Source organism: uncultured Sunxiuqinia sp., assembly GCF_963974515.1.
GTDB lineage: Bacteria > Bacteroidota > Bacteroidia > Bacteroidales > Prolixibacteraceae > Sunxiuqinia.
In genome coordinates this window covers 1-57,671 of record NZ_CAXBDD010000015.1, presented here as the reverse complement: position 1 = coordinate 57,671, position 57,671 = coordinate 1, and the positions used below count along the sequence as shown (strand labels likewise).

47 protein-coding genes (1 of these 47 running past the window's edge) are annotated in these 57,671 nt (G+C 44.7%); 22 read left to right on the top strand and 25 right to left on the bottom strand.

Going from position 1 to position 57,671, the window contains the following annotated elements; genetic code table 11:
- From AAC033_RS06145 to AAC033_RS06085, 13 genes are all read left to right on the top strand, one after another.
- Positions 1-77, top strand: partial view of a response regulator gene (locus tag AAC033_RS06145; protein ID WP_339736466.1) — the 3' portion only. 298 nt of this gene lie to the left of the window's left edge; only the last 77 of its 375 coding nucleotides appear in the window; its start codon lies off the left edge, out of view; it ends in the stop codon at positions 75-77.
- Between the two features lie 216 nt (positions 78-293).
- A complete protein-coding gene (locus tag AAC033_RS06140) occupies positions 294-719 on the top strand; it encodes a dCMP deaminase family protein (protein WP_339736465.1) in 426 nt (141 codons plus the stop codon).
- Between the two features lie 8 nt (positions 720-727).
- Positions 728-2,362, top strand: a complete 1,635-nt coding sequence (locus AAC033_RS06135) for a S41 family peptidase (protein ID WP_339736464.1) — start codon at positions 728-730, stop codon at positions 2,360-2,362.
- A 41-nt stretch (positions 2,363-2,403) separates the two neighbouring features.
- Positions 2,404-2,889 (top strand): RNA polymerase sigma factor, encoded by a 486-nt coding sequence (locus AAC033_RS06130; protein WP_339736463.1) that lies wholly within the window; start codon positions 2,404-2,406, stop codon positions 2,887-2,889.
- Between the two features lie 3 nt (positions 2,890-2,892).
- Complete coding sequence (locus AAC033_RS06125) at positions 2,893-3,942, top strand: hypothetical protein (protein WP_339736462.1); 1,050 nt, start codon at positions 2,893-2,895, stop codon at positions 3,940-3,942.
- A gap of 121 nt (positions 3,943-4,063) precedes the next feature.
- Entirely contained in the window at positions 4,064-4,960 is an 897-nt protein-coding gene (locus AAC033_RS06120) for a porin family protein (RefSeq protein ID WP_339736461.1), read from the top strand.
- Positions 4,961-5,047: 87 nt separating this feature from the next.
- Positions 5,048-5,848: an outer membrane beta-barrel protein gene (locus AAC033_RS06115; RefSeq protein ID WP_339736460.1), complete on the top strand. Its 801-nt coding sequence runs from the start codon at positions 5,048-5,050 to the stop codon at positions 5,846-5,848.
- Between the two features lie 91 nt (positions 5,849-5,939).
- Complete coding sequence (pepE, locus tag AAC033_RS06110; RefSeq protein ID WP_339736459.1) at positions 5,940-6,659, top strand: dipeptidase PepE; 720 nt, start codon at positions 5,940-5,942, stop codon at positions 6,657-6,659.
- A 165-nt stretch (positions 6,660-6,824) separates the two neighbouring features.
- The gene (locus tag AAC033_RS06105) at positions 6,825-8,408 is read left to right on the top strand and encodes a TrkA C-terminal domain-containing protein (protein ID WP_339736458.1); all 1,584 of its coding nucleotides are present in this window, start codon (positions 6,825-6,827) and stop codon (positions 8,406-8,408) included.
- A gap of 16 nt (positions 8,409-8,424) precedes the next feature.
- Positions 8,425-9,129: an HAD family hydrolase gene (locus AAC033_RS06100; protein WP_339736457.1), complete on the top strand. Its 705-nt coding sequence runs from the start codon at positions 8,425-8,427 to the stop codon at positions 9,127-9,129.
- Between the two features lie 44 nt (positions 9,130-9,173).
- Complete coding sequence (locus AAC033_RS06095; protein WP_339736456.1) at positions 9,174-9,950, top strand: DUF2797 domain-containing protein; 777 nt, start codon at positions 9,174-9,176, stop codon at positions 9,948-9,950.
- A 175-nt stretch (positions 9,951-10,125) separates the two neighbouring features.
- Positions 10,126-11,157, top strand: coding sequence for a branched-chain amino acid aminotransferase (locus AAC033_RS06090; RefSeq protein ID WP_339736455.1), 1,032 nt, complete (start codon positions 10,126-10,128; stop codon positions 11,155-11,157).
- Between the two features lie 163 nt (positions 11,158-11,320).
- Positions 11,321-11,755, top strand: a complete 435-nt coding sequence (locus tag AAC033_RS06085; RefSeq protein ID WP_339736454.1) for a hypothetical protein — start codon at positions 11,321-11,323, stop codon at positions 11,753-11,755.
- Positions 11,756-11,833: 78 nt separating this feature from the next.
- Here AAC033_RS06085 and AAC033_RS06080 read toward each other — a convergent pair whose 3' ends face one another.
- From AAC033_RS06080 to AAC033_RS06035, 10 genes are all read right to left on the bottom strand, one after another.
- Positions 11,834-12,121, bottom strand: a complete 288-nt coding sequence (locus AAC033_RS06080; RefSeq protein WP_339736453.1) for a hypothetical protein — start codon at positions 12,119-12,121, stop codon at positions 11,834-11,836.
- Between the two features lie 33 nt (positions 12,122-12,154).
- Positions 12,155-13,360, bottom strand: a complete 1,206-nt coding sequence (locus AAC033_RS06075) for a PAS domain-containing protein (protein WP_339736452.1) — start codon at positions 13,358-13,360, stop codon at positions 12,155-12,157.
- An 83-nt stretch (positions 13,361-13,443) separates the two neighbouring features.
- A complete protein-coding gene (locus AAC033_RS06070; protein WP_339736451.1) occupies positions 13,444-13,620 on the bottom strand; it encodes a Lacal_2735 family protein in 177 nt (58 codons plus the stop codon).
- A gap of 5 nt (positions 13,621-13,625) precedes the next feature.
- Positions 13,626-14,105 carry an SRPBCC family protein gene (locus AAC033_RS06065; RefSeq protein ID WP_339736450.1) on the bottom strand — a complete coding sequence of 160 codons (480 nt, stop codon included), beginning with the start codon at positions 14,103-14,105 and terminating at the stop codon, positions 13,626-13,628.
- A 117-nt stretch (positions 14,106-14,222) separates the two neighbouring features.
- A complete protein-coding gene (locus AAC033_RS06060) occupies positions 14,223-15,491 on the bottom strand; it encodes a hypothetical protein (protein WP_339736449.1) in 1,269 nt (422 codons plus the stop codon).
- Between the two features lie 94 nt (positions 15,492-15,585).
- Entirely contained in the window at positions 15,586-18,324 is a 2,739-nt protein-coding gene (locus tag AAC033_RS06055; protein WP_339736448.1) for an alpha-amylase family glycosyl hydrolase, read from the bottom strand.
- A gap of 88 nt (positions 18,325-18,412) precedes the next feature.
- Positions 18,413-20,446 (bottom strand): SusF/SusE family outer membrane protein, encoded by a 2,034-nt coding sequence (locus tag AAC033_RS06050; protein WP_339736447.1) that lies wholly within the window; start codon positions 20,444-20,446, stop codon positions 18,413-18,415.
- Between the two features lie 2 nt (positions 20,447-20,448).
- Positions 20,449-21,537 carry a SusE domain-containing protein gene (locus AAC033_RS06045; protein ID WP_339736446.1) on the bottom strand — a complete coding sequence of 363 codons (1,089 nt, stop codon included), beginning with the start codon at positions 21,535-21,537 and terminating at the stop codon, positions 20,449-20,451.
- A 19-nt stretch (positions 21,538-21,556) separates the two neighbouring features.
- Positions 21,557-23,116, bottom strand: a complete 1,560-nt coding sequence (locus AAC033_RS06040; RefSeq protein WP_339736445.1) for a RagB/SusD family nutrient uptake outer membrane protein — start codon at positions 23,114-23,116, stop codon at positions 21,557-21,559.
- 19 nt (positions 23,117-23,135) lie between these two features.
- Complete coding sequence (locus AAC033_RS06035; protein ID WP_339736444.1) at positions 23,136-26,105, bottom strand: TonB-dependent receptor; 2,970 nt, start codon at positions 26,103-26,105, stop codon at positions 23,136-23,138.
- A 331-nt stretch (positions 26,106-26,436) separates the two neighbouring features.
- Between AAC033_RS06035 and AAC033_RS06030 the strand changes: the two genes are divergently transcribed.
- From AAC033_RS06030 to AAC033_RS05995, 8 genes are all read left to right on the top strand, one after another.
- Entirely contained in the window at positions 26,437-27,450 is a 1,014-nt protein-coding gene (locus tag AAC033_RS06030; protein ID WP_339736443.1) for a LacI family DNA-binding transcriptional regulator, read from the top strand.
- 749 nt (positions 27,451-28,199) lie between these two features.
- Positions 28,200-29,747: an MFS transporter gene (locus AAC033_RS06025; RefSeq protein ID WP_339736442.1), complete on the top strand. Its 1,548-nt coding sequence runs from the start codon at positions 28,200-28,202 to the stop codon at positions 29,745-29,747.
- Positions 29,748-30,407, top strand: a complete 660-nt coding sequence (pgmB, locus tag AAC033_RS06020; RefSeq protein ID WP_339736441.1) for a beta-phosphoglucomutase — start codon at positions 29,748-29,750, stop codon at positions 30,405-30,407.
- A gap of 27 nt (positions 30,408-30,434) precedes the next feature.
- Entirely contained in the window at positions 30,435-32,753 is a 2,319-nt protein-coding gene (locus AAC033_RS06015) for a family 65 glycosyl hydrolase domain-containing protein (protein WP_339736440.1), read from the top strand.
- Entirely contained in the window at positions 32,750-33,907 is a 1,158-nt protein-coding gene (locus AAC033_RS06010; protein ID WP_339736439.1) for a ChaN family lipoprotein, read from the top strand. Before AAC033_RS06015 ends, AAC033_RS06010 begins: the two co-directional genes overlap by 4 nt.
- A 5-nt stretch (positions 33,908-33,912) precedes the next feature.
- Positions 33,913-34,809 carry an alpha/beta hydrolase-fold protein gene (locus AAC033_RS06005; RefSeq protein WP_339736437.1) on the top strand — a complete coding sequence of 299 codons (897 nt, stop codon included), beginning with the start codon at positions 33,913-33,915 and terminating at the stop codon, positions 34,807-34,809.
- 16 nt (positions 34,810-34,825) lie between these two features.
- Positions 34,826-36,688, top strand: coding sequence for a glycoside hydrolase family 13 protein (locus tag AAC033_RS06000; protein ID WP_339736435.1), 1,863 nt, complete (start codon positions 34,826-34,828; stop codon positions 36,686-36,688).
- Positions 36,689-36,844: 156 nt separating this feature from the next.
- Positions 36,845-38,215: an alpha-amylase family glycosyl hydrolase gene (locus AAC033_RS05995; protein WP_339736433.1), complete on the top strand. Its 1,371-nt coding sequence runs from the start codon at positions 36,845-36,847 to the stop codon at positions 38,213-38,215.
- 284 nt (positions 38,216-38,499) lie between these two features.
- On the opposite strand, the gene metG is transcribed toward AAC033_RS05995, so the two are convergent.
- From metG to AAC033_RS05975, 4 genes are all read right to left on the bottom strand, one after another.
- Positions 38,500-40,533, bottom strand: a complete 2,034-nt coding sequence (metG, locus tag AAC033_RS05990) for a methionine--tRNA ligase (RefSeq protein ID WP_339736431.1) — start codon at positions 40,531-40,533, stop codon at positions 38,500-38,502.
- A gap of 169 nt (positions 40,534-40,702) precedes the next feature.
- Positions 40,703-40,846, bottom strand: a complete 144-nt coding sequence (locus AAC033_RS05985) for a hypothetical protein (RefSeq protein WP_339736429.1) — start codon at positions 40,844-40,846, stop codon at positions 40,703-40,705.
- Positions 40,847-41,183: 337 nt separating this feature from the next.
- Complete coding sequence (locus AAC033_RS05980) at positions 41,184-41,594, bottom strand: DUF1801 domain-containing protein (protein ID WP_339736427.1); 411 nt, start codon at positions 41,592-41,594, stop codon at positions 41,184-41,186.
- Between the two features lie 42 nt (positions 41,595-41,636).
- Positions 41,637-42,242 (bottom strand): ATP-binding cassette domain-containing protein, encoded by a 606-nt coding sequence (locus AAC033_RS05975; RefSeq protein ID WP_339736425.1) that lies wholly within the window; start codon positions 42,240-42,242, stop codon positions 41,637-41,639.
- A gap of 870 nt (positions 42,243-43,112) precedes the next feature.
- Between AAC033_RS05975 and AAC033_RS05970 the strand changes: the two genes are divergently transcribed.
- Positions 43,113-44,552, top strand: a complete 1,440-nt coding sequence (locus tag AAC033_RS05970) for a hypothetical protein (RefSeq protein WP_339736423.1) — start codon at positions 43,113-43,115, stop codon at positions 44,550-44,552.
- Between the two features lie 100 nt (positions 44,553-44,652).
- On the opposite strand, the gene AAC033_RS05965 is transcribed toward AAC033_RS05970, so the two are convergent.
- From AAC033_RS05965 to rfbF, 11 genes are all read right to left on the bottom strand, one after another.
- Positions 44,653-45,000: a hydrolase gene (locus tag AAC033_RS05965; protein ID WP_339736421.1), complete on the bottom strand. Its 348-nt coding sequence runs from the start codon at positions 44,998-45,000 to the stop codon at positions 44,653-44,655.
- Positions 45,001-45,131: 131 nt separating this feature from the next.
- Positions 45,132-47,513, bottom strand: coding sequence for a polysaccharide biosynthesis tyrosine autokinase (locus AAC033_RS05960; RefSeq protein ID WP_339736419.1), 2,382 nt, complete (start codon positions 47,511-47,513; stop codon positions 45,132-45,134).
- A gap of 62 nt (positions 47,514-47,575) precedes the next feature.
- A complete protein-coding gene (locus AAC033_RS05955) occupies positions 47,576-48,319 on the bottom strand; it encodes a polysaccharide biosynthesis/export family protein (protein ID WP_339736417.1) in 744 nt (247 codons plus the stop codon).
- 122 nt (positions 48,320-48,441) lie between these two features.
- Complete coding sequence (locus AAC033_RS05950; RefSeq protein WP_339736415.1) at positions 48,442-49,857, bottom strand: sugar transferase; 1,416 nt, start codon at positions 49,855-49,857, stop codon at positions 48,442-48,444.
- Between the two features lie 234 nt (positions 49,858-50,091).
- A complete protein-coding gene (locus tag AAC033_RS05945) occupies positions 50,092-51,153 on the bottom strand; it encodes a mannose-1-phosphate guanylyltransferase (RefSeq protein ID WP_339736414.1) in 1,062 nt (353 codons plus the stop codon).
- 28 nt (positions 51,154-51,181) lie between these two features.
- Positions 51,182-52,324, bottom strand: a complete 1,143-nt coding sequence (locus AAC033_RS05940; RefSeq protein ID WP_339736413.1) for a GDP-L-fucose synthase — start codon at positions 52,322-52,324, stop codon at positions 51,182-51,184.
- A gap of 206 nt (positions 52,325-52,530) precedes the next feature.
- The gene (gene gmd, locus AAC033_RS05935; protein ID WP_339736411.1) at positions 52,531-53,688 is read right to left on the bottom strand and encodes a GDP-mannose 4,6-dehydratase; all 1,158 of its coding nucleotides are present in this window, start codon (positions 53,686-53,688) and stop codon (positions 52,531-52,533) included.
- A gap of 219 nt (positions 53,689-53,907) precedes the next feature.
- Positions 53,908-55,242, bottom strand: coding sequence for a Gfo/Idh/MocA family oxidoreductase (locus AAC033_RS05930; protein ID WP_339736409.1), 1,335 nt, complete (start codon positions 55,240-55,242; stop codon positions 53,908-53,910).
- Between the two features lie 12 nt (positions 55,243-55,254).
- The gene (gene rfbC, locus AAC033_RS05925) at positions 55,255-55,797 is read right to left on the bottom strand and encodes a dTDP-4-dehydrorhamnose 3,5-epimerase (protein WP_339736407.1); all 543 of its coding nucleotides are present in this window, start codon (positions 55,795-55,797) and stop codon (positions 55,255-55,257) included.
- 11 nt (positions 55,798-55,808) lie between these two features.
- Positions 55,809-56,855 carry an NAD(P)-dependent oxidoreductase gene (locus AAC033_RS05920; RefSeq protein ID WP_339736405.1) on the bottom strand — a complete coding sequence of 349 codons (1,047 nt, stop codon included), beginning with the start codon at positions 56,853-56,855 and terminating at the stop codon, positions 55,809-55,811.
- Between the two features lie 30 nt (positions 56,856-56,885).
- Positions 56,886-57,671, bottom strand: a 786-nt coding sequence (gene rfbF, locus AAC033_RS05915) for a glucose-1-phosphate cytidylyltransferase (protein ID WP_339736403.1), incomplete at its 5' end; no start/stop codon positions are given.

Below are 57,671 nucleotides of genomic sequence, written 5' to 3'. Positions count from 1 at the left end.
GTTGCGACGATTACCTGGCCAAGCCCATCAAATCCAAAGACCTTCTGAATACGGTCGAAAAATATATTCACGTTTAGTTATTGGGTGATTCACAAGTTTGTTGGCGTTCTTTCTTTTTTAAGGAGAGAACGCTTTTTTGTAATGTATCCAGCCAATTAAGACTGATGATTTATTACTTTTGGACAGTTTAAACCGAAAGTCTGGTTTTTAATTTCCTGAATGCTTTTTGTTCAGACGGAAGGAATCAGACAGACGATCATCATTCGATTGATGGTATAATAAAAATTCATCCGATGGAAAAAAAACAGTTTTTGCTCGATCAGCGTTATTTGAAGATGGCTAATATCTGGGCCCAGAATTCCTACTGCAAACGCCGTCAGGTTGGAGCTTTGTTGGTAAAGGACCAGATGATCATCTCGGATGGATACAATGGAACGCCTTCGGGCTTTGAGAATATTTGTGAGGACGAAAACAATCTGACAAAACCATATGTTCTTCATGCCGAAGCCAACGCTATAACCAAGGTAGCCAAGTCGAACAACAGCAGCGAAGGAGCGACCCTGTATGTTACCTCGTCACCTTGCATGGAATGTTCGAAACTGATCATCCAGGCCGGAATTATCCGGGTTGTTTTTACTGATAATTACCGGTTGGAGGATGGGATTAATTTGTTGAGAAAGGCCAATATTGAAGTGGTTCAGGTTGAAACCGATGAATAAGCAAAATCATGAACAGAAAACAGATAAGCATTTACCTGCCCATATTAATTGCCGTTTCGGTGGTTACTGGAATATTGCTGGGCAATAATTTGAGTAGAAATCAGGGTGCATCGTTACAAAATCTGGCGCCCACCAAAAACAATAAATTAAGCACCATCATTGAATTGATCAGTCAGGCCTACGTCGATTCGGTGTCTGTCGATGAGCTGGTCGAAAATACCATTCCCGAGCTATTGAAAAACCTTGATCCGCACACGGCTTATATTCCGGCGCGCGACATGCAGGAGGTGCATGAAGAAATGCAAGGTAATTTTGGTGGAATTGGGGTGCAGTTTTCCATTCATAACGATACGGTTCAGGTCATTGATGTGGTTTCGGGTGGGCCGTCGTCCCGTTTGGGGATTTTGCCCGGCGATCGCATAGTCACAGTCAATGATTCCGTGATTGCCGGCGTGGATATTAAGAATCAGGATGTACTCACCGTCCTTCGTGGAGAGAAAGGAACTAAAGTCAGGATTGGAGTCAAGAGAAAGTCAATTAAAGATCTTATTGAATTTGAAATCACAAGGGGTGACATACCGATTTACAGCGTCGATGTGAGTTATATGATTGATGAAACTACCGGCTTTGTCAAGGTCAATCGTTTTGCTGAAAAAACCTATGACGAATTTATTCAGGCTATTGCCAAACTGAAATCGTCGGGAGCCCAAAAAATCATTGTTGATTTGCGCGGAAATCCCGGTGGCTACTTGATGGCAGTGGTCAACATGGTTAATGAGTTTTTACCCGAAGGAGATCAGATTGTTTATACCGAAGGAAACTCGCAAGCCCGCAAAACTTATACAGCTACCAAAGGCGGCATCGCACTGGATAATGAGGTGATTGTGCTGATTGATGAGTATTCTGCGTCAGCCAGCGAGATTTTTGCCGGTGCCATTCAGGATAATGATCGTGGTATTGTGGTTGGCCGCCGTTCGTTTGGAAAAGGATTGGTGCAGGAGCAAATTCCGTTTCGCGATGGGTCAGCTTTGCGGCTCACTGTTGCCCGCTACTATACTCCGAGTGGACGAAGCATTCAAAAGCCTTACGAAGAGGGAAACATGGATTATTACCACGATATTATGAAACGGGCCGAACATGGGGAGTTTCAGGTGGCCGACAGCATCCAGTTTGCCGATTCACTCAAATACGAAACTTCCAGTGGCCGAACGGTGTATGGTGGAGGGGGCATTATGCCTGACTACTTTGTGGCTGCCGACACCAGCGGTTATTCCGACTATTATTCCAAGATCACGCAAAAAGCATTGGTTTATCATTTTGCTTTTCAATATTCCGATATCAACCGCGAAAAGCTGAAGGAGATGAAAACAGCCGCCGAATTTGTTGATTATCTCAATCGTGACCAGATCATGGATCAATTTATTGTCTATGCCGAGAAGGAGGGGGTGAAAAATGATCCAAATGGACTGGCCGCAAGTGGGAAAATAATTGATACCCAAATCAAAGCCTACATCGCCCGAAATATCATTGGCGAGGAAGGTTTCTTCCCAATTATTAAGGAAATTGATGAAACGCTAAAAGAGGCGATCCGCCTTTCCCATTCAAAAAAACAATTGAGTCAGTTGTTGGCTGTAACAAATTAGGTCTTCGGTCGTCATACAAGGTGTAATGACCTTTTTAGACGATGACCGTAGAGGACTATAACGAAGCTGTAACCCAGCATGCCGATGCTGTTTTTCGATTTGTTTTGAAGAATATCAGGGATGAAGAAAAGGCCCGCGATATTGTTCAGGACAGTTTTGAGAAACTGTGGACGCATGTGCACTCAGTTGACGCAGCTAAAGTGAAGTCGTATTTGTTCTCAACGGCCTATCATCGGACTATTGACGTGATTCGGAAGGATCAGCGCCAGCAATTATTCGACGACCGACAGTTGCCCGAGGAAGGATACTCCGACCATTACTCAGATGTTGGCGAAGTGTTGAATCAGGCCATTAAGCTGTTAACCGATGATCAACGCTCGGTGCTAATGTTGCGGGACTATGAAGGTTATTCGTACAAGGAGATTAGCGAAATAACAGCGCTTAGCGAAGCCCAGGTGAAGGTGTATATTTATCGTGCCCGGGTGTTTTTGAAGAATTATATTGGGAAATTAGATGTGCTCGTTTAAATCATGAATATAAACCGGTCAAATTACGAAGTCTATTTTTTGGATTACCTTGATGGTAATCTTCCGGAGGATGGGATTGATGATTTCCTGGATTTTTTGAGCAATAATCCTGATTTGTGCGAAGAGCTGGAGGAGATATCTGCGATTCAGATTAAGGCAGGTAGCCACACGTTCCGGAATAAGCAAGTACTGCTGAAAGATGAACTGACCGGATTGACCACTTTCGATTCGCGGGCGGTCGCTTTTTTAGAAAGGGATTTGCCGGAAGAAGATCAAGCCGCTTTCTTAAACGAACTGAGCAGCAACCCGGAAAAGGAAAAACAGTTTGGCTGGTTTCTGAAAACCAAGCTGCAAGCCGATACCACAATTGTGTTTCCCGATAAAGCTTCTTTGCGGAAGAAGCCAGCCCGGAAAATCATTTTATTTTGGGGAAGTCGCGTAGCAGCAGCGCTTCTGCTGTTGGTTGCTGTTTGGGGTGTTTGGGATTTTTCACCGGAGCCCGATTCTGCACCCCGGCTGGCACATGAGCAGGCCGTGATTTCCAGCCAAGAGGAATCTCCGGAAGATAGCCAGCCGGCTCATCCCACTTCAGAAAAGCAGAATGAGCAACAGTTGGTAGCACAGCAACAGCAAGGACCTGTAAATAAATCTGTCGAGGCTATTCAGCCCTTCATCCCTGTTCGGTCAAAGTTTCAAACCAACGAATTAGTAGTCCAGCGTGAAGAGGCGCCAGAAAAGTTGGAGTCAATTGCTTCTCAACTTCAACATACCCCGGTGGCGGAGCCGCTTGCATTGGTGGAAATGAAGGCACATCAAGCCAAGTCACACACAGAATACCTGACCGTGGACGAGTACCTGGCTCAAAAAGTATTGAATAAACCGAAGGATGAGCCGTTGACATTTGGCAGCTTGCTTAGTGCCGGACTGGATGCGGTTGCTTCGGTGAGCAACGATCGGCTGGAGTATGAAACCAATGGCCGGGGGAAAGTCTCTGAAATTAGTTTGAACACCCGAATCCTGGCTTTTTCGATTCCGCTGAAAAAAGATCAGTAGGCCTGTAACTTTTCAAAACAGCTGGCCGTCCTACAGCTGAAAACAATTAAACAATGATCAGATTTGTCTGCTGAAAGCCGGGCAGGCAAAGCACCATGTAAAACTCTAAATCGAAAAAAAAATGAAAACAACAGTTTTAACGAGCCTCTTAATTTTTTGTCTTACGCTGGCCTATGCGCAGGATTCAACCAAAATCGGAAAACTGGTAGAGGTAAAGGAAAGTGGAAACCGAACCGAGGTGGGCCTTCTGAACAACAGGATTTATATTGACGACAATTACAGCAGCGACACCACGCACATCCGCATAGGAAAACGCAATCTTGAGATTATCGAGCGCAATGGGCGGACAAACGTTGATCTGCATCGCGACCGCTCGTGGGATGACGATGATGACAGTTGGAAACGGAAGAAATTTAATGGACACTGGGCCGGTTTCGAGTTGGGAATCAATTCGTTTTATAATGATGGTGATTTTGGAGGTTCGGATTTCATGGAATTGCACCAGATCAAGTCGCTGGAAGTGAATATTAACTTTCTGGAATACAACATTGTTTTGGCCGAACACCGTGCAGGCCTGGTTACGGGAATGGGCTGGTCGATGAACAACTATCGTTTTGACAACCCAATTACCTTGCAGAAAGTGGAGGGCTTGATTGTGCCGGACCCGATTGACCCGGATGGCTTTAAAAAGTCAAAGTTGACGGTGTCCTACCTCACCATTCCGCTCTTGCTAGAGTTCCAGATTCCGGTGAATGAAGCGTCCAATCAGGTATTTCTTTCCGGAGGGGTAATCGGGGGCTTAAACCTGGGTTCGCACACGAAAGTGAAAACCGATGACACCAAAAGTAAAGATCACGGAAATTTCAATATCAACCCATTCAAATATTCACTGGCGGGTCGAGTCGGGCTGAAAGATATCAGTATTTATGCGACTTACAGTTTGTCAAAGCTCTTTGAAGATGGAGTCGGCCCCGAATTATATCCATTTACAATTGGCATCAGTTTGATTAATTTTTAATCGAACCCTTCAGAATATTGAGAGGCCTGTCCACAGCAGGCTTCTTTTTTTGATTTTCATGCGTAACTTTGTTGGAAGAATTAAGTTATGAAACAACTGCTTTTAATACTTCCGCTCGTGCTTTTTACTGTGACATCAAAAGCGCAACTGAATGATTCCATTGAGGTTCGCCAGCCTGCTTGGGGCAACCAGCCCATTATTATCCAACCTCACGGTGTTGTGACCGATGGCTTCAATTATTGGGAAGATGATTTTACCGGCCACTGGTCGGGCATCTATCTCGGGGTGAATGGCTTAGCAGATCAGGATTATTCCATGTATTCGGACGAGGAAGCTGGTTTTCTGGATGTTGATTTGTGGCGTTCGACCGTGCTGAACGTTAATCTGATTCAATTTTCAAAGAGTTTGCAGCGCACCCGCAACACCATTGGTTTGGTCACCGGACTTGGTATGGAAATTCAAACCTATTTTCTGGATAAGAAAACGAGTATTGAGCAAGGACCCAGCCGTATTGAGCCGGTGGAGCGTTTTTATGATTCAAAACAAAAGTCGAAGCTTTCCTCCATTTATTTAAGCGTGCCTTTGCTGGTCGAGTTTCAGGTACCGGTAAAAAATTACGGCAACAGAATTTATTTGGCCGGTGGCATCGTGGCCAGTAAAAGACTGAATACACACACCAAAGTAAAATACCGCGAAAATGGGAAAAAGGAAAAGCTGAAGATGCCGGACGACTTTTACATGCACGAATTCCGTTTTTCGGGCATGCTACGTGTGGGTTACCGATGGATCAACCTGTATGCTAGCTATGATCTTCAGCCTCTTTTTCAGGAAGGTAAAGGTCCTGAGCTTTACCCGTTTTCTTTTGGCTTGGCCCTGATTTCCTTCTAAAAATGCTGGCTCCTGTTGAATTTCCTTTTTTTATGGCTTGGCTTTGCTTATTTTAGAGGTCATTCAGTTCAATGCAGTTAAACCAATAGACATGACAACGATGCGATTATTACTTCTAAGTAATTCAACCATGCCAGGGGAAGCATATTTGCTTTATCCAAAGCAAGAGATTCAGCAGTTTTTAGGTGCAAAAAAAGTGAAAGCTCTGTTTGTGCCGTTTGCTGCCGTTACTTTTTCGTTTGATGAATACGAGCAAAAAGTGAATGAAAGTTTGCAGGGAATAGGGCACGAAGTAATAGGCATTCATCGATTTAAGAATCCGGTTCAGGCGGTTGAAGAAGCCGAAGCCATTGTGGTCGGCGGAGGAAATACCTGGCAGTTGGTTCGTATGTTGCACGATCAGGATTTAATGCGGGCTATTCACCGGAAAGTACAGCAAGGAACGCCCTACATTGGCTGGAGCGCCGGATCAAACGTGGCTTGCCCAACGTTGCGTACCACCAACGATATGCCTATTATTGATCCAAGAAGCTTCAACACGCTTAATTTGGTGCCTTTTCAAATTAACCCGCACTACCTTGATGCCAACCCCGAAGGACATGGCGGTGAAACCCGTGAACAACGAATCTCGGAATTTCTGGAAATAAACCCAAAAACATACGTGGTTGGCTTGCGAGAGGGCACCATGTTTAAACTTGAAAACGGCAAACTCGACTTAATTGGCAAGCGTTCGGCCCGGATCTTTCGGAAAGGAGCGACCCCGTATCAGTTGAATGCAGGCGACGACTTTTCCTTTCTGTTAAGAGAATAGTCCGTTTCGTACAAATCTGCCGGCTGTTGAATCGATTCCAGCTTTTAGTTTATACTTTTGTCCAACGAAATACGACAACAATTGCGTGTCGTGTTCCGAATTCAACCGCTGTTCCTATTGGGAAACGGGAATTGGTTCAATCGGTTTTACTTTAAAAGCATTGCCATGGAATTGTTTAGCAACAGCTATTTTGCCCTGTTTTTAATCATCTTAGTGGGATTTATCATTGGCCGGATTAAGGTGAAAGGCATTTCACTCGATGTGTCGGCTGTTATTTTTGTCGCCTTGGTATTCGGTCATTTTGGCGTCATCATTCCGGTCGACTTTCAATACCTCGGGCTGGTTCTATTTATTTTTACCATTGGAATTCAGGCCGGCCCAGGATTTTTTGGTTCCTTTAAAAAGAATGGGCGCGAACTGGCAATTCTGGCCAGCTTGCTCATTTTGAGTTCGAGCGTCATCACTTACCTGATATACTATTTTGCCGAAATCGATAAAAGCTTGTGTATTGGTTTGCTTACCGGCGCGCTGACCAGTACGCCCGGTTTGGCCGCGGCGATTGATACCACCGGTTCGCCTCTGGCCTCTATTGGCTATGGTATCGGTTACCCGTTTGGGGTGATCGGTGTGATTTTGTTTGTAAGCTTTCTCCCGCGCTTTTTGCGCGTCAATGTGAAAGACGCCGAAGCACATTATAAAAAGGAAGTGTCGGCTGGTTTTCCTGAGATTCTGAAAAAGAACTTTATCGTTGAAAATGAAAATGTGGTGGGTAAAACCATCGGCGAACTCCGTATTCGCTACATGACCAAAGCTGTCGTGTCTCGGGTAATGCATGGGGAAGTGGCCATTACCCCTTCTCGTGAAACGGTGCTATACAAAGGCGACATCATTAAGGCGGTGGGAACGGCTGAGGCCTTGTCGCGCGTGAGATTACTGATTGGCCCCGAAACGGAAACAGAAATTCCGCTCAGCACGCAATACGATGTGCGTTCGGTATTGGTCACCAATAAGGAAGTGGTGAACAAAACCCTTGGGCAGCTCAATATTTTGAATACCTATAACGCTACCATCACCCGTATCCGGCGGTCGGGGATCGATTTGTCGCCTAGCCCTTCATCCAAGTTACAGTTTGGCGATAAACTGATTGTAGCTTGCAACAAGGAAAGTGTGGAGCAGGTCAACCGTATTTTTGGCGATGACGACCGTCGACTGTCTGATACCGACTTTTTGCCGATCGCCACGGGCATTATTCTCGGTATTCTGGTTGGAAAACTCAGTCTTAACTTTGGATCCTTTTCCTTCAGCCTGGGATTGACTGGCGGGATTTTGCTCACAGCACTAATTTTGGGGCGAACCGGAAAAACAGGCCCCGTTATGTGGACCATGACCGGTGCGGCCAACCAGTTGTTAAGGCAGTTTGGGTTGCTCTTTTTCCTGGCAGCTGTAGGTTCGAGCGCGGGATCCAGCCTGGTTTCAACCTTCAGCCAGTATGGCGTCGAGCTGTTTGTGTATGGCATCATCATCACCCTTGTCCCGATGATTATTACCACCGTGGTCGCCCGTTACTTTTTGAAAATGAATTTACTCACCTTGTTGGGAACACTCACCGGAAGCATGACCAGTACGCCTGGGCTAGCTGCCATTGACGGCATGACTGACACGGATGCTCCCTCGGTTGCTTATGCCACGGTTTATCCAATTGCTATGGTACTGCTGATTGTGTTTGTCCAGATTTTAAGCCTGATCTAAACTGCCCGTATTCGAAATGAGTATAAAAGAGATTGAAATTATTGCATTTGATGCTGATGACACACTTTGGGAAAACGAAAACTTTTTTCGTGATGCCGAACGTCAGTTTTGTGAAATTCTGAAAGAATATCAGCCCTTCGAAATAATGATGGAAGAACTTTACCGCGTGGAAGTGCAGAACATGGAAATTTACGGGTACGGAATCAAAGCCTTCATCCTTTCGTTGGTGGAAACGGCTTTGCTGGTATCAGACAAAAAAGTTAGCCCAGAGCAGGTTGAGGCGATTATCAGGATAGGCAAAAGCATGCTGAACAAAGATGTAATTTTGCTCGACGGCATTCGCGATTTGCTTGAAAAGCTGGCGCCCAACTATCGCCTGGTGCTGGCAACCAAGGGGGATTTGCTTGATCAGGAGCGAAAACTGAAAAAATCGGGCCTGCTGAAATACTTTCATCACATTGAAGTGATGACCCACAAGCGCGAGGAAAACTACCGGGAATTGCTGAAACATTTGGATATCGCTGCCGATAAATTCATGATGATTGGCAATTCGCTCAAATCGGACGTGCTTCCGGTAATTTCATTGGGTGGTTACGCGGTACATGTGCCCTATTACACCACTTGGGTGTTTGAGCAGATGAATCCAGCAGACATCAAAAGTGACCGTTTTTTTGAACTAAAGGAAATACATGATGTTTTGACTTTATTTGAAGGTGCTTAACTTTACCGCAAAAACGAATGGAATACCAGGGAAACATCCTAAAAATGAAGACCGAATTGGCCGATCCAATTCAATACGGCCTGCCCATTGGCGATCAGCAGGTAAACATGAACGAGTTGATTGGGCAGCAGATCCAGTTTCGATTCGATGGACAAATTAACTGCATTTCGTGCGGAAAGAAGACCAAAACATCATTTGGACAGGGGTTTTGTTATTCCTGTTTTCAGACTGTTCCCGAAGCCGACGAATCGGTGATGCGCCCCGAATTATCGAAAGCGCAGTTTGGCGTGGCTCGCGACTTGGCTTGGGCCGAAGAACATGACTTAATTGAGCATTACGTCTATTTTGCGGTATCGAGTGAGCTGAAAATCGGTGTGACCAGGTATCATCAGATTCCAACCCGTTGGATTGACCAGGGAGCAAGCCGGGCCATTAAGCTGGCAAAAACCCCCAATCGGCACATTGCCGGTATTATCGAGGTGTTGCTGAAAAAGCATTTCACCGATAAAACCAACTGGCGGGCCATGCTTCAGAATCAGGTGGATGATTCCATTCAACTGGACGAAGAAAAACAGAAAGCCCGCGATTTGATGCCAAGAGAGTTACAACAATATTTTTCTGAAGAAAACGAGGTCGTTGAGTTGCATTATCCGGTGATCAGCTACCCGGGCAAAGTGAGTAGTGTTAGCTTCGATAAAAAATCGGTGATTGAAGGAAAACTAACTGGAATTAAAGGGCAATACCTACTCTTCGAACAAAACCAGGCTCTCAACATTCGGAAACACAACGGCTACTTTTTAAGTCTTTCTGTTCATTCGTAAGTAGCCTGGATGTCCATTTAAAAAATCGTAGACGAGTGGGCGGAATGGCTTTGTAATTGCTAATTCGCTGTTTTTGAATCTATTTTTTATAACATGAATTTAAAGGAACAATTGGGAGAAAGCGCATTCTCTACTGAGCTTTTTTTCATTATTTTAGGCTTTTGAAAAAAACCTGATGGCAAATAAGATAACTATGGAGAATCAAGACTGGAAAACGATTGGCTTCGGCTATCGCAAAACAAACTACAACGTTCGCTGCTATTACAAAAACGGAGCGTGGGGACCGCTCGAATTGAGCGACTCAGAATACATCAATATCCACATGTCGGCTACGGCACTTCATTACGGGCAGGAAGCTTTTGAGGGGCTGAAAGCCTTTATGGGCAAAGATGGCAAAGTCCGTATTTTTCGGATGGACGAAAACGCCAAACGCATGCAAAATTCAAGCGATGGTATTTTAATGGAACGTATGCCGGTTGACAAGTTTCAGGAGGCGGTGAAGTTGGCCGTGGAAAAAAACCTGGATTTTGTGCCGCCTTACGGATGCGGCGCCTCGTTGTACATCCGTCCTTTGCTGATTGGCAGCGGACCTCAAATTGGTGTAAAACCCGCCGAAGAGTACCTGTTTATTGTTTTTGTAATGCCGGTTGGGCCGTATTTCCCTGAGGGGTTTAAACCTACTGATTTGCTGATTATGCGCAAGTTTGACCGTGCCGCGCCACAGGGGACCGGAAAATACAAGGTTGGTGGCAACTATGCAGCGAGCCTAACGGCCGGTAAAAAGGCTAAGGCCGAAGGCTATTCAGCGGTGCTTTATTTGGATTCGCGGGAAAAAAAGTACATCGATGAATGTGGTCCGGCCAACTTCTTCGGAATTAAAAACGACACATACATTACGCCCGAGTCTGATTCGATTTTGCCATCGATTACCAACAAAAGCCTGATGCAAATTGCACAGGATATTGGCCTGAAAGTAGAGCGCCGCAAAGTGCCGGTTGAAGAACTGGAATCCTTTGAGGAAGTGGGAGCTTGCGGAACAGCGGCTGTCATTTCGCCGATCAAAAGGATTTACGATGACGACCTGGACAAAGAATACAACTACGGAACCGACCCCGGGCCCTGGAGTACCAAGCTTTACGAAAAGCTGCGGGCCATTCAGGATGGCGATGCGCCAGACCCTTACGGATGGGTAACCGTGATTGATTGATTGATTTTGAAAACAATGAAGCATAAAACCTCATTCCTACTTTTGAATGAGGTTTTATGCTTCAGACACTATGTTTCCTATTACAGGTTTGATCTGGTTAAAATTATTTCTGACTGGAACGAAATGGGATTAGGTTGTATATTGAATAAAAAAATCAACTTCTATGAAAATCGCAAAAATCATATTCGCGTGTTGTGTCCTTTTTCCCTTAGCTTCGTGTCATTTGGATTTTTCAGTAGAGAAGGACTCGAAAGAAAAGAAGGATACCATTGATGGAGTAGAATATACTTTTCTAAGCAACTCCAGCAAGCGAGAAGTAAAACTCTTATGTTTTGAAGCCCGACAATTCGAGTTCCAAGTTTATTTTATCGGTCTCGATCAACCCATTCAGCAATCGTTGAGCTGGGGAGATTTTGAAGAAAAGTTGGATGAACCCGATTATGATTTCGTGTCGGTTGACAGCCTTTCATTTTTGGTGAGTGAGGCCAAAGACCAGATTGATTTAAACTATCACCTCAGGTTTATGGGGGAGCAGCAAACGCTTGCCAGTGTTACCTTTCAGATGAGTAAAACGGATGACTCCTGGGTGATTCACTAATTCTGCAACGGTAGATGAATGCAAAATGAAGTTGGTTACTTCTGAAAAATGCTCGCATCTTTATGGGCAATTAAAGTCTCAGGTATAATTTCGGATAAACCAGCTGAAGAGTAAGATGAAAAGGCCGATGAACACCATCAAATACAATCGGTCAGCCGTAAGTTGACGCGTTTTTTCACGCTTGATTTTTTCAAGAAAAGATTTTTTCCTGGATTCTGACACTTCTTTGAACCTCAGCGGAATAACTTTACCCTCATAAATTCCGGGATCACTCTTTTGAAACGGATTGCTTTTTTTTCGAAGTTCCCGGTTGGCTTTCATCCGGGCAATCATATCGGCAACATGACCAGCACTGCTAAGAAACATGGGCGTGAGTTTTGATAAACAATTTACGCCAAATTATTCACTCGACCAATCGAGCAAACGTTTTTCCCCGTTCAGGTTCTGAAGGTCCCCAATTTCCTGCGTTACTTCAATCACCCCTTGGTAGGCTCCCTGCTCATTGCGCATTGCAAAATACTGAATCAGAATTTTCTCAGACTTAAAATTAATCCAAAAGCTGGCTTGGTCTTTTTCTCCTTTTCGGAAAGCTGACACGATTTCTTCGACGATATGTACACTTTCAGGCGGATGGCAGTTGTGCACCTGGCGCCCTAAAATGGCCTTGGTGCGCGGAAAAATCCGCTTTTTTGGCGTTGAAAAAAAGCGCACGGTATCGTACTCATCGACATAAGTAATATCGACCGGAAGGTGATTAAAAATCCCGATAATTTGTTCGGCCCGGAGTTGGCCTGTTCCCAGGTTGACGGTGGTTCCATCTGTAAAAACAGGAGTGGAAACCGATTCCGGCTTTTCCGGCGAAACATAGGGAAAGCCAATTTCCTGGCTGTCGATCAGCATTTGGTGAATGGCTTCCTGCGGAATGGTTTCCAGAATATGTGGAAATAGAATGTGTTCTTCGCGAAAGCGGATGGCAAAAAGGTTAAAAAACAGATCGCCCAACAGCTTGTTTGTTTTTTTCAGGTCGAATTCCGGTTCGTTCAAAGCCGCGTCCAGGTCTTTCATTTGGCGGCGAATATCATCGTGGTATGACCACATCAACTGCACACAGTGAAAGTCGGTCCAGTGTGTTTCCAAGGCGGGAAAGAGTACATTTTCTTTGATTTGATAGTGTTGATCAAACAAACGGAGCCGGCCAAGTTTCACTTTCAACTGTTGGCGTGTTTCTTGGTCATCCGGATTTTGATTCATGTTTTTTACCGCTTTTTTCATGGATTTCAGCAGGTTTTCCATGGCCGTATTGTTTCGGATCAGCAAATCCAAAAAACTATCTTCCGCAGGTTTGATGGCTGGATAAGCCATCAAAGGTGCATGAAACAGGTGCAGAATTTTGTTGGTAGCGGTTTTCAGCTCCGGATAATTCTGGTTTTGATGCTCATTGACCAGCACATCAAAAAGGGTAATCACTTCGGATGGAATTACCTGGCTGATCAGTTTCTCATTTTCGCGCACCAGCTTTCCCTTGTCGGTAGTGACCATCATTTCGTGTGCAAAGCGGGCCAGCGCGTTTACCCGATTCTGTTTCTTATTGGTAAATTCAGACATGGTATTTCCTAATTTGGTGGCCAAAATAAGAAAAATCTGCGAAGCGCGCCTTCTGGTATGTAACAACTGAGGATTGGAGCAATTTATTTTTCGCTGTTTTGCATCGAGTTAATTTGCCTGAGAATATCTTCTGCTTCAACGTAGCGCTTTTCGGCTTCGCGGCGGTTAATTTTTGAAAGCTCGTGGTAGGCTTTCATCAGCTGGCTATATTTTGCCTGAAGTTTTTCAACTTCTGATTTACGTTTGAAAAATCGAAACATGGTGCTTACGAATTAAATTGTTTGTCGAGCCAATGGTACCGGTAATTGAAAATTGATTGAAGTTGCCTGCGCACAAAAACACGATGCGCAACCTGTCCGAGCCAGCCCAAAGGCAGTTTGTAACTCACCCTATCGGTGATTAGAACGCCGGATGCCGTTTCCGAGAAATGATGCTCGTGATGCCACATGGTGTAGGGGCCGAATCGTTGCTCGTCAACAAAGAATTGTTTCTCCTGAACTTGGGTAATTTCAGTCACCCAATGGGTTGTAAATCCTTTAAAGGGAGAGACCCGATAAGTGATAATTTGACCGGCATACATCGGCTTCGGGTCATCCGAGGTAATCTGAAACTGCATATGCTGAGGAGTAATCCGCCCCAAATTGGCCGGGTTGGAAAAAAACTCCCAAGCTTCGTCGAGCGAAACCGGAAGCTTTTGTTCTACATGTAAAGTATAAATTCCAGCATGTTTTTTAATGGTCATCATGGCGTTGAGGCAATGTGGATAGGCATTGCTTCAACTGAAACAACAATAAGGCGACTTTGTTTAGAGATTGCGATTTATCATTAAACAAGGTTGTAGTTGCTTTTTTTCCTGTTTTCTTCAGTTGTCTTGGTTACGGGTATTTTCCCAACGCGCAAAATTCAGCGACGAGAAAAAGCCCATCAACATGCCATCAAATATTCGTACGGCTTGCAGGCGAGTGAGTGCATAGTTTATTTTTTGCTTTTCAGCTTCAATATTTTCCTGTCGATTTTCCAAAAAGCGATGGAAATCAGTCTGGCTTTGTTCGAGGTTGTTGATACGTTCTTCTTTTGGATCGAAGGCTAAGAACGAACGGATACTGGTGTTTTCCCAGTTGAAATCCTTGGCATAGTCCTGAAGCAGAGATTCGGCCTGGTTTGGCAGCTCATCTTCCCAGTTGGTAAAGGGTCTGATCAGTTCCAAAAGATCCCGGCGCTTGACTTTTTCTGCTGATTCTTCAAGCTGATCGAGCCTGGTGTGTTGGTCATTAACCAATTGTTCCAGTTCATCCCAGGCGGTTGCCAGGGTTCTGAAATCGCCCACATCACTGACAGCCTGGTCGCTGGGCAGTCCAATGAAAAAAATATCGGAATGTTTGGTTGGTTCGTTAGCCACAATGTATTCCACTCGGTCTTCCAGCTGCCCCACGATGGTTCGCAGGTTGTGAATTTCAGGCTGGATTGAGGTAAATTCAAAGTTATTGAGCAGGCTTTCAATTTTGTTGTACGAATCCTGGATGGCATGCAGCTTTTCCTCCACAACTTGGTCCCGGTTTCCGGCAGCTTTTACATTGGGCGTGGCAAACCATTCGTTGGTGTTGCCCTGAATATGCAAATAGATGGTGGCTTCAGCTACGTCAGTTTCTGTCGTGGTCGTGGTTCCGTTATCGTACTTCCAATAGGTTGAGACTTTTACCTTGATGTAGGTTTTCTCCACTTTGTCAACCGGGATAAATACCTCGGTTTGATGTTTGTTGATCAACTCACTGTTAACCGAGAGCTTGATCTTGGTATCCGACTCCAGATCAATTTTTTCATCCAGCATTTCCCATTTGTGTACGACACCGTTTTTCTCGTAAATCAACTTGTTATACCCCCGGGAAATGATTTTGGCGTCGGCGCCCAAATCAGCATAGGTATCCGGAAAGTGAACGAAATCGGCACGACCACCTTTCGCTTGGGTAACCAAGTTGAATTGTTGCCCTTTGTTTACGTCGATTTCAGACCCATCCGGAACATATCTTCCCTCAATGAACAATTCCACAAAAGGTTTTCTCAGCGGTTCTGCGCTAAAAACCGATCCGAATGAAACAAGCAGAATGAATGATAAAACAGCAATTTTCTTCATAACATTTCAAACTTGAGGTATGCTTAGGACTTAAAATTAGTGAATTCGGAATGGCGTGCAAATATTTTAAAGCATCTGCCTTTCGTGTTCCTGCTTAGCGTTTGACAATTTTAACTGTTTTACTGAAAGATTGGTTGTTAAGTTTCAAAATGTAAGTGCCGGTCATTAAGTTTGTTAAGTCGATTGTCGCTGATTTTCCCGGGGCTGGAACTTGTTTGATAAGGCTTCCGTGGATTGAGTATAAATAAGCCTGATCGATGGTGTTGGATGATTCAATCCGAATAAAATCGCTGGCCGGATTGGGATAAACACGGATTTCATCGGTTCGTTCAATGATCGTATTTTCGGTTACAATGTGGGGTTGCTCAAACTGGCGGGTCGAAAATAAATGGTATTCGCCGGGAGCCAGTGTGAATTGTACGTTGGCGGAAGTGATATCGCGCGTGGTTTCTGCAAAATAATTGTACCACGTGCCTGTCTTTGGAAAGGTAACCGTGATTGAGTTTTGCGTGACTCCGAAATTCCCGACGGCAACCACATAGTTTTCCCCACTTTTGAGCTGGTAAGTTTTGGTTTCACCGGTTAACGAATAGGAAAAATCGGTACTCTGAAATTCTTCATAGGTTTGTTTCAGGTAGTTCAGTTTGGCAATTACCTGGAACAGATCTGTCCGGTTTTCATCCTCGGTGTATTCCCATTTAATTGGTTTTTCACCTAAACGTCCGTCGTAATCAATTGAATAGTCGTAGGCCAGTTCTCCAAATTGCCAGATCATTTTTGGGCCGGGAAGTGGAATAAAAAATACGTTGCCGAGTTCCAATCGGTCGGTGGCTGTTGAAAATGTTTTGGTATTATAAGTGCCTGCTGAGTTTCCGTATTGAAGCAGTTTATAAGTCAGGCGCTCTTCGTCGTGGCTTTCCATGTAAGTGACCAAATTAGCCTCGTTCCAGTTACGCTGTTTGTAAACGCCCCAGCTCAAATCGGAGTTGGTGTTTTCAACATATCCCATGGCTGCTTCGCCATAGTTGTGGTTGATGTTTCCCCAAAGCATAATGCCATAGTCGGCCAGTTCTTTTTCTTCGGAATTATCAGCGAGGTGTTCAAAAATGATGATCGCATCGTCGTTTCGTTCCCAAATCTCATCGGCCATGCGTTTCAGGTTGCTAATGCGACTGGCATCGTAGGCGCTGCCCCAGTCGGATGGGCCGTAAGTGGTGTTTGAAAAGCCTTTGGTAAAATCGAAACGGAATCCGTCAATTTGATATTCGCTCATCCAGTAGCTGTTGACACTGTCCACCAATTCGCGGGTGTACTCACTGTCGTGGTTAAAATCGTATCCCCACTGCGCATCGGGATTCTGGAAATTGCTGGTTTCATTGTACCACGGATTGTTGGCTGCCGGGCGGCTCAGCTGATCGTTCCAGTACAGGCGGGCAAGCGGACTTAAGCTGTAGCTGTGGTTCAAGACCATGTCAATGACTACTGCAATCCCACGTTTGTGACACTCATCCACCAGCTTTTTCAGGTTATTTTTGGTGCCGTAGTATTTGTCGGGGGCGAAGTAAAACGAAGGATTGTAACCCCAGCTTGAGTTTCCTTCAAACTCGTTTACCGGCATCAGTTCCAGTACGTTGATGTTAAGGTCTTCGAGATAGTCAAGCCGATCGATGACGTTTTGGTAGCTGTGGTCGGTGTCAAAATCGCGGATCAGCAATTCGTAAATCACCATCTCGTTTTTGTCGGGTGCCTGAAAGTCGGTGATCTCCCATTGGTATTGTTCCTGTCCGGTTTGAAGGACCGACGCGATTCCAGTTGTCTTGTCAGTCGGGTAGGGTGGCAGATTTGGGTAAACAACGCTTTCAATGTATTGATCGTTCCATGGGTCAGCGATTTGGTCAGTGTAGGGGTCTGCAATTCTGAGTTTTCCATCAACGAAATATTGAAAAAGATAAGGTTGCCCGCTGGTCAATCCATGAATGTCAATCCAGAAGTAATCGCCATCTTTTTTCATTTGGTAGGTTTCGCTGATCTGCCAATCGTTAAAATCACCGATCAGATACACAAATTCTTTTTCGGGTGCCCACAAAACCATGCCGGCTGATGTGTCGCCGGGGTAGTTAATTCCTTTCCGGTAAGTGGCGGGTCTTGGTTCGAGGGTAGGATCTTCCTTGACATACACGGCGATGGAGTCGTATACCGTTTCTTCACCGACAGTCAAGTGCGCGATTAACCATTGGTTGCCTGATGCGATGAATTGATGGGTCGTTGAGATCTCGCTTCCGGTAGTCTGAGCCAGTTGGGTATCATCGGCATAAAGCGACAAGCTGCCTTCGGCAGAAGAACTGGCAGAAATGACGATGTCTTCATTCTTTGTCAGAATAACCTGTTCGGTTGGACTGGTGAGCGAAACATTCAAGCCTGCTTCATAAACATCCACAAACAGGTCGCTGGTTTGCTGGGAGCCATCGGCTGAGCGAAAAACAAAAGCCAACTGAACGACTTTCTCAGAAGAAGGAACTTCGTAGAACGTGTTGATATCAGGTGAGATGACTAGCTCATAAATGCCCTCTCCTTTATTGGTGAGCGTGGGTTGGGTGGTATTGTTTCCCCAGGAACCAATCACATGTTGCCATTCTGTGTTTCCTTCAATTTTCACCCCGGTATGAGCATACAAATCGCCAGTAAATTGGCCGAGCCTGCTTTCTTTGGAGGAATCAAAGGTGATGGTCACCTTTTGGGAAGCTACCGGGAAAACCGGCTCAGTAATGATCTGCGCCCGAGCTTGAAAAAGTAAGAAAAACGATATTGACAGGAGGAAAATCCGGATTCCCATAGCACTTATTTTAAAAATTTGTACTGACGTTGAAATAAAAGGTTGCCCGGAACTTCCGGGCAACCTTAAGAAAAGAGATTTTTACAGCTTAGTTTTTTGTAAATGTTAAGGTCCGTTCAGCCAGGCTAAACCGGATGGTGTAGTTTCCGTCACCATCGGGGGTTGACAGGTTTGGGTCGCCACCTTCGAAATTGAGCATTTCGTATTTGAATTTGAACCCACTATCCCAATTGCCAGCCTCAGCAAAAATTTTGAAAGCATCGCCAGCCAACAAATCTGTGGTCAGGATCCATTCCTTGTTGGTATCATCCCAAGTCATTTCAATACCTGCATTGATATCCCATCCGTTGGGAGAACCAACCAAATACATCTTTCTGGTTGCCATGAGTTCTTTGGTGTAGATCATATTATAGGTGTCGATGGTCAACTTGTAATATCCTTCACCCGGAGTTGAAATGTTTGGGTCTCCACCTTCAAGAGATAATTCGCCAGGTTTGCCTGTTGCATCAAACTCTTTGTAGCCGGAGTTCCAGTTTCCGCTTTCATAGAAGAACTTATAGCCTCCGGAAGCATTCATGTCAACATAAGTAACCCATTTCCCTTCGCCTGCATAAACCATATTGAATCCATTGTCGATAGACCAGCCCGCAGGAGTCGCATCTCCGACAAGGACCATTTCGGCATCCAAAACCGAGTATTTATAGGACTCGGCGTCCGTGTCGTACCAAACAGCCATTCGGTATAACTTATATTCCGAAGAAGTGTTCGTGCTTGGAATGTCTTTGTTTTCTCCTCCCAGCAGACCTCCTTTAGGATCTTCGGAATCGTTAATCCTGCCCATTCCATTGTCCCAACTGCCTTTTACCGGGAAGAATTTAAAGTATCCGTTTTTTAATGGAACATATCCCATGTAGGCATTGTGCCCCGGACGCCATTTCAGCTCAATCGCATTGTCGATGGTCCAACCAGCTTCCGTGGCGTCTCCCACCAGGTATATTGCGGCCTCTTCGATTTTGTAGGTGCCTTGATTCAGGTCAAGTGTTACGAAGTATGTTTTGTCTCCGCCGTCAAAGGTGATGTTGCCGTTTTTTCCTTTTGGACCGATGATGCCTTCGTAACCATCGCCTCCAAGGTTACCCCAATCCAGGTCGCCCCAGCTTGGCTGGCCGACAAATTTAAGCATGGCACCATCTTTAATCATCGTTTCAAGTGTGTACACGCCTTCGGATTTTTTGATCATCGCCGGCGAGTTGTCGGGTGCCCAGTTGGCTACGGTGTCGGCATAGTCGCCCACCAAGTATACCTCGGTTGGATCGAATGTATAGGTGGTGGATCCGTGCACAAACGGAGAAATGGTCAGTTCGCTATTGGTAAAGTCGGCTTTTACTTCGTACCAACCGGTTTCGCCGGTAAATTTGAAGTTGCCGTCGTCATCGCCTGCTGCTTCGATATTGGATGAAACGGTGGCAAATTTTCCATAATTGTAATTAAAGCCATCATCAGCCTGTTTGTCAGAAAAGCGGAATGATCCGTCAGCGGTCAACTTCAGGTATTTATAGAATACATCGCCGTCTTTGTATGAGGCCAGCGCATCGGCACTGCTAAACCCAACCGGAGTGGCTGTTCCCATCATGTAGAGCGCTTCTGGTACAGGAACATCCAGGTACGGGGCCACTTTCATTGAGAAGGCGGAAGTGTATAAATTGGCCAGATCTTCGTTGGCAAAAGCCCTGATGCGCAGTTCAATTTCCACCTCTTCGGCAGGACTGTATCGCTGCATAAGCAGGGCGTTTAACCCACCAATGGTTACATCCATTTGAGTGGCTGCCGTCCGGTCAAATTCAAGGGGATCAGCAAATTCATTTCCTTTTGTATCAACCTGAAGGAAATATCGAACACCAATCTTGTCAGCATAAGTCGCTGCCGACCAGCTTAATGAGACCAACGTTTCGCTTTCAAGTCGTTTAAATAAAACTGTGTCAATATCCGTTGGAGGCTGGCTTGCCCATGCGGGTGCAGTTCCTTCAACAATCGAGGTGACCGGCGGAGTCATGAAGTCGTCCTCACAAGACCATGCAAAAACCGCCAGAATAAGAATTAGAAAAGAGCTTATATTTTTCATTTCTATTGAATTTTACCAGTTTGATTAATAAAGTCCAGCTCGATGGTTCTTTCTCCTCCATCAATATTGACCCGGTCCTGGTCCCCGCCATCTGCCCGGTATTCAATTTTGCCATCCAGGATTATGAACTCGGCATGCCACCAGTCAGAAGCGGAAATGTATGGGTGCGTTACATGAAGTCTCAGTTCGCCACCTAAAAGGCTTTTGGTCAAAACCAACGTTTTATTTTCTGTATCTTGTTGAAACCTGTTCTCGTCGGTTACTGAACTCACCGGCCAGGCATCCACATTGGGGCCGGTAATGTATACGTTGGCGGGTTCAATCAGTAACTTATTCGTTGCCAGGTTGACACCAACGGTATAATAGCCGGCTGTTCCGGGTACAGGGATATCTTCACCTCGGTTAGTAGCGTCTCCCAAAGTGTATTCGCCATTAACCGGATCTCCGACCTTTCCAATTACGCCTTTGTAGTCTACATCAGAACACAGCTTAAAGGTTCCGGTAGCTTCCATCCAGACAATAATCCACGAATCATCGGGCTCGCTATGCACTTTATTTAGTTTGAGCTTATTGTTTTGGGCAATGCGTCCCACGCCATCACCAAACAGGTAGAAGGTGTTGGGAGCAAAAAGGATGTCCAGGTAAGGAGTTGTCGTAAAATTGACTACAGAAGAGTACAGGGTGTCGACGCCAGAAAGCGAGTAGGTCATAATTCTGGCGGACAACGCCGCTTCCTGGTCAACAGGCAATTCCAACTCCTCGGTTAGGAATTCATTAAAAGCACCCACGGTGAATGAGAACGAATTGTCAGACGCGTTCACATCAAAAGTGGCCGGATTGGTAAAATCGGCAGTGGTGGCAAACTGAAGTTTGTGTGTTTTTACAATGTCCACTCCGTACGAAGCAGGCGTGTATGAAACTTCGATCGTTTCGGCTTTTTTGTCCTTTGATATGGCCAAGCTTGTGCCAAAGCCTAGAATATTCGTCGCAGGGGCATATTCCGAGTCGTTCAATTTGGTCATATCATCGTCTTCGCAGGAAACGATCGTCACTGCGAGGAGCATCATGAATATATATCTTAGTTTTTTCATTGCGTTCAAATTAGTTTGATTAATAACCTGACGTTGGCGTTAAATTCGGGTTGGCGCTCAAATCTGAATTGGGGATTGGGAATACATCAAATTTCGAATTAACGGCCATACCGTCTTTCACGGCGCCTTTCCATGGCCAGATGTAATCTCCGCCGGATAGTTTTCCAAAGCGTCGCAGATCGGTTCTCCGGTGGCATTCCCAGTAAAGTTCGCGTCCGCGTTCATCCAGAATAAAATCCAGATCGAGGTCTGCTTCAGCAATATTTCCGGAATCATCGCCATAGGCCCGTTCTCTGATATCATTGATATAACCAACGGCTGTGGCCATATCACCACCACTTCCTCCGCGAACAACTGCTTCTGCATACATCAGCAGGGCGTCGGCGTAACGGAACAGCGGGAAGTCGGTGTCCGGGTGTGAAAGGTTGCTGCCAACCACGCCGTCGGAAGTGATATTTTTGAATTTCCGGGAGGCATAGCCGTGTCTGAAATTGAAGATATCGTCAATTTCCTCGTTTTGTCCTTCGGTCCAAATAATGGCGCGACGATCTGTTTCGCCTGAAAGGTCGCTAAAGAGGTTCGTGAATGCTTTGGTCATCCGGTTACCACCCCATCCGCCATCAACGCCCGATTGAGAAGCTGGCATGTCGCCGCCAATGGTGGAGTGAATAAGGAAGGTCATACCACCCCAGGTTTGCGTATGTTCGCCATCGCTGGCCAATGAGAAGATAATCTCGTTGGTCCGCAAATGATTGTCTGCCAGGAACAGGTTTTCATATTCGCCTTCCAGGCTATATCCGGCATTAATAATCTTGTTGGTGTAAGTGATACACTCGGTGTATTTGGCTGTTCCGGTGTAGGTTTCGGCATTCAGATAAAGTTTGGATAAAATCATCCAGGCCACTGCTTTGTCGGCCCGTCCATATTCATTGGTCCGCGGAGCAGCCAAATCATCTTCAATCGCGGTCAGCTCACTTTCGATATAATCGAAAAGTTGCTGTGAGTTGGCTTGCTCGGGGAAGAAGAATGAGCCCACCGGGTCCTCATCGGTCACAAATGGACCGGTGCCAAACATATCCAGCAAGTGCCAGTAAGCCAACCCTCTTAGCAAGCGGGCTTCCGTGTTGTATGCTTTGAACTCGTCTTGCCCGTTGGTGAGAGAGATGAGGTTATTGCAGTACGCGATTTCCAGCGTTATCCGGTAGTACATGGCTGTTATAAACTCATTTGATGCCGTCCAGTCCATGTCATGAAGGTCGCGTAAGTTCCCATCGTTCCAGGCACAAATGGCTTCGTCTGTGGTTAATTCCTGATGGTTCCACAATTGGCGGAGGTAGGACGAAAAGCCACCATCGATACTGCTGATATCCGGGTTTCCATCAACGCCGGTTTGCCCGCCAACAACAAAAGCGCCATAGCATTTGGCCAACATTCCTTTGTAGGATTCATCATCTGTCAACTTGTCGGCCGTTAAAAGGTCTTCATCCAGCGGAAGCGTATCCAAATCGTTTACACAGGATATGGTGCTTGCCAATAATAGGATGAGTACCCAGATTGTATAGTTAAATTTTGTCTTCATAATTATGCTCTTTTAAAGATTAAAAACCTACGCTCAGTCCAAATTGATAAATTCTCGGACGAGGATACACATCGTTGTCAATTCCATTGTCAACTTCCGGATCCAATCCGTCATACTTGGTAATGACAAACACATTTTGCACGGAGGTATATAATCTGAGATTCAAATCTGTGCCTGTTGTCCTTTTCAATAAATCCTTGAAATTGTACCCCAGCGTTACATTATCCAACCGGAAGAAAGAAGCATCTTCAAGGAAATAGTCGGAATATTGCTGAGCGGTTTCAAATTTCGAATTGTTAATCTCGGTAGGCAGGTTGGTCAGGTATTCGTTTACTGTCAATTCCTGGTAGCGTGCACCAACAATCACGTTGTTATAAATCTGTCCGCCGATAGCAGCCCGCGCGTTAAATCCAAAATCAAAGTTTTTATAGTTGACCATCGATGAGAATCCCATAAATACGTCAGGAACAGGAGAATCTGCATAGTATTTATCATCAATGGTAATCTGTCCATCTCCATTCTGATCGACATACAAGCCTTCAATCGGTTTTCCATTGGTGTCATACACCTGCTCATACACGTAGAAGGTGTTTAGCGGATGTCCAACGGCATGGATCTGGATATTGTTTCCGACGCCAACACCGCTGATTCCACCGGTTTCAACACCTCTGTATGAGGCATCGTCGTAGTTGGTGAGTCGGGTAACCTTATTTTGGTTGTGAGTCAGGTTGAAGCTCAGCTCCCAACTAAAGTCCTGCCTGCTGATTGGGATGGCGTTGACTGAGAATTCAATCCCGTTATTTTCCAAATCTCCAACGTTGGTTAGCAAGCGGTCGGTAAAGTTCGTTCCGGCTGGCACCGGAATGGTATTTAACAGGTCTTTTGTATCCCGTCTGTATAGGTCAATTGCTCCGGTTAGGCGATTGTCGAAGAATCCGAAATCCAGACCGATGTTGTAGGTTGTTGTTTTTTCCCATTCCAAACTTTTGTCATATCCATTCGGACGAATGAGCGTGTAGAATTGGTTTCCGAGCTGGTATTGGGTTCTGGAATCGCTTAATTGGTAAATTCCCAGATAAGGATAGTCTCCACTGTTTAATTCCTGCTGCCCGGTAATCCCGTAGCCAAGTCTCAATTTAAGATTACTAACTGCAGAAACTAGATCCATAAATGGTTCTTCAATAATTCGCCATCCCAATGCGGTTGACGGATATAGTCCCCAGCGGTTATCTTCATGAAAGCGCGAAGATCCATCATTTCTCAAAGTGGCTGTAACCAGGTATTTGTCTTTGTATGAATAGTTTGCTCTTCCGAAAAAGGACACCAAAACATTTTCTGTTTCGTCTTTCGAGTTTTCAATCACCGTATTAAAACGATCCACTTCATAGGCTGAAGCGTTTGACCAAAACCGTTGCCACTCGTAACCGGCCATCGCGTCAATTCGACTGTCAATTCCGGGTAGTTCTTTTTGATAGTTCACGTAGAAATCAAACAGTTTGTTTTCCCGCTCCTGCGTGTAATTCCGGGCTACTCCTGATGATGCAGTTCTTACCCAAGATGCTTCAGGATCGGTATTGACAGTTCCTTCACTGTCCGATTTATCCATACCAACTTTTACCGTAGCTGTAATCTCCGGGAAAAAGTGCAGTCTATAGCTCACTTGAGCATCAGCAATGTATCGTTCAACTTCCGACTCGTCTCTTCTTTGTTGAAGCTGAGCAACCGGGTTGCGAGTTCCGTTTACGTTACGGGAGCCATCGCTTGTTAACCAGGTGGTGTAACCACCATAGATCCCCGTGTTGTTAAAGACCGGTTTCGTTGGATCAAATCGAAGTGCATTACCAATAGCGCCTCGCTCGGCAAACCGATTGTCAATGGTCATGTATTTGATTCCGGCATTTAGCTTGAGATGATTGTCAAAAAAGCTCGGGGTTACTTTAAACGTTCCGGTTTTTCGTTCCATGGAAGAGGTTCGTAAGATCCCGTATTGATCCGTGTAGCCAACCGATGCGCGAATTGGAATAGTGGCAAGCACGCCCGAAGCACTCAGGTTATGGTCGTGGCTGACCGTATTCTGTAAAATTTCTTTTTGCCAATCGGTGCTGGCATTACCCATTAAATTGGGATTGACAGAAGAATGTGTTGCGGCCCTTTCATTGACCAAGGTACGGAACTCATCAGCCGATAATACATCGATGTAATCGACGATTTCATTGACCATGACTTTTGAATCCAACTGTACGCGTAAATCCTGGTTGGCTTTACCTTCTTTTGTAGTAATCAGAATTACCCCGTTTGAAGCCCGTGAACCATAGATGGCGGTCGAGGAGGCATCTTTTAGAACGGTAAAGGACTCAATATCGTTTGGGTTGATGGTAGTCAGTACGTTGCTCATCCCGTCGATTGTTCGATTATCAATCGGCATTCCATCCACAACAATCAACGGATCATTACTCGCTGACATGGACGAACCTCCACGAATACGGATTTTGGCAGCTGAACCAGGGGCTCCGCCTTCGGTTTGAATTCTCACACCAGAAACTTTTCCCATAATAAGGTCCTGTGGCGAACTGGTAGATCCCTGGTTGAATTCGGAAGATGTTACCGACGAAACAGCACCGGTGGCATCATCCTTCCTGATTTGCCCGTAACCAATCACAACCACCTCGTCCAGTTGTTCTGTATCAAGGCGTAAGGCGACATTCAGTGTTGAAGCGTCGCCAACAACATGTTCTGCAGTTTCGTATCCAATGTACGAAAACTGAAGGGTTGCCCCTTTTTCGACATTCAGGTTATAGTTTCCTTCAAAATTACTGATCGTCCCGGTGGTTGTTCCTTTCACAACAATAGTAACACCAGGTAATCCTTCGCCGGTTTCCTGATCGGTGACCTTACCGGACAGACTGACAAGCTGGGCAAAAGAAATCTGTGAAATGATCAATCCCAGGATCATCAGTAAGATTTTTAAGTTTTTGCGAATAATCTTCATAATCGTTAATAATTAGTTTTTTTAATTCAATTAGAGCGTCATGTTCTTTTTTCAGTTTTCAACTTTTTTTAATGTTTGATTAACTCTTTTTTACTTCATTTTTTGTATTCCGAGCCGCAATGTTAATTTTTTTAACATTTACCTGAGTTGTTCTTTAGCAGACTTTTTTCTGCAAACGTTTGCGGTGACGTTTGCGGCGGTTATGTTCTATAACAGGTTGTTACTGGTGGGGTAGTTTGAAACTTATGTGCCAATCGTGATTTTTTGAAGGAAGAAGAAGAAATAAAATACTTATTTTTAAAGCGGGATAAACCAAACGCCAATTCCAGCTATGAGTAGCACTCAGGTAACAATCAAAGATATTGCCCGCATTTTGGGCGTTTCCGCTTCTACAGTCTCTCGGGCATTGAAAAATCATCCGGACATTAGTGAGGCAACCAAGCTGGCGGTGAATGAGTTGGCTGAGAAGCTAAAATACGAGCCTAATGCCATTGCCCTGAGTTTGAAGCACAGCCGAAGCAATACCATTGGGGTCATTATTCCTGAGATTGTCCATTACTTCTTTTCTTCTGTCATTAGCGGCATTGAAGACGTGGCCTATGATGCTGGCTTCACCGTCATTATTTGCCAGTCGAATGAGAAGTACGACCGCGAGGTGGCCAATGTCAAAGCCTTGCTGTCTCACCGGGTGGATGGCGTTTTGGTGTCTGTGTCGAAAGAGACAATCAAATTGGATCATTTGTATGCCATCCAGGAGCGCGGCGTTCCAATAGTTTTTTTCGATCGGATTCTCTCTGAAATTCATACCGATCACGTGATTATTGACGATCGGAAGGCTTCGTACGATGCTACCAGACATTTGATCGACAGCGGACGCAAGCGCATCGCTCATTTTGCCGGACCTCAAAATCTGCTGCTCGGTCGCGAGCGCAAAGAAGGTTACCTGCAAGCCCTAAGAGAGGCTAACTTGCCTGTTGTACCTGAATTGATTATTGAAGCCGACAGTTTTGAAAAAGCGATTCTTGCCACTAATCGCTTGCTGGATATGGACACTGTGCCCGATGGCCTGTTCGCAGTGAACGACCTGACTGCCATTGGAGCCATGCAAACCCTTCAACGAAGAGGAATGAGAATTCCAAAGGACATTGCTGTCGTTGGTTTTAGCGACGGGCGGTTTTCTGGAATCACTGAACCCAACCTCACTTCGGTTGATCAACATGGCTATGAAATGGGCACGGTGGCAGCTGAAATGCTGCTGAGGCGCCTGTTGCATCCAACGGAAGACGAACCTGCCCAAAGCCGCGTTTTAAATGCCAATTTGATTATCAGGGGATCCTCAATGTAAGCTTTACGATTCAAGCCGGGGAATGAATAGTTCCATGCGCTCGCCAGCTATTGGTTGGACAAGCCGAAACGTTCTAAAGGATTACTGATCACTTCTGCGTGTTCTTACGTCTTGCGTTTTTCCCTGGGATTTTGCACCCTTTCTTTGGAGTTTTACATGTTTTCTCCGGACGTTTGCAGCTTTTTTGCTTATTGCCTTTTTTCGAGGGTTTAAGCCGGATTTTCTCTGAGGGTTGGCTGTTTTTCGAGTTTTTTTGTGTTTTTGCACTGCTTTTTGGCTTTGAACAAGCCCGGAGTGCTTTAGCGGCGTTTTCTTCTGCCTATCGCCTGTCTTTCTGCTGCGGCTTTCGATACCAAATGACTGGTTTTGGTCTAATAAGTTGGTCAAATGCCCCGGTGATCAGAAAATGATTTCAAAAATTCGAATTTTTTTTTCTGTCCCTGCAAACGTTTGCAATGCGGGTATCAATCGCTTTTTAGCTTTCATTTTTGGCAGGCATGCATCTAAAACAGGCCGAAAGACTTGATTAATTCAGAAATCCATGTTTATATTTGTAGCAGTTATTCCGAAAATAACCAACTCTATTTTACTTCCTTACTGGTGACCGGCAACGGCTCACCCCCTTTTTTATAGCAAGTCATGTTAATGAATGAAGATGATGCTGCCTGTTTGTTGATGAAAAACCGGGTTTAACAGTCATCGTTCTTTCGGATCGACTTTTAAAATTTATTGAACCAATTCTTTCAATTATGAAGCGAAAACCTGTGCTTAGTTTTTGGCAAGTGTGGAATATGAGTTTTGGCTTTCTGGGCATCCAGTTTGGTTTTGCTTTGCAAAATGCCAATGTCTCCCGAATTTTTCAGAGTCTTGGCGGTGATGTGGACCGGCTGGCCGTGTATTGGCTGGCTGCTCCGGTAACCGGACTGATCGTTCAGCCGATTATTGGTTACTACAGTGACAAGACTTGGGGAAAGCTGGGACGCCGCCGGCCGTATTTTCTGATTGGGGCCATCCTGGCTTCGCTGGCTTTGTTTATCATGCCCAACTCGCCCATGCTTTGGGTGGCTGTTGGTACGCTTTGGATCATGGATGCCTCAATCAACATTTCGATGGAGCCTTTTCGTGCGTTTGTGGGCGACATGCTACCAAGTGAACAACGAACCCAGGGGTTTGCCATGCAAAGCTTTTTTATTGGAACCGGTGCTGTTGTGGCTTCGCTGTTACCCTACGCCTTAACCAACTGGTTTGGGGTGAGCAACATCGCTGTTGGCGACCAGTTGATTCCTCTTTCAGTGAAACTGTCGTTTTACATTGGCGGACTGGTTTTCTTCCTGGCGGTGCTTTGGACCGTGATGCGGACCAAGGAGTATTCACCGGAGGAAATGAAGTCGTTTGAAAAGCAAAAGATTTCGGCCAATCCGTCCATTAAGATCGAACTAAAGTCTCCTTTCGAATTAATGGGCGCTTTTATGCGAAATGGCGTTATCTTTTTAGTCATTGGGCTGGTGATGAGTTTCCTCTTCTTGCATTTCGAACTCGAAAAGGAGCTTTACATTTTAAGCGGAGGTTTGGCAATTTTTGGACTGATTCAATTGTTGACCGCCTACTTCACCAAAATCAATAAAACGGATAACGGACTGGTTGGTATTATCACCGACATGCTGAACATGCCCAAAACCATGGGGCAACTGGCCATTGTGCAGTTCTTCTCGTGGTTCGCATTGTTTGCCATGTGGATTTATACTACCGCAGCGGTTACCGGACATGTGTATGGCTCGTCCGACACCACATCGGCCCTGTACAACGATGGCGCTGACTGGGTGGGTGTTCTGTTTGGGGTTTACAATGGTTTTGCTGCGCTGATGGCCTTCCTGTTGCCGGTGCTTGCCAAATACACCAGCCGTAAAATGACACACGCCATCGCCTTGGTTTTGGGAGGAGTCGGACTGGCTTCATTCTATGTGGTTAACGATCCGAACTTGCTTATCCTTTCCATGCTTGGCGTAGGTCTGGCCTGGGCCAGCATTTTGTCCATGCCTTATGCGATACTCACCGGGTCATTGCCCGCCGAGAAGATGGGAACCTATATGGGGATCTTCAACTTTTTCATCGTCATTCCGCAGATTCTGGCTGCCAGTATTTTGGGTTTTTTCATGAAACACCTGTTTGGTGGCGAAGCCATTATGGCCCTGCTCGTCGGAGGCGGTTCCATGATTCTTGCCGCAGTTTCCGTCATGTTTGTCGATGATGTGGATAGTCCGGATAAACTAAAAAAACAACCTGCAACGAATTCATAGATGATGAAAATAAAAGCATGTCTTTTTGATTTGGATGGGGTGATTGTAGACACGGCGAAATACCATTTCCTGGCTTGGAAAACGCTGGCGGACGAACTGGGCATTTCCTTCACCGAAGAAAACAACGAATTGCTAAAAGGGGTTAGCCGCATGCAGTCGCTCGAGATTATTCTGAATCTTGGAAAAAGGACACTAACAGACCAGGAGAAGCTTCGGTTCGCCGATAAAAAGAACCAAGTGTACCTCGATTATATATACAGGATGCAGGCCGACGAACTACTTCCGGGCGCTAAAGAATTTATTGAAGAAATTAAGCAAAACGGAATGTCGGTGGCTTTGGGATCGGCCAGCAAAAATGCGCCATTGATTCTGCAGCAACTCAAGATTGAAGATCTGTTTGATGCAGTTGTGGATGGGAACGAAGTGACGGAAGCCAAACCGGATCCCGAAGTCTTTTTGAAAGGAGCAAAAGCCTTGAAGGTAGACCCCCGGAACTGTGTGGTTTTCGAAGATGCCATGGCAGGCGTCGAGGCGGCCAGGAATGCCGGCATGTTTTGTATCGGAATCGGTGATCCTACTACGCTATCGCAGGCCGATCATGTGATTCCGGGCTTTGAGGGTTTCGGGCTCCGTAGCTTGACAAACCTTTTTGAAGAGTAAAATGAATAGAAATTAAAAGCTTAACCAGTGAAAGATTACATCATACATAGCGAGTGGAAAGTTATTGAAGAGGGGTTTAATCCTACCAATAACCGCGTTTCCGAGAGCATTTTCAGCATTGGTAACGGGCACACCGGTCAGCGGGCGAATTTCGAAGAGAAATACAGCGGCGATAGCTTGCAGGGGAACTACCTGGCTGGGGTTTACTATCCTGACAAAACCCGTGTGGGGTGGTGGAAAAACGGGTATCCCGAATACTTCGCCAAGATATTAAATGCAGCCAACTGGATTGGAATTCATATGGAAATTGAAGGAGAAGAACTCGATTTGGCGACTGCTGCCGTCCGGGATTTCCGAAGGGAACTGGATATGCGTACCGCATTGCTTACCCGTTCGTTTGTGGCAACGATGGCGTCGGGCAAGCAGGTGGAGGTAGTTGCCAAACGTTTTCTTAGCATGAAGCAGCAGGAGTTGGGCGCGATTCAATACCAATTACGAAGCTTGAATTTTTCGGCGGCGGTTCAGGTCACTTCTTTCATGGACGGCGATGTGATGAACGAAGACTCGAACTACGACGAAAAGTTTTGGGATGAGGTGGAGAAGGAAGCTCAAGGGCAGGAAGCGTTCCTGTGCATGAGAACCAAAAAGACGGGGTTTTACGCCTGTAACGGACAACACACGCGCTTGCGGGTCGATGGGAAAGCCTTGGATGCCAATCCAGAAGTCCTTCAGAAAGAAAAACAGGTGGCTACCGTCTTTAAACTTCATTTGAAAGAAGGGGAGGAGCTGCTTGTGGAAAAATTCGCGTCCATGACCTCATCGCTACATTACAAAAAAGACGTGATGATGGCACATAGCAAGCAAGCGGTTCAGCACGCACAGCAAAAAGGTTTCGACCAGTTGTTTGCCGAGCACTGCCAGGTGTGGGAGAAAAAGTGGGAAACTGCTGATGTCGAAATCAAGGGCGATGTTGCTGCACAGCAAGGCATTCGTTTCAATATTTTCCAGTTGATGCAAACTTACACGGGCGATGACGAACGGCTGAATATTGGTCCGAAAGGCTTTACTGGTGAGAAATATGGAGGCGTTACCTATTGGGACACCGAAGCGTATTGTCTGCCTTTCTTCCTTGGGACAGCACCTGAAAAAGTAGCCAAAAACCTGTTGATGTACCGATACAAGCACCTGGACAAAGCGATTGAGAATGCCGAGAAATTGGGTTTTTACCACGGCGCGGCCTTGTATCCCATGGTAACCATCAATGGAGAAGAATGCCACAACGAGTGGGAGATTACCTTTGAGGAAATTCATCGCAATGGTGCCATTGCCTATGCCATTTACCATTACATCAACTATACCGGCGACCGGCAATATCTGGCACCCTACGGTTTTGAGGTTCTGCTGGGGATTTCGCGATTTTGGGCACAGCGGGTTAACTGGTCCGAAGCCAAACAAGCCTATGTGATGCTTGGCGTAACCGGTCCCAATGAGTATGAGAACAACGTCAACAATAACTTCCATACCAATAAAATGGCGGTGTGGACCTTAAGTTACACACTGGAAGTGATTGAATACATCAAGCGCGACCATCCTTATTTATTTGAGGAGATGATTCAGAAATGGAAATTTAACGAGTTGCAGGAAACGGCCGTCTGGCGCGAGATCATCGACAAAATGTATTTCCCGTACGACGAGCAATCCGGGCTTTACCTCCAGCAGGACGGTTTTTTGGATAAGGAAATCCTTCCCGTGCAGCAGATGAATCAGGAGGAACGGCCGATCAATCAAAACTGGTCGTGGGACCGGATTCTGCGTTCGTGCTATATCAAACAAGCTGATACTTTGCAGAGTTTCTATTGGTTTCAGGATGAATTTGACCGGGAAACCCTTACCCGGCACTTCGACTTTTACGAGTCGCTTACGGTCCACGAGTCATCGCTTTCACCTTGTGTTCATGGTATTTTGGCTGCCCGCATTGGTCGCCCGGAGAAGTCCTATGAATTGTACCTGCGCACGGCCCGCCTCGATTTGGATGATTACAACAACGATACCGAAGATGGCCTTCACATTACGAGCATGGCCGGAACCTGGATGGCTTTCGTGGAATCGTTTGGCGGTATGCGGGTCAAGAACGGGCAATTGCTGCTCGATCCCTTCATTCCGGAATCGTGGGAATCGTATTCGTTTAAGCTAAACTACCGTGGCTCACATTTGGAAATACAAATGAGTGATGAGCTGAAGATTACCAATCACAATCCCGGTTCTGTTTCGGTAACGATTTGGGGTAAAGAATATGAATTAGTTGAAAATCAAGAAGTGGTATTGAATAAAGGAATCAAGATATGAAGGGAAATATTATGGATCGAAAACTACTTGTGCTAATAATTTTCACAATTAGTTTTTTAAATCTGTATTCTCAGAATCAAAACTACAATGAAGTAGTTGATTATCTAAAGGAGAATGGAAGATCTCCGGATGAGTATCTCATTGGAAAGTTCAAGCAATATGACGTCATCTTACTTGCGGAGGATCATGCGATCAGAGATAACCTGCTCTTTGTGAAAGAAATGATTCCAAAGCTGTATCAAAACGGAGTTTTTACGATAGGCATGGAGTTCGGGGCCAGGGAACAGCAGCATCAGCTCGATTCGCTGTTATCAGCTGACGAGTATGATTTTCAAATGGCCCGTGATATCATGTTTGCATACAACGTGGGTTGGGCATATCAGGAGTATATGGATTTATATCATGCTGCTTGGAAATTAAATCGTTCGCTACCAGGAGAAGCGCAAAAATTTCGAATCCTGAATTTGAGTTACCAATATGATTGGAGTCATTTCCAAGGAGTAAGAACACCGGAAAATATGAATCAGGTATTTCATAAAGGAACACCGGACATGTACCGAGCAAAAGTTGTTGAAAAGGAGATTATTCAGGAAGAGGAAAAGATTCTTATTTTGACAGGTACATACCATGCCTTTTCAAAATATCAGATGCCTGTTTATTCTGAATACAGTGATTATTTCTGTGATTTCAATAACCGGATGCTGGGTAACCGACTATATAAAAAGTATCAGGGAAAAGTGACTAGTATTGCCCTTCACCAGCCTTTCCCAGGAAAACCAAACGATAAAGAGGGTCGGCAAAGTCCAGCTAACGGCGCAGTTGAAAACATCATGGGTGAGTTGGATCATCAACCAATGGGCTTCGATTTAGATTCGGTGGTCGGCGATTTACCGGACAATAGTTATTATTCAATGGGCTATCCTAGTTTTAAGGTGGGTCAACTATTTGATGGATACATCTTTCTAAAACCCTTCAGCCAATTGCAGGGATGCGAGGTGGATTCCCAGTTTTTTTTAGGCAGAGATTGGGAGCAAATTCATTCGCAAATTCCAGATCCTGATTGGCGGGGTGATCTGAAAAGCCTCAGTGAATTTAGACGTCAGATTGAAAGTTATGTTGATCTATCAAAACGCTATGTAGAACTAATAAAATGAACAAAATGAAATCAATATTGAGCAGTCTGGGAATTTTCCTGGTGCTAAGTATAAATCTATTGGGACTGGAACCAAAAACGGAGATCGGGAAAGTGATTTCTTTTCCTGATTTTCAATCTAACTATGTAGATGCCAGGAACGTGGATGTTTGGGTGCCAGAAGATTACCAGGACACAAAACAATATGCCGTGATTTATATGCATGACGGGCAGATGCTGTTTGATTCAACAAATACCTGGAATAAGCAAGAATGGCAAGTCGATGAAGTCCTTAGCAAACTAATGAAGGAAAATAAAATTCAGGATTGCCTTGTCGTTGGAATCTGGAATAACGGGGAATACCGTCGTGCGGAATATTTTCCAGAAAAAGCGCTTGCCTATTTATCGGATGAGAGCAGGGACACCTTGATTGCTGAATGGTTAATGGGAGAACCGCTGGCGGATGAATACTTGCGTTTTTTGACCGAAGAACTCAAGCCTTTTATTGACAAGCGGTTTAAGGTGCATACCGACAGGGAGCATACCTTTATTGCCGGCTCAAGCATGGGGGGACTAATTTCGGCGTATGCGATATGCGAATATCCTCAAATATTTGGAGGAGCTGCTTGTTTATCAACCCACTGGATAGGAACCCACCAGGACAATGTTCTCATTCCGGAAGCTTTCGCCAACTATTTGACCGAGTTTCTTCCCGAACCGGCCAATCATAGAATTTACTTCGATTATGGAACGGAGGGGATTGATCGCTTTTATGAGCGTTACCAACAGCAAGTTGACGAAACGATGCGAATCAAAGGTTTTGATGAAAAGAATTGGCTTACAAAAAAATATCCCGGAGAGGATCACTCCGAAATCTCTTGGGCTAAACGACTTTCAGTTCCTTTTACATTCATATTAAAATAACGATATACGATTAAAGATGAAAAAACTAATTATTACGTCATTGCTGATAGTTTTCGCAGCAATCACATTTGGAATGCGTGTTGATCGTGTCGAACCCCGGTTTTGGTGGGTAGGCATGAAAAATCCCAACCTGCAGCTCATGATCCATGGTGAAGGCCTGGCCGGCAGCCATGTGCTGGTGGATTATCCGGGTGTGTCGTTGAAAAGTGTGACTCAAGTCGAAAATCCGAACTACCTGTTTATCGATCTGAAAATTTCAGACGAAGCAAAACCCGGAACGTTTCAAATTACATTCACTCAAAGCAAAAGAGATCGAGTGGCTTATACCTATGAATTAAAGGCACGGGCTAAAGGTTCAGAAAACAGGATGGGCTTTAACAGTTCGGACGTAATCTACTTGGTTACCCCCGACCGCTTTGTGAATGGAGATCCGGGCAATGATGCATTACCCGGTATGAAGGAAAAACCAAACCGGCAAGATAAGGATGGGCGCCACGGTGGTGATATACGTGGGATTATCAACAGCTTGGATTATTTGCAGGATTTGGGATTTACAGCTGTCTGGCTCAATCCGGTGCTCGAAAACAACATGACGCAGGTTTCCTATCATGGATATTCCACTACTGACTTCTACAAAGTGGATCCGCGTTACGGTTCCAACGAAGAATACCAGGAATTGTCGGAAGAGTTGAAAAAGCGTGATATGAAACTGATCATGGATATGATTTTCAACCACTGCGGCTCGGAACACTGGTGGATGGATGATATTCCCATGAGCGACTGGATCAATCATTACCCGGATTACAAAATCACCAGCCACCGGCGTACGGTCAACCAAGATCCGAATGCTTCGGAAGCTGACCGGAAAGCGATGGTTGACGGTTGGTTTGTTCCGACCATGCCCGATTTGAACCAGGAAAACCCGTTTATGGCCACCTACCTCATCCAAAACAGTATCTGGTGGATTGAGTATGTTGGTTTGGAGGGCATCCGGCAAGACACCTGGCCCTATCCCGACAAACACATGATGGCGGATTGGACTGCCCGGGTGCTGGAGGAATATCCCAATTTCAACATTGTGGGTGAGGAGTGGAGCATGAATCCGGCCATTGTTTCGTATTGGCAAAAAGGCAAGCAAAACGCCGATGGTTACCACTGTAGCTTGCCGAGCCTAATGGATTTTCCGTTGCAAAATGCGGCCAGCCGGGCGATGAATCACCAAGAGAGTTGGGACAAAGGGTTGATCGAATTGTATGAAGCCATTTCCAACGATTTTTTGTATCCGGATGCCCATAACCTGGTTGTTTTTCCGGATAACCACGACATGTCGCGTTTTTTGACCCAGGTTGGCGAGGATGTTGACATGTTGAAAATGGCCCTCGCTTATTTCTTGACCATCCGTGGAATTCCACAGTTCCTTTATGGAACCGAAGTGTTGATGTCGAATCCGGGAACGGATGATCATGGCATTATCCGTAGCGATTTTCCCGGTGGATGGGCCGGCGATCCGGTTAACGCCTTTACCGGGGAAGGGCTTTCGGCAGAACAAAAAGACCTGCAAAACTACCTGCGCGCCATTCAAAACTGGCGGAAGGAAAAAGAAGTGATCCATGCCGGTAAACTGATGCACTTCGTTCCGGAAGATGGGATGTATGTGTATTTTCGTTACAATGAGAATGAGGTCGTAATGGTGGTGCTAAATAAGAATGAAGATGAGCAAGTTCTGGAAACAAGCCGCTTTCAGGAGGTGATGGAAGGGTTTACCAGCGGCATGGAAATTATTCATTCAAAAGAAATAAAAGACCTGTCAAGTATTGCTGTTCCGGCTCGTTCAGCGATGATCATCGAACTTAGCAAATTTATATCAAGTGACTATTGAATCTATCTATTTCCCACAAAGGCACGAAGACAAAGAACAAATAAAAGCTCTGTGTCCTTTTCGTTTTAGTGGAAAAAAGTATACTAATCCCTTCAAATGAAAAATTAGAAATACCAAAAATGTGCTTTGCCCAACATTCGATAAATAAATAAACCAATGAAATCACTTTCTTTTATATTGTTCCTGTTTGTGATCGCCTGCCAACCAACGCAAAAACCGGCTGATCAGGAAAGTCAAGCGTTAGATTCGGCGAGAGTTGAAAGTCCAGACTGGATGAATGATGCCGTTTTGTATGAAGTCAACATCCGGCAATACACGCCGGAGGGGACTTTCAATGCTTTTGCAATGCATTTGCCACGCCTGAAAGATCTGGGAGTCGATATTCTGTGGATCATGCCCGTTCATCCGATCTCGGAAGAAAAGCGGAAAGGCAGCCTGGGATCGTACTATGCAGTTCAGGATTACCAAGGTATTAACCCCGAGTTTGGCACAATGGAAGATTTTAGAAACCTCGTAACCCAAGCGCATGACCTGGGTTTTAAAGTGATTATTGATTGGGTGGCCAATCACACCGGATGGGACAACCAATGGATTTACGATCACCCGGACTGGTACACCAAAGATTCGACCGGGGCAATCATTCCGCCAAACCCGGATTGGTCGGACATTGCTGACCTGAACTTTGATAAGGAGCCGATGCGGCGTGCCATGATTGATGCGATGGACTTTTGGCTGGAAGAAGCCGATATTGATGGTTTCCGTTGCGACGTAGCCTGGGGCGTTCCACGGGATTTTTGGGAAGATGCCCGGGCCTCGCTCGATTCAATTAAGCCGTTATACATGCTGGCCGAGGATGAAGATCATCCGGCTTTGCTGGAGTATGCGTTCGAATCGAACTACGCCTGGAAACTGCACCATATTATGAATGACGTAGCCCGGGGTGATCAAACAGCACAAGCTATCCGAGACTATTTCAATGAAATGGATGAAGATTTCTATGCGCCAGGTTCATTTCCCATGCAGTTTATCACCAATCATGATGAGAACTCGTGGGCCGGAACCGTTCAGCAACGCATGGGCGACGCCGCCGATGCTTTTGCGGTATTTAGCTTTACCGTGCCAGGCATTCCACTAATCTACAGTGGACAGGAAGCCGGATTGAACAAGCAGCTGGCTTTTTTCGAAAAGGATGAAATTGATTGGTCGAATCTGGAGAAGCAGTCTTTTTATAAGCAATTAATTGATCTGAAAACGGCGAACCAAGCCTTATGGAATGGCGATGCTGGCGGCGATTTCAACTTGCTCGAAACCAATAATAATGAGCAAGTGCTGGCATTTACGAGAGAAAAAGATGCAAATAAGCTTTTGATCATTTTGAACCTTTCCGATCGTCCGGTTGTTTCAGATATCAAGTTCGGTGTTCAGGAAGAGTTTGAAGACGTATTCGAAGAAGGGACATTGAGAATTGGAGAGAAGGAGAGCATCGAACTTCAACCTTGGGAATATAAGATTTACAAGCGATTATAGGTTTTAGTTTAGGTTTAGTTGGTTTATTAGTTTGAAGAGGGTTCGCATTTGCGGCCCTTTTTTTATGAAAAAAAACCGCCTTTGCGTACAAAAGCGGTTTCATATAGTCGAGTAAGTTGCCGATCTGCTTGGGCAGTACTGCAACTTACGGAAGCGCGCCAACCATGAGCTGGCACGACTATCTTTCTTCTTATTAAGAGTCACCCTGCACTTGTTTCAGGGGCTGTCGGCTGTTTGATGGAGATGCTGAAATGCGTTCAGCATGACGGTATTAAAAAAGCTTTTTACCTCACTTCCGAGCCGTTTTTCACTTTGCCTTCCGGCGACACAAACTTCAGCGTTCCATCGGCGTCTTCAGCCATCAGGATCATGCCTTGCGATTCGATACCACGGATTTTACGAGGCTCTAAATTCACCAGAATGGAAACCTGTTTTCCAATAATGTCTTCCGGCTTGTAATATTCGGCAATGCCCGAAACCACCGTGCGTTTGTCGATTCCGGTATCAATTTTAAGTTGAAGCAGCTTTTTGGTTTTCGGAACAAGTTGCGCCTCCAGGATGGTTCCGGTACGAATGTCCATTTTCATAAAATCGTCGAACGTGCAGTTCTCCTTGGCGGGTTTTGCTACGACTTCGGCTGCTTCGTTGGCTTTCTTGGTGTCCAGCAGCTTTTGTACTTGGGCATCAATTACGCTGTCTTCAATCTTTTCAAACAGCAGCTCCGGCTGGTTGGTTTGGTGTCCGGCCGGCAACAAATCGGTGCGTCCCAGTTCGCTCCAGTCCAGTTTTTCAAAGTTGATGAACCCACGGAGCTTGTTCATGCTGAAAGGTAGGAAAGGCTCCAGGATGATTGTGAGGCTGGCGGTAATCTGCAGGCAGATGTTCATCACCGTTTTTACACGTTCCGGATCTGTTTTAAACACTTTCCAGGGCTCTTCATCGGCCAGGTATTTGTTTCCCAGTCGGGCCAAATCCATCGCCAGTTTCAGCGCTTCGCGGAAACGGTAGGTGTCCAGGCTTTTTTCAACCTGAGCCTTCAGGCTTCCAATCTCCACCAGCGTAGCCTGATCCACTTCATTCAGGTTGCCCAAAGCAGGAACTTCGCCGGCATAATACTTTTGTGTGAGCACCAGTGCGCGGTTCACAAAATTGCCGAGTACAGCCACCAGTTCGTTGTTGTTGCGGGCCTGAAAATCTTTCCAGGTGAAATCGTTATCCTTAGTTTCTGGCGCATTGGCGGTGAGCGCATATTTCAGCACATCTTCCTTGCCGGGGAATTCATCCAGGTATTCGTGCAGCCAAACAGCCCAGTTGCGCGAGGTGGAGATTTTATCGCCTTCGAGGTTGAGGAATTCGTTGGCCGGCACATTTTCAGGCAATACGTAACTGCCTTCGGCTTTCAACATGCTTGGGAAAATGATGCAGTGAAATACGATGTTGTCTTTCCCAATGAAGTGCACCAGCTTGCTTTCCGGGTCTTTCCAATATTTTTCCCAGTCAGGTGTCAGTTCCTTGGTTGCTGAAATGTAGCCGATCGGCGCATCGAACCAAACGTACAGCACCTTTCCTTCAGCCCCTTCAACGGGAACAGGTACACCCCAGTTGAGGTCGCGGGTTACGGCACGGGCATTCAGTCCACTGTCAATCCAGCTTTTGCATTGCCCGTACACGTTGGGTTTCCATTCTTTGTGGCCTTCCAAAATCCATTCTTTCAGCCAAGGTTCGTATTGGTCGAGTGGCAGGTACCAGTGTTTGGTTTCCTTCAGTACGGGCGTGTTTCCGCTGATCATCGATTTGGGGTTGATCAGTTCGGTTGGGCTGAGTGAGGTGCCGCAGCTTTCGCACTGGTCGCCGTAAGCCTTTTCAAAGCTGCATTTTGGGCAGGTGCCCACAATGTAGCGGTCAGCCAGAAATTGCTTATTTTCTTCATCGTAATATTGCTCGCTGGTTTGCTCCACGAACTTGCCGTCGTCATACAGCTTTTTGAAAAAGCCCGAAGCTGTTTCGTGATGAACGGGCGAGCTGGTACGCGAATACACGTCGAACGAAATGCCGAACCGCTCAAACGAATCCTTGATCATGCCGTGGTATTTGTCCACAATGTCCTGCGGTGTAACGCCTTCGTTTTTGGCTTTCAGGGTGATGGGGACGCCATGCTCGTCGGAACCCCCAATGAGCAGTACATCTTCGTTTTTCAGACGAAGATAGCGGGCGTAAATATCAGCCGGCACATAAACACCAGCCAGGTGCCCAATGTGAAGCGGCCCGTTGGCATAAGGCAGGGCAGAAGTAATTAAGGTACGTTTGTATTGTGACATAGAACTGTGATTTTTAGAATCTGTGAAATTTGAATTCGTTTAAGGGCTACAAAGATAAGTGTTTTTTTATGCTTTCAAGGAGGGGAGGGATGGATTGTAAGCTTACACCGATGCTGATCATCTAACCCAAACCAATCCATTTTTAAGATCAGATGGTCGATTTCCCTGCCTAAATTGTGTCTAAAGCAATGCCTTCTCTAAGAACTTGTTTAAGAATATGCCTGGTGATCTTTCTTTTCGAATTGATTTCACTTTCACTTTGAATTAAAATGTCGGCAGGAATTTTTAGCTGGGCCAGCTCTTTTCTCATCATGGATTTAATCGCTCCTTTTTTTGCGGATATTTATGGTGTTTTTCGAAATAATAAGAAAATCGTAATCACTATCCGGATGGTCGTCTTTTCTGGTGCGCGATCCAAAAAGAATAATCCTGCAACCAGGAATCAATCTGTTCACCGTATTTTTGATGATTGTCAATGAATCCGAATTGTTGTAACCCATTTTCCCTGTTTTGGTCTGAAGTCAAAATTACCCGATGTTTTGGAAAATGCCATTTGTGGGAAGCGATCGCCTGCACCGGTATATTATTATCATGAAAAATGGGTTAAGTACCGATTTTCCCAATTCATGTTAACGGTAGTGTAGCCACCTCTACCTTTTCATCATTTCGATCGTTGGAAAAGCAGGCGTGGGGGATAAGGTGGTCTTTATTGTCCCGTTTCGATACAGGTTGAGACTTTGGTTTAAAACTGACTGGATGGTAGCGAAAGGCAAATCCACGTTTGGATTTACTCTGAAGATCTTCATTTTTGAACGTTCACCGGCTTCCAATGCGGGGTGGTCAAGGTGTTTGCCTTCTACCATCAGGAGGTAAGGTTCATCCGTTTTTTTGTCCGTCCACAAATAACAGAAAGGTTTGCTTTTGAAACAAAAGCAGGGCATTCCCCATTTGGTGGGTTTAGTAATTTCCTTGTCCTGTTTCAGAATGATCCCTCGCAAGGCAAGCAGGCAACTCCTGTTCGGTTCTTCCTGTTTTAAATAATAATCATCTGGCTTGTTCATATCGGTTGCAGAATTATTATCGGATAATCGTAAAAGCGGATTTTAAGCTTTATTGATATATCCAAGTTTTACCAAATCACTTTTGTCTTTTGTCAAGTATGTTTTGCCGTTCACGATCACATAAACCTGCTCACAAACATCGATTATATGTTCGTGCAAATGGTCGGTAATAATTATTCCCTTATTTTCCTTCTCTTTGTTAATAATACTTTTTATTGACTCAACATGCACTGGCATAACTTGCGAAAACGGCTCGTCTAACATGCAAAACATTGTTTTTGAAGCAACGATCGAATAAATTTCAACAATCCTTTTTTCACCACTTGAGAGCTTTCTCAACTTTGAATGGTAGTATTTCTCAAATTCAGGGAAGTACTCGATAAACCGGGAAAAGCTTAAATTAAAATCTCTGAAAATTCTTTTGAGTGTTAGGCTTTTAGGGATAAAATGGACTTGTGGTAAATACCTTAGAATTTCGGGATTTCGGTATCCGTCAAAAATTGTCTTGCCATCCACACGAATTGATTTGTCAATAATTTTCAGCTCTCCGTAGATAATATTCATCAAACATGTTTTCCCACATCCATTTCGGCCAAGAATTCCAGTGATTTCTCCCGTGGCGTTTTTCAGATAAATATCCTGAAGCACCCTTTTTGTGCCAAACTCAAGAATAATGCTGTCAACTTCCAGGGAGTGATTCATAATTGTTCGATGCGATGGTTATTAATGCAATGAGAAAGAAAAGGAAGTCGAAAGTTAAAACCGGGGCCCAAAGTTTGTGCCTGGACATTCCCAGGTTTTTGTAATAGTAAAATTTATTTTTTTTGTAGCTATTGGTAGAATATACCAAGACGGCGAGCGTGGAAATTTTAAACCAGAATAGGATCTGAATAATATAAATCCCTTTGCTGCCGTACCTATGCACCATGAAAAGACAAGCAAAAGTTATCAAATAGCTCGCCAGAGCAAATGATTTGTAAAAGGTTAATATTAATCTAAATGCCCTCATTTCAAAAGTACGCTTAACAATTTTATTGATATCACGTCTCAATTTTAACCGATAACATTGTTATAAACTTACGCCTTATTTTGTAAAATCACATGAAAAGGTTTGTAATTTTCGCGAGGCATGGTGTTCCGCGCTTGCCGCCAACTTTCCCATGCTAAAGGCAACAAAGGAGGAGTTGGCTCACCCGAAAAAGTAGTCCGGACACTGGAAATAGTGGTTGGAATGGACCAAGGAGCGATTCGGACGGTAAAAAATCACCCTTAAACGGTTGTCCGGAGTAAAAAAGAAGAATGTTTGGACTGCTCTAAATTGTATGTCATGAGTATGCTATTGACTTTCAGTGCTGAATTTCTTAAATTGAGTCTTCTTACGCTGAAGTGCCAGCACAATTCCTTTCAACCAAAAATCCAACTCTTGCCCGAGCTTCCTCTCGAAACCAGTCACCCGAGTGGCCATTACATTTGCCGTCGTTCTTTTTGATTGCTGAAAACCTTTAAAACTTCAAACTTATGGAAGCACAATTTATCGATCTGCACACCCATCCAGCTATAAAGCCCTTGGGTAAAAGTTTTAACCGCAAACCCGGATTTAGTAATCCAAACCGCAACCGGCCAGATAGCCTTTGGTATGCTGATGCTCCATCGCTGCTTGACAAACTGGCCAATATTACCACCACCCTCACCAAGTTCCGGCAAGCGGATTTCACCAGCCTTGCCAAGGGTGGAGGGCATGTTATTGTGGTGTCGCTATGTGGGCTGGAGAAAGGGTTTGTGATGACCAAACTCGGCACCAAACTGGCCGGCGACCTGGTTAATAACCTGGTGATTGGGATGGGAAAAAAGCGCATTGATCATGTGCAGCGCATGGACAATTACTTTGATGATTTAGAGCTGGAGTATGGATTTTACAGGCAGTTGGACGGGAAGAAAGTGAAGATGAATGGGCAATGGCACCAGTACAAATTGGTTGGCAGTTTTTCGGAAATTGAAGCCAACCCCGAAACTGGCATTCGCACGGTTTATGTGGTGTTGACGATCGAAGGAGCACATGTGTTTAACTGTGGACTTCAACGCATGGGCAAAACGGTTGATCCTGCTGAAGTGATGGCAAATGTGGAAAAGGTAAAGCAATGGGACCACCCGGTCTTCTTCATGGGGCTGACCCATCATTTCGGGAATGAGCTGGTTGGCCATGCACAAAGCTTGCATGGCGTGGTGAGTAAGCTGTGCGACCAAAGCGATGGCATGAATACGGGCTTTACCGACCTGGGCTGGAAAGTACTTCGCCGATTGCTTGACAAGCAAAACGGCAAGCGAGTGCTTATCGACCTGAAACACATGAGTGTACAGTCGCGCGAAGAATATTACCAATTTCTGAAACTGGAACATCCTAACGAAGTCATTCCGTTGATTGTTAGTCATGGTGCGGTCACTGGTTTTCGCTCCCACAACCAGTTGATCGAAGATGACCTGTTTAATTATGGAAAATTTCAGTCAAACGACATCAACTTCTATGACGACGAAATTGTCAGGATCGCCCGGTCGGGTGGTATTTTTGGCGTTCAGTTTGACGAACGGCGGGTGGGAAGTAAATTTGAGCTAAAGAAAACCGGCCCGTTTTTGAACCGCCGGAAAATGCTTTTTCATAAATCGAAATTGATCTGGAACCAGATTGAACACATCGCGGAAGTCTTGAATCGACACAACCTTTTCGCATGGGGCATTCAAAGTATTGGCTCAGACTACGACGGTATGATTAATCCACTCAACGGTTTCTGGACCGCGGAAGATATGCCGATGTTTGACAGCTACCTGGAGAAGCATGCATTTAATTTCTTAAATTCGGAACATGCCAAATCCCTAAAGGAATTCAACAAAATTAGAGCCTCGGACATTGTAGACCGCTTTATGCATGAAAATGCTTACGAGTTTCTGAAAAGAAATTTCTAGATTGCCCGGCTCATACCAAAAAAAAAGCCTGCACGAGGATTGCAGGCTTTTGGTGTAATGTTAGTCAGGTCCGCGACTAACATGCGATTAAAAACAATAATTATCTGTCTGACATTTCATTAACCATTTGAAAGATTAAACCCCACTCGGGCAATCCCCCAATATTTCGGTCGTCAATAAATAAATCGGCATGGATTTTTCGAGGAGCATTCTGATCAAACTTCTCTTCGGGAAAACTTTTATTTACAGCGTAGAATTCCACCCCTTTTGAGAGGCAAAACTGCACGGCTTCTTCCAGCTGCTTCCCTTCTCGGTAAGTCCACAAAATCAATCGGTGTCCCCGTTCCTGAAGTTTCTTCAGGGTCAGGGTGGCAAAAGGCAGTTCTTTGCCAATTTTTGGGTAGCGGTGCTCAACAATGGTCCCATCAAAATCAACGGCAATAATCATAAATCTGTCTGTTTTTTTTCAGTTATACAAACCATATTACTTTGTGGTAGTGGTTATAATTCGGCTTCTGTTTTAAACTAAATAAAAACAAGGCAGCCCGAAAGCCACCTTGTTTTGTCTAAGTAAAGAAATCATCCAGTGTAACTAGGGCTGGAATCAAAGTAGTAATAACTACTATTTTTTCTGTGGCTGTAATCGGCCCCATAAGCTCCTACATGCGCGTGTTTCGACAAGTGAATGTCGTTCAAGATAATTCCGGCATTCTTCATTGCCTTTTTCTTGTTCACATGGTCGATGAATCTTACTTCATTTTTCTTACTATAGTCTTGTCGGGTGACAAACAAATTAATGTCCACTTTCTGACCAATAATGATTCCATCGGAAACCAGCGACAAAGGCGGGTTATCGAAAATAATGTAATCAAATAGCTCACGGCAGCGCTCGATCAGTTCTTCAAACTTCCCATTCTCCAGAAGTTCCGAAGGATTAGGAGGAATCGGCCCTGCCGAAACAAATTGCAGGTTTTCGACCCGTGTTTGTCTGAAAATGTCTTCAAAAGAACTAAAATCCGTTAAATAGGTACTTAAACCTTCCTTGTTTTTATATTTTAGCCGGTTGTGCAAACTGGGTTTGCGCAAATCACAGTCGACCAAAAGGACGCGCTTATTGTTCAGTGCGATCATAGAGGCCAGGTTGGCCGATGTAAAGGACTTGCCTTCACCGGGGATGACTGAGTTAATCCCGATAATTAGGGTCTTGTTTTTCGCCTGAGGCAGAATAAACTGCAGGTTGGTTCGCAACTCCCGGAACGATTCTGCAATGGCGGATCGCGGATTATCAATGGCTGCCAAATACTCGCTCCCAATTCCGGAGTTGACAATGTTTCCAATGACCGGGATATCGGTGTACTCTTCAATATCTTCGGCCGACTTAATGCGGTCGTAGAAATAGGTAGCGAGCATGATCACCATAAATGGAATGAACAATCCGGCCAACACACCTCCGGCGACATTAATGGTCAAATACGGCCCCATCAGCTCAGCAAGCTGTGGTCTGGCTTCATCCAGCACCTCTGTATCCGACACGTTGGAGGCATGAGTAATCGCAGCTTCGGCCCGCTTTTTCAGGAGGAATGTATACAACTCATTATTCAGATCATACATCCGCTGCATGTTCATCATTTGTTGCTCCGTTTTGGGGTGAGCCGACAACTGACGATTCACGCTCTCAACCCGTCGGTCAAGTCCTTGGATCTGCACAATGGCATTGTTTATCAGGTTTTTAAGATTCTCTTGCAAGTTTCGCTTTACCATTTCAATCTGGTTGTTGACCAAAATCAGCTTGGGGTTTTTTTCCTGAACAGTATAGGAAAAGACTTCACGCTGCCGGTAAAGATCACTTAGCTGGGTAACCAGGTTGTTCAATGATTCATCAACAATGCCCACCACCGATGGAGCAACTACTTCCTGCATTTTTTCGGTGTCGGCCAGGTATTTCTGCAAATTCCGGTAATAATCCAGATGCGACTGGGCCATGGAACGTTCCTTATCTAAATCGACCAGCCTCTGGACAATAATTCCACCTTCCTGCCCGATATCCACAATTTGATTTTGTGACCGGAAAGAGGTAAACTTATTACCTGCTACCTGGAGGGTATCGATTACATCTTTGAGCTGCGAATCAATAAAGTCAATGGTTGTTGCTGATGTATGGTTTTTCTCTCTTAATTCGTAGGCCAGATACACACGGCTTAATTCATTGAGGTAATCGGCCCCCTTTTGCGGAACATTGTCAATCAAAGACAGATAAATCAAGTCGGCCTTATCCTCAGGCTCTTCAATGACCAGTTTATTCATATAATTTCTCACCTGCCGATCGAAGTTATTGAAGGTGAAAAAGTACTGATTGCCGCGCCTAGCCGATTTTGGATAAAGGGTAAAATTGAAATAGTCGTTCGCGAAAAGCTCACCGAATTTTCCTTTTTGGTCAAATTCAATTTCGACCTCTTTCCCATAAATCATCTTCGTGCCTTTTACCTGAACCTGAAAAGTGCTTGAGTCGAGCATCTGTACATGAATTGGGATTCCCTCTAAATTCATGGCTTCTCGATCATACAAGATCTCAAAAGGCTCGTTCCCATACATCTCATCATCTCTAAGAAGCAACTTCTCGTACCAGCTTGTTGACCAATCCAGGTTTTCAAGCACCTGCTGATTGATCGAATGCGAAGTCAAAATACCAATGTGATTCAGGAGGTTGATATTTCCCCCCATCGCCCCGGAGAACGGCAAATCCAACTGGACTTGTGCGTTATCTTTCTGCTTGATTAAAAACAGGCTGTTGACCTGATATGTTGGAGGTGTTATTTTGGTTAACAAATAGCCGCAACCGCCTCCAATCACGCCGACGATCATAAACCAATACCAATTGCGTTTTAGCTTATGGAAAAACTTCTTGATCGCAAGCATGTCTTCTCTCTCCAACGAATTGGAGAATTCTTCCATTGTTTTCATAGATAAAATCTTTACTTAGTTGTTAAAAAATCATCACTACACCTATCAATTAAACTCTGGCCCTAGCCCCAGAGAAAATTAATAATCAGCATAATGGTAGTAAGCGTGGATGCTCCAATGGTATAATAAGATGCATTCAATCTCACATTCTTCAATTTCTGCGGCCGTACAAAAACGACATCGTTCGATTGAAGATAGAAGGCCTCAGATGCTAAAATCTTCTTTTCTGTAAGGTCAAGTAGAAAAGGCTGCACCGCATCTTCTCCCTGGCGCACTACCAAAACATCTTTTATTTTAGCATAATCAGTCGTCCCCTGTGCCATACCAATGGCTTCCAATACTGTCAGCGTATTATTGTAGTTGTAGTAAACGCCGGGCGACCGAACCTCTCCCAGAACACTCACTTTAAAATTGAGTAGGCGTACCTGAATATCTGCATCTTTCAGGTACTCATCTGCTCTTAACTGAATTTGTTCTTTGGTTTCCTTCAACGTACGCCCGGCCACATGAACAGCACCAATAACAGGCAAGATTATTTCACCTTGATTATCAACTTGATAGCCGTAAATGTGCTGCCCTGCCTGAGAGTTATACATGTTGCCTGATCCGAGACCTCCTTCGCTCTGCGAAAACATGGCGTTGACTTCGGGGTTAATGGTTTTAACGCTAACGTAGAGGTTGTCATTGGTTTTCACGACATAATCCTTATCGGCCTGCTGTACCATATTGGCATCAATCTCAGCCTTGAAGTCACGCAGAAAATAAGAATTCCGCTTGGAAACACAAGAAGACAGAAGAACTGTCACGACTAGAAGCATTAAAAAACTTCGTCTGCTTTGAACTGGAAATATCATATTTGTCGAGTTAATTATTTTATTTATTTGGTCTTTGATTAATCCGATATTCTTCGATTAAATCGCTTGCAGGCTTACTTTCCTGTTCCTACAAGCATTACCTTGACTGTCTTTAGAATCAGAAGGGCATCCTGAGCAAGCGACCAGTTGTCGATGTATTTCATATCCAACCGCATCCACTCTTCAAATGGAATGTCATTCCGCCCTGACACCTGCCAAATGCAGGTTATTCCGGGTTTCATACTCAGTCGGCGTATTTGCCAGCGTTTGTATTTTTCAACTTCTGAAGGGATTGGTGGGCGTGGCCCTACCACCGACATTTCTCCGCGAATGACATTGTAAAACTGGGGGAGTTCATCCAATGAGGTTTTCCGCAAAAACCGGCCTACCTTGGTAACTCTTGGATCCATTGTAATTTTAAATACCGGTCCTTCCTGTTCGTTTTGCCCCATTAGCGATGCTTTCAATGCCTCGGCATCGGCCACCATGGTACGAAACTTATAACAATAAAAACGACGTCCATTAAGGCCCACCCGTTCTTGTTTGAAGAAAACAGGACCTCCGTCATCCAATTTGATGGCAATGGCAATGATGATAAATACAGGAGAAACCAACAGAATAACAATCAAACTGAAGAAAAAGTCGAATACACTTTTTATTTTCAGACCTGCATAATTATCAGGAGTGTTCATGTAGGTCACAAAAGGTAACTGGTTGATTAGTGAAAAACTTGAGCTCCTTATTCGTTTTCCCCGCACTTTGGAAATCATTCCTGTGTAGTGATGGAAGCTAATACCAACCTCGGCACATTCCAAAATAAACCGGGTGATTTCATCGTGATTGTAGTCCGTCTTACAATAAATAACTTCATCAATTGTCTCCCTGTCCAAAACCTCTTTCAGATTTTTTCTTTCCGGAATCACCTTAAAGCGATCCTGATATTTTGAAGAGACAATTTTACATCCGGTCATGATTCCCCGAATATTGTAACCCCAATCCTTCGTGTGAATGATTTTTTCAATGTAGTCTTCCGATCCTTTATCCGCAATGACAAGGATTTGACGAATGCTATAACCCCGTCTCCTAAAGAAACGCATGATCAGGAAAAAGAAGTTCTTATATCCTGTCAGTATAATCAGATTCAGTACACTGAAAAGGAACAGGTTCCTCATGTTAAGAGCTTCATACCCTGAGACAATATTTATAGCGAATAAGAATGCGACTCCAATAGACACTAATTTGAAGTATGCAACAAACAGCTGTCGGTAGCTACTGGTTCGGGTCATCTTCCCCAATCCAAATTGCTCCAATAACAAAAACCATAACAGTGCGACAAAAATCAATGAGTTCTTGACTTCATTAATGGCTTCCATTTGGATCTCGGTAGAGAGATTTGCTGACCACCAAACCAAGGTAAAACATCCAAGGCTGAGTAACACCTGGAAGACAATACTCATTTTTTCGAGTGTATATTCACGTTCTTTAAGCATGATGGTAAAACATTTAGAGTAAAACTAAGGACTAAAGGTCCTGTCCCTTTATGACCAGAGACACGACCTGATAATTATTAAGTGACTGAAATTGAAACACTGCCACTTAATCAATAATGATCAAGACTACTTGCAAGCGATGCATGCCTACAATTTTTATTTTGTGGAAGTTAACTGAGATTAAGCTTTTTCAGAGTCAGAGCTTAAAAAAGGACAACGAATAATCGTACTTCTTTATTTTGAGTTTGATGCTTTGTGTCGAAACGCTTTGATCCGTTGCTCTTCACCCTTACTGCAAATGAGCAACACATTGTTAGATTCAACAACAATGTACTCACTCAGGCCCTGTACTACAACTACTTTATCTTCAGGGACATGAATGATGTTGTTGGATGTTTCGTACAAATAGGCATTTTCCGACGACACTGTGTCTCCAGTGTAAGTCCGGGATGACTTTTCCCACAATGCAGTCCAGGTTCCTAAGTCGGACCAATCGAAATGGCCCTTCTGAACATAGAGATTATCGGCCTTTTCAAGCATGCTGTAGTCAATTGAGATATTCTCAAAGGTTGGATAAACCAAGTCGATAAAGCTCTGCTCCTTGTCAGTGAAATAAATATCATTCCCATTGTCAAAAACCCGGGCCATGGCAGGCATATAAGTTTCAAAAGCCTGAATGATTGTTTTTGCCGACCAGAGAAAAATACCGGCATTCCAAAGATATTCCTGGCTTGCAAGATAGGATTTTGCTGTTTCATGGTCGGGTTTTTCCTTAAAGGCTTTCACCTTTCCGATTTCTTTATCCGGGTGATCCATTTGGATATAGCCATAGCCTGTTTCAGGCCGGTGGGGCTGAATTCCGATCGTTAAAATAGCATCCCGGTCCTTGACAAAGTTCAATCCTTTTTGCAAGGTTTTTTGAAACAACTGTTTCTGCTCAATTAAATGATCCGAAGGAGTTACAATAATATTGGCATTTGGGTTTAGCTTACGAATCTTATAACTCGCATAAGCTATACATGGAGCCGTATTTCTCATCACTGGTTCTGCTAAAATATTTGATTCAGGAATCTCCGGACCCTGTTCAAGCGCAATATCAATATACTGAGCCGAGGTCACCACAAAAATATTCCTAATGGAACAGATATCACTGAACCGGTCGATGGTATGTTGAAAGAGTGTTTTTCCGGTTCCAAGCATATCGAGAAATTGCTTCGGCTTTCGTTCTGTACTGACAGGCCAAAACCGACTTCCTATTCCTCCCGCCATGATGATTACAAAGGTGTCGCTTTTCATTTCGCTCTTATTAATATTATGTTTTAAATTATAAATTCATAGTGGAGTAAGACTTCTTTTCGCTGGCATACCATTGGCATACTTTTGAAATGCCTTCTTCAATCTCGATCTGATGTTTCCACCCCAATCGACGAAGCTTGGAAGGGTTTGTTAATTTTCGCATGGTTCCATCGGGCTTACTGGTGTTAAAAACCAAATCGCCACGAAAGCGAACTTCTGCTTTGATTAATCTGGCTAAATCACCAATACTTATTTCGCGCCCTGTTCCAATATTAATATGTGTATTCCGAATTTCTCCAGAGTCGACTGCGACAGGGTTCGCTTTTACAACATCATCAAAATTTATTTTTTCCATGATGAACACGCAGGCATCAGCCATGTCTTCACTCCAAAGAAACTCTCGCATGGGTTTTCCACTGCCCCAAATCTCAACAGAGATCGCTGGATTTCCATCCTTGTTTTCTTTCTTAATCCCAATTGATTCGAGTAATGCTTCAATCTCATTTGCCGAATTCAATTCGGAAATTCCGTTTACCGGCCGCATTTCGATGTCCTTCCGGATCGCATCCCAATTGCTTTCTTCCAAATACTTACCTAACAGTAGTTTGCGAACTAAGGCTGGAAGAACGTGAGACTTTTGCAGATCAAAATTGTCATTGGGACCATAAAGATTTGTTGGCATGACTGAAATAAAGTTTGTGCCGTACTGGAGATTGTAGTTTTCACACAGCTTAATGCCGGCAATCTTGGCAATGGCGTATGGTTCGTTGGTGTATTCAAGCGCTGAACTTAGCAGGCTATCTTCAGACATTGGCTGTGGGGCTTCGCGGGGGTAGATACACGTACTTCCAAGAAATAGAAGCTTTTTGACACCGTTCAACCAGGCCTGATGAATCACATTGTTTTGAATCATTAGGTTATCATAGATGAATTCGCCCCGGTAGGTGCTGTTTGCCATGATTCCGCCCACCTTTGCTGCAGCCAAAAAAACATAGTCTGGTTTTTCAGTTGTGAAAAAGTCTGCCACAGCCTCTTGATTTGTCAAATCCAATTCAGCATGCGTCCGCAGAACAAAGTTCTGGTATCCTTGCTTTTTTAAGTTTTTTAAGAGGGCTGACCCGACAAGACCCCGATGCCCGGCAATATATATTTTACTGTTTTTGTTCATCATCTAAACTAATTTTACTGGCACAATCCATCGTTACTTATCTATAGCTATTCCTTCATGCTTCGAAATGTGCTTTTTAATTTTATCCACACGATACGCTGTTGATCATTTTTATTGCCAAGCCTTGTTAAACGCCGAAAGATAAGCCTGCACCTGCCTCTGCAGGTGCAGCTCATTCTTTCAGCTTTTTTACTCAGCGTGGACTATTTTTATTCAAAGAAATTCAAAATGCGGTATCCCCCATTTTGGAGGTACGATTCTTTCTGGAAGAGTTTGACATCCGATGCCATCATGTCTGCGACTAAGCCCTGCAGATCATACTTCGGTTTCCATCCCAAAACCTGTTGCGATTTGGCTGGGTCACCAATTAACAGGTCAACTTCGGTTGGCCTGAAATACATCGGATCAATTTTGACGATCTCATTGTCATTCGACAAAATCCGCATCCGAATCTCTTCAATGTATTCATCTCCTACCCGTTCCCGGAACCTCACCTCGTCAACACCTACCAAACAGCCAACTTCATCAACACCCTGCCCTTTGAAGGCAACTTCCAGACCAACCTCTTCACAAGCCATCGTGATAAAGTCACGAATAGATGTTGTAATTCCAGTTGCAATCACGTAATCGTCAGGTTTATCCTGTTGCAGAATCAAATACATGGCTCGCACATAGTCTTTGGCATGGCCCCAATCGCGTTTTGAGCTTAAATTCCCGAGGTAAACTTTATCGAGCATGCCTAAAGCGATTCGTGATATTGCCCGTGTCACTTTACGAGTGACGAATGTTTCACCGCGAATGGGTGATTCGTGGTTGAACAAAATTCCATTGCTGGCGTGCATCCCGTAGGCTTCACGGTAATTTACTGTTATCCAGTAAGCGTACATTTTGGCAACAGCGTAAGGGCTGCGCGGATAAAAAGGTGTCCGCTCCGTTTGAGGAATTTCCTGCACCATCCCGTACAATTCGGAGGTAGATGCCTGATAAATTCTCGTCTTAGTCAATCCCAGCAGGCGCACTGCCTCAAGGATTCTTAGCGTTCCGATTCCATCCGCATTGGCCGTATATTCAGGCGTGTCAAAACTCACCTTTACATGGCTCATGGCAGCCAGATTATAAATTTCATCGGGCTGAACCTCCTGAATAATCCGGGTTAGATTCAAACTGTCTGTTAAATCGCCATAGTGTAAAATGAAATTGCGATTGGAAGTATGTGGATCCTGATACAAATGATCAATACGATCGGTATTAAACATCGATGAGCGACGTTTTACACCGTGAACGATGTATCCTTTTTTCAGTAAGTATTCCGACAGGTACGCTCCGTCCTGTCCGGTAACTCCAGTAATTAATGCAACTTTTGACATATCTCTCTCTTTTTTACAAATAAATAATTCATGCTTTTTGAGATGCTGGTATTCATCTCAGGCATATCTTTATGTTTTTGGTTTGATTCGTTTTATGGAAAAGTTTATTTTCTGAAGTTCCTCTTTGGTTTGAAAAATCAGATCCTGCCATGATTCTTAGTTGGCATTCTTTGAACCATATGGGGCGGATCAGATTCTGATCAGGCAATCACAGGGCTACTAAAAAGCAAATTGCTTCGTGCTTTTTAAAAGCAACTCAGGATTGAATCGTTCGAGTTGTTCCGTTCTTAACTGATCACATAATCTGCCTCGAGGAAGTTCGACATCATCGTAGGTGATCACCTGGTCTTTGGGAATGTCTTTTTTCAACCGGCAGCCGTTGGCTACTCCGATCGGAAGCAAATTCTCGTTTCTGGCGGTATCGTAGTTCTCGCATAAACCATAAGTCATGTACTCGCCCAAACCATCCAGTTGTGTATTGGCCTTCAAGTCAATTTTCGCAGTAGCCACCACTTCCACCAGCGGTCCGCGAGCTGGCGCCAACGCAGCATCTCCGAACAAGACTGCTCTTGCAACGGTTAAGGGCACCTCGAAATGACAAAGGTGGTATGGCGTGTAAAACAAATACAATGGCCCCTCGCCAAGCTTATATAAATTCAGGTAGTGCTGTTGTAATGGGTCATCGTGCGTTCCAAGCACAAATACTCCCGGCCCCGGTTGTGCTCCAACCACATAGTCAACAATCCCCGGACCCTCCAGCAACTGGTCGAGCGGGTAAAGCTGGTGAACCACGTCATGAAGCGGAGCCCCGGAAGGAACTGTCGGGCCATACATGCCACGCTTGCCAACCCGCATGCCGGTTCCATTGGCTACAATAGCCTGCTCAAATGAAATCTTCGTTCCATCGGCAAATGAAGTAACCATCGAGGGATTTTGCCCCCACTTCTTTGCAAAGCCTTCTTGTGTTGTCGGATTTCGATAGGGGTCATGTAGGCCCTTGATATTTCCGCACAGAACTGGTTTAACACCAATTGATTTTACAAAGCGATACAAATTCATTTCAACACCAGGCTGGTCACCATCAGCAAAGGTCAGGATTACTCCTGCCTCATCAGCATACTTCTTCAGAATTGGTCCGATGGTGCCATCCACCTCAGCATTCATCATGACCACATGTTTTTTGTGTTCAAATGCTTTAAGAATGAGATGGGCACTGAGTTCAATGGTTCCGGTGACTTCAATAATGGCATCAATGCCTTCAGCCTCACAAATCAACTCGGGTTGTTCCGTAACACTCACCTTTCCTTTTCTTATATTGTCCTCTAAGTCAGACAGCTTATCAACAAGTCTGATATCTTCAATTCCTGATTCTTCGTATGCTTTGATTGCTTTTTCTATGGTACGGTTTGAAATGGCCACCAGCTCCATACCGGGAACTGATTTGCATATTTGAATAGCAATTCCACGCCCCATAAATCCGGCGCCAATCATTCCGACCCGGATTGGGTTCTTATCTTCGTGCCTTTTTTGCAGGGCTTTATCGACTATGATCATGTTTTTGGTATTTTAGGGTAATACTGATTCATCAAAATCCGGATGTTGGCTATCCTTTTCCGAAATTACAGTTGCTTCCAATGGCCAGTCAATTTTCAGTGTGGGGTCATCAAATCGCAAACCTGCTTCAGCTCCCGGGGTATAAAACTCGGTCACCAAATAAGTCACTTCGGCATCGTCTGTCAGGGTAATAAAACCATGAGCGAACTTCTCCGGCACATAGAGCATCTTGTAATTGGTTTCGCTCAACTCAATTCCAAACCATTTCAGGTAGGTGGGTGAGTCTTTCCGCAAGTCCACAATCACATCATAGATGGCCCCTTTTGTACAGCGTATCAGTTTGGTTTCTTCATGCGGATGTTTTTGATAATGCATGCCACGAAGCGTTCCTTTCGTTTTACTGAAAGAAGTATTGGCCTGCACAACATTGCCGTTTAGCCCATGTTCTTCCATTTCCCGTTTACACCAGGAGCGTCCAAAAAAACCTCTTTCGTCAGTTATTTGGTTTATCTCGATAACAAAAGCTCCTTTTAATGCTGTTTCAATAAATCTCATATCCTAATGAATTACCAAGTCCACGATAAATTGTCGTCTAAATGCCCATTCTCCTGCAGCCCGGCCAATACTTTGAGCCGCATGTATTTTGACTCTCTGAATTTGGGGTCTTTCAAACCGATTTCCGACAAGGACTTGTAAATTTCTTCAATGCTTGTCTTCAAGTCATATATGGGTTGATGGTCTGGAGCCAGTTGCTCATAGAGGTCAAAGTTCACCTTGTAGGAACGCTTGTCCGGCGGGGCATCCTGATTGACCGTAACTTTACATCCGGGGACAATTTCGCCTACCGCCTCAGCCAATTCCTTTACTTGGTAATTCCATTGATTACTACCGGTATTAACAGCCAGGAATTGTCCGCCGTTTGTTTGGTCGCGACCGATGGCCCACTCGATTGCCCTGGCCATATCCAATACGTTAATCAAGGGTCTCCAAGGAGTCCCATCGCTTAAAATATTGATTTCCTTTGCCACCACGGCTCCAGCCACAAAATCATTGAGCACCAAGTCCAATCTCAGTCGGTTGCTCTTTCCGCATGCGGTTGCAAAACGCAAGCTGGTCACCGTAAATCCGTCCGTAGCCAGAGGTTCCAATTCCTGCTCTGCAAAAACCTTTGAACGAGCGTATGCAGTAAGCGGGTTGAGGCTGTCATTCTCCGTTTTGGCCTCACCATCGGCCGAACCATACATGCTGCAACTCGAAGCAAAAACAAATGATTTAACTCCTGCTTCCCTCGCCTGCCTGGCAATTCGGACACACGACCGGTAATTCACGTCAAGCGTTACTTCTTCGTACTTGGCACCCATCGGATCATTTGAAATCGCAGCCAGGTAAACAACTGCATCTACACCATCCAACAATTCGGCAGGAAAATGACGAACATCTCCAAAAATTTGCTGACTTAGCTTGACCTCAGGAATAAATTCAGTGCCAGTAAGTCGGTTGGCAAAATAGCCGATATCAAAGCCGACCAATTCGGCATCAGGATATGTTGATCTCAGTTGTGCGACTACTCCGGGGCCAACGTAGCCCATGTTCCCAATAATCAGTATTTTCATTGCTTTTTTTTTATTCTGTTCTAATATGATCTATTCCCAAATTTTCCATGGAGCCTTCCCTGCTGCCCACAGTTCTTCGAGTTTGTGTTTGTCGTTCAGTGAATCCATGGGATGCCAAAACCCTTTATGCTTGTATGCTGCTAGTTTGCCAAGTTCGGCGATTCTCTCCAAAGGGTCTCTTTCCCAGATCGTTTGGTCTCCCTCGATAAAATCAAAAGCCTCCGGCTCAACGACAAAAAATCCCCCATTGATCCAGGCAGTTTCAGTGCCATCTCCATCTGGCTTTTCTTTGAAATTGGTAACCATATCCGATTCGTTAGATAAACTGAAGGCACCAAAACGACCGGGTGGTCTTATCGCAGAGAGGGTAACATAAGCATTCTGCAGTTTGTGAAATTCGATCAGTTCATTAATATTGACATTCGAAACGCCATCGCCATAGGTTAGCAAAAATGGTTCATCACCAACATAATCCCTTACCCGCTTAATCCGACCGCCCGTCATAGTTTCCTGCCCCGTATCGATAAGGGTTATCTTCCATGGCTCCGAGTGATTCTTGTGGTACGTCGTTGTATTAGTGGAAAGATCAATTGTCACATCAGAACGGTATCGCACATAGTCGGCGAAGAATTCCTTGATGACGTAACCCTTGTAGCCACACAAAATGATAAACTCATTATGGCCGTGTTGGGAATAGATTTTCATGATGTGCCAGATGATCGGGCGATCTCCTATCTCAACCATTGGCTTTGGTTTAATCGTAGTTTCTTCAGAAAGCCTCGTTCCGAGACCCCCCGCTAATATCAAAACTTTCAT

Excerpts from the sequence above, each read along its gene's own strand:
- AAC033_RS06140 (WP_339736465.1), top strand. The coding sequence starts at position 294 with ATGGAAAAAAAACAGTTTTTGCTCGATCAGCGTTATTTGAAGATGGCT.
- AAC033_RS06135 (WP_339736464.1), top strand. The coding sequence starts at position 728 with ATGAACAGAAAACAGATAAGCATTTACCTGCCCATATTAATTGCCGTT.
- AAC033_RS06130 (WP_339736463.1), top strand. The coding sequence starts at position 2,404 with ATGACCGTAGAGGACTATAACGAAGCTGTAACCCAGCATGCCGATGCT.
- AAC033_RS06125 (WP_339736462.1), top strand. The coding sequence starts at position 2,893 with ATGAATATAAACCGGTCAAATTACGAAGTCTATTTTTTGGATTACCTT.
- AAC033_RS06120 (WP_339736461.1), top strand. The coding sequence starts at position 4,064 with ATGAAAACAACAGTTTTAACGAGCCTCTTAATTTTTTGTCTTACGCTG.
- AAC033_RS06115 (WP_339736460.1), top strand. The coding sequence starts at position 5,048 with ATGAAACAACTGCTTTTAATACTTCCGCTCGTGCTTTTTACTGTGACA.
- pepE (WP_339736459.1), top strand. The coding sequence starts at position 5,940 with ATGACAACGATGCGATTATTACTTCTAAGTAATTCAACCATGCCAGGG.
- AAC033_RS06105 (WP_339736458.1), top strand. The coding sequence starts at position 6,825 with ATGGAATTGTTTAGCAACAGCTATTTTGCCCTGTTTTTAATCATCTTA.
- AAC033_RS06100 (WP_339736457.1), top strand. The coding sequence starts at position 8,425 with ATGAGTATAAAAGAGATTGAAATTATTGCATTTGATGCTGATGACACA.
- AAC033_RS06095 (WP_339736456.1), top strand. The coding sequence starts at position 9,174 with ATGAAGACCGAATTGGCCGATCCAATTCAATACGGCCTGCCCATTGGC.
- AAC033_RS06090 (WP_339736455.1), top strand. The coding sequence starts at position 10,126 with ATGGCAAATAAGATAACTATGGAGAATCAAGACTGGAAAACGATTGGC.
- AAC033_RS06085 (WP_339736454.1), top strand. The coding sequence starts at position 11,321 with ATGAAAATCGCAAAAATCATATTCGCGTGTTGTGTCCTTTTTCCCTTA.
- AAC033_RS06080 (WP_339736453.1), bottom strand. The coding sequence starts at position 12,121 with ATGTTTCTTAGCAGTGCTGGTCATGTTGCCGATATGATTGCCCGGATG.
- AAC033_RS06075 (WP_339736452.1), bottom strand. The coding sequence starts at position 13,360 with ATGTCTGAATTTACCAATAAGAAACAGAATCGGGTAAACGCGCTGGCC.
- AAC033_RS06070 (WP_339736451.1), bottom strand. The coding sequence starts at position 13,620 with ATGTTTCGATTTTTCAAACGTAAATCAGAAGTTGAAAAACTTCAGGCA.
- AAC033_RS06065 (WP_339736450.1), bottom strand. The coding sequence starts at position 14,105 with ATGATGACCATTAAAAAACATGCTGGAATTTATACTTTACATGTAGAA.
- AAC033_RS06060 (WP_339736449.1), bottom strand. The coding sequence starts at position 15,491 with ATGAAGAAAATTGCTGTTTTATCATTCATTCTGCTTGTTTCATTCGGA.
- AAC033_RS06055 (WP_339736448.1), bottom strand. The coding sequence starts at position 18,324 with ATGGGAATCCGGATTTTCCTCCTGTCAATATCGTTTTTCTTACTTTTT.
- AAC033_RS06050 (WP_339736447.1), bottom strand. The coding sequence starts at position 20,446 with ATGAAAAATATAAGCTCTTTTCTAATTCTTATTCTGGCGGTTTTTGCA.
- AAC033_RS06045 (WP_339736446.1), bottom strand. The coding sequence starts at position 21,537 with ATGAAAAAACTAAGATATATATTCATGATGCTCCTCGCAGTGACGATC.
- AAC033_RS06040 (WP_339736445.1), bottom strand. The coding sequence starts at position 23,116 with ATGAAGACAAAATTTAACTATACAATCTGGGTACTCATCCTATTATTG.
- AAC033_RS06035 (WP_339736444.1), bottom strand. The coding sequence starts at position 26,105 with ATGAAGATTATTCGCAAAAACTTAAAAATCTTACTGATGATCCTGGGA.
- AAC033_RS06030 (WP_339736443.1), top strand. The coding sequence starts at position 26,437 with ATGAGTAGCACTCAGGTAACAATCAAAGATATTGCCCGCATTTTGGGC.
- AAC033_RS06025 (WP_339736442.1), top strand. The coding sequence starts at position 28,200 with ATGAAGCGAAAACCTGTGCTTAGTTTTTGGCAAGTGTGGAATATGAGT.
- pgmB (WP_339736441.1), top strand. The coding sequence starts at position 29,748 with ATGATGAAAATAAAAGCATGTCTTTTTGATTTGGATGGGGTGATTGTA.
- AAC033_RS06010 (WP_339736439.1), top strand. The coding sequence starts at position 32,750 with ATGAAGGGAAATATTATGGATCGAAAACTACTTGTGCTAATAATTTTC.
- AAC033_RS06005 (WP_339736437.1), top strand. The coding sequence starts at position 33,913 with ATGAAATCAATATTGAGCAGTCTGGGAATTTTCCTGGTGCTAAGTATA.
- AAC033_RS06000 (WP_339736435.1), top strand. The coding sequence starts at position 34,826 with ATGAAAAAACTAATTATTACGTCATTGCTGATAGTTTTCGCAGCAATC.
- AAC033_RS05995 (WP_339736433.1), top strand. The coding sequence starts at position 36,845 with ATGAAATCACTTTCTTTTATATTGTTCCTGTTTGTGATCGCCTGCCAA.
- metG (WP_339736431.1), bottom strand. The coding sequence starts at position 40,533 with ATGTCACAATACAAACGTACCTTAATTACTTCTGCCCTGCCTTATGCC.
- AAC033_RS05985 (WP_339736429.1), bottom strand. The coding sequence starts at position 40,846 with ATGATGAGAAAAGAGCTGGCCCAGCTAAAAATTCCTGCCGACATTTTA.
- AAC033_RS05980 (WP_339736427.1), bottom strand. The coding sequence starts at position 41,594 with ATGAACAAGCCAGATGATTATTATTTAAAACAGGAAGAACCGAACAGG.
- AAC033_RS05970 (WP_339736423.1), top strand. The coding sequence starts at position 43,113 with ATGGAAGCACAATTTATCGATCTGCACACCCATCCAGCTATAAAGCCC.
- AAC033_RS05965 (WP_339736421.1), bottom strand. The coding sequence starts at position 45,000 with ATGATTATTGCCGTTGATTTTGATGGGACCATTGTTGAGCACCGCTAC.
- AAC033_RS05960 (WP_339736419.1), bottom strand. The coding sequence starts at position 47,513 with ATGAAAACAATGGAAGAATTCTCCAATTCGTTGGAGAGAGAAGACATG.
- AAC033_RS05950 (WP_339736415.1), bottom strand. The coding sequence starts at position 49,857 with ATGCTTAAAGAACGTGAATATACACTCGAAAAAATGAGTATTGTCTTC.
- AAC033_RS05945 (WP_339736414.1), bottom strand. The coding sequence starts at position 51,153 with ATGAAAAGCGACACCTTTGTAATCATCATGGCGGGAGGAATAGGAAGT.
- AAC033_RS05940 (WP_339736413.1), bottom strand. The coding sequence starts at position 52,324 with ATGATGAACAAAAACAGTAAAATATATATTGCCGGGCATCGGGGTCTT.
- gmd (WP_339736411.1), bottom strand. The coding sequence starts at position 53,688 with ATGTCAAAAGTTGCATTAATTACTGGAGTTACCGGACAGGACGGAGCG.
- AAC033_RS05930 (WP_339736409.1), bottom strand. The coding sequence starts at position 55,242 with ATGATCATAGTCGATAAAGCCCTGCAAAAAAGGCACGAAGATAAGAAC.
- rfbC (WP_339736407.1), bottom strand. The coding sequence starts at position 55,797 with ATGAGATTTATTGAAACAGCATTAAAAGGAGCTTTTGTTATCGAGATA.
- AAC033_RS05920 (WP_339736405.1), bottom strand. The coding sequence starts at position 56,855 with ATGAAAATACTGATTATTGGGAACATGGGCTACGTTGGCCCCGGAGTA.